The 57,671-nt window shown below is 49.9% G+C and carries 51 protein-coding genes, 1 pseudogene and 1 other annotated feature (2 of these 53 only partly in view); of the genes and pseudogenes, 11 read left to right on the forward strand and 41 right to left on the reverse strand.

Annotation, left to right across the window (positions count from 1 at the left end):
* The 4 genes and pseudogenes from HMPREF9469_RS34195 to HMPREF9469_RS26500 form a co-directional block, all read right to left on the reverse strand.
* Positions 1–139, reverse strand: a pseudogene (locus tag HMPREF9469_RS34195) (transposase); its annotated part reaches 688 nt to the left of the window's first position; the annotation flags it as partial.
* Between the two features lie 296 nt (positions 140–435).
* Complete coding sequence (locus HMPREF9469_RS26490; RefSeq protein WP_007869524.1) at positions 436–1,572, reverse strand: PspC-like choline-binding domain-containing protein; 1,137 nt, start codon at positions 1,570–1,572, stop codon at positions 436–438.
* A gap of 139 nt (positions 1,573–1,711) precedes the next feature.
* Entirely contained in the window at positions 1,712–3,463 is a 1,752-nt protein-coding gene (locus tag HMPREF9469_RS26495; protein ID WP_007869527.1) for a PspC-like choline-binding domain-containing protein, read from the reverse strand.
* A gap of 368 nt (positions 3,464–3,831) precedes the next feature.
* Entirely contained in the window at positions 3,832–5,172 is a 1,341-nt protein-coding gene (locus HMPREF9469_RS26500; RefSeq protein WP_007869530.1) for a tagaturonate reductase, read from the reverse strand.
* A 257-nt stretch (positions 5,173–5,429) separates the two neighbouring features.
* Between HMPREF9469_RS26500 and HMPREF9469_RS26505 the strand changes: the two genes are divergently transcribed.
* The 4 genes from HMPREF9469_RS26505 (at position 5,430) to HMPREF9469_RS26520 (ending at position 10,228) form a co-directional block, all read left to right on the forward strand.
* Positions 5,430–7,223: a PspC-like choline-binding domain-containing protein gene (locus HMPREF9469_RS26505; protein ID WP_007869533.1), complete on the forward strand. Its 1,794-nt coding sequence runs from the start codon at positions 5,430–5,432 to the stop codon at positions 7,221–7,223.
* Between the two features lie 134 nt (positions 7,224–7,357).
* Complete coding sequence (locus HMPREF9469_RS26510; protein WP_007869538.1) at positions 7,358–8,317, forward strand: hypothetical protein; 960 nt, start codon at positions 7,358–7,360, stop codon at positions 8,315–8,317.
* A gap of 212 nt (positions 8,318–8,529) precedes the next feature.
* A complete protein-coding gene (locus tag HMPREF9469_RS26515) occupies positions 8,530–9,345 on the forward strand; it encodes a tyrosine-type recombinase/integrase (RefSeq protein ID WP_007869540.1) in 816 nt (271 codons plus the stop codon).
* 13 nt (positions 9,346–9,358) lie between these two features.
* Positions 9,359–10,228 (forward strand): tyrosine-type recombinase/integrase, encoded by an 870-nt coding sequence (locus tag HMPREF9469_RS26520; RefSeq protein ID WP_007869543.1) that lies wholly within the window; start codon positions 9,359–9,361, stop codon positions 10,226–10,228.
* Between the two features lie 95 nt (positions 10,229–10,323).
* Here HMPREF9469_RS26520 and rplL read toward each other — a convergent pair whose 3' ends face one another.
* The 11 genes from rplL to mreB form a co-directional block, all read right to left on the reverse strand.
* Positions 10,324–10,698 carry a 50S ribosomal protein L7/L12 gene (gene rplL / locus HMPREF9469_RS26525; protein WP_007869547.1) on the reverse strand — a complete coding sequence of 125 codons (375 nt, stop codon included), beginning with the start codon at positions 10,696–10,698 and terminating at the stop codon, positions 10,324–10,326.
* 145 nt (positions 10,699–10,843) lie between these two features.
* Positions 10,844–11,344 carry a 50S ribosomal protein L10 gene (rplJ, locus tag HMPREF9469_RS26530; protein ID WP_007869553.1) on the reverse strand — a complete coding sequence of 167 codons (501 nt, stop codon included), beginning with the start codon at positions 11,342–11,344 and terminating at the stop codon, positions 10,844–10,846.
* A 55-nt stretch (positions 11,345–11,399) separates the two neighbouring features.
* Positions 11,400–11,547, reverse strand: a sequence feature (ribosomal protein L10 leader region).
* A gap of 126 nt (positions 11,548–11,673) precedes the next feature.
* Entirely contained in the window at positions 11,674–12,369 is a 696-nt protein-coding gene (rplA, locus tag HMPREF9469_RS26535; RefSeq protein WP_007869556.1) for a 50S ribosomal protein L1, read from the reverse strand.
* Between the two features lie 155 nt (positions 12,370–12,524).
* Positions 12,525–12,950, reverse strand: a complete 426-nt coding sequence (rplK, locus tag HMPREF9469_RS26540; protein WP_007869559.1) for a 50S ribosomal protein L11 — start codon at positions 12,948–12,950, stop codon at positions 12,525–12,527.
* 97 nt (positions 12,951–13,047) lie between these two features.
* Positions 13,048–13,566 carry a transcription termination/antitermination protein NusG gene (nusG, locus tag HMPREF9469_RS26545; RefSeq protein ID WP_007869562.1) on the reverse strand — a complete coding sequence of 173 codons (519 nt, stop codon included), beginning with the start codon at positions 13,564–13,566 and terminating at the stop codon, positions 13,048–13,050.
* A 21-nt stretch (positions 13,567–13,587) separates the two neighbouring features.
* A complete protein-coding gene (gene secE / locus HMPREF9469_RS26550) occupies positions 13,588–13,848 on the reverse strand; it encodes a preprotein translocase subunit SecE (protein ID WP_007869565.1) in 261 nt (86 codons plus the stop codon).
* 26 nt (positions 13,849–13,874) lie between these two features.
* The gene (gene rpmG / locus HMPREF9469_RS26555; protein ID WP_008726232.1) at positions 13,875–14,024 is read right to left on the reverse strand and encodes a 50S ribosomal protein L33; all 150 of its coding nucleotides are present in this window, start codon (positions 14,022–14,024) and stop codon (positions 13,875–13,877) included.
* A 168-nt stretch (positions 14,025–14,192) separates the two neighbouring features.
* Positions 14,193–15,686: a hypothetical protein gene (locus HMPREF9469_RS26560; protein WP_007869567.1), complete on the reverse strand. Its 1,494-nt coding sequence runs from the start codon at positions 15,684–15,686 to the stop codon at positions 14,193–14,195.
* 48 nt (positions 15,687–15,734) lie between these two features.
* Complete coding sequence (locus HMPREF9469_RS26565; RefSeq protein WP_007869570.1) at positions 15,735–16,460, reverse strand: ComF family protein; 726 nt, start codon at positions 16,458–16,460, stop codon at positions 15,735–15,737.
* 360 nt (positions 16,461–16,820) lie between these two features.
* Positions 16,821–19,112, reverse strand: a complete 2,292-nt coding sequence (gene recD2 / locus HMPREF9469_RS26570; protein ID WP_007869574.1) for an SF1B family DNA helicase RecD2 — start codon at positions 19,110–19,112, stop codon at positions 16,821–16,823.
* A 211-nt stretch (positions 19,113–19,323) separates the two neighbouring features.
* Positions 19,324–20,364, reverse strand: a complete 1,041-nt coding sequence (gene mreB / locus HMPREF9469_RS26575) for a rod shape-determining protein (RefSeq protein WP_007869576.1) — start codon at positions 20,362–20,364, stop codon at positions 19,324–19,326.
* Positions 20,365–21,115: 751 nt separating this feature from the next.
* Between mreB and HMPREF9469_RS26580 the strand changes: the two genes are divergently transcribed.
* The 7 genes from HMPREF9469_RS26580 to HMPREF9469_RS26610 all read left to right on the forward strand — a co-directional run bounded on the left by HMPREF9469_RS26580 (position 21,116) and on the right by HMPREF9469_RS26610 (position 29,553).
* Positions 21,116–21,952, forward strand: coding sequence for a tyrosine-type recombinase/integrase (locus tag HMPREF9469_RS26580; protein WP_007869578.1), 837 nt, complete (start codon positions 21,116–21,118; stop codon positions 21,950–21,952).
* Between the two features lie 18 nt (positions 21,953–21,970).
* Entirely contained in the window at positions 21,971–22,903 is a 933-nt protein-coding gene (locus HMPREF9469_RS26585) for a tyrosine-type recombinase/integrase (RefSeq protein ID WP_007869588.1), read from the forward strand.
* 85 nt (positions 22,904–22,988) lie between these two features.
* A complete protein-coding gene (locus HMPREF9469_RS26590; RefSeq protein WP_007869591.1) occupies positions 22,989–24,230 on the forward strand; it encodes a putative ABC transporter permease in 1,242 nt (413 codons plus the stop codon).
* A gap of 184 nt (positions 24,231–24,414) precedes the next feature.
* Positions 24,415–26,274, forward strand: a complete 1,860-nt coding sequence (locus HMPREF9469_RS26595; RefSeq protein ID WP_007869594.1) for a PspC-like choline-binding domain-containing protein — start codon at positions 24,415–24,417, stop codon at positions 26,272–26,274.
* A gap of 147 nt (positions 26,275–26,421) precedes the next feature.
* On the forward strand, positions 26,422–27,384 hold the full coding sequence (locus tag HMPREF9469_RS26600) for a hypothetical protein (RefSeq protein ID WP_007869597.1): 963 nt from the start codon (positions 26,422–26,424) through the stop codon (positions 27,382–27,384).
* Between the two features lie 341 nt (positions 27,385–27,725).
* Positions 27,726–28,586: a tyrosine-type recombinase/integrase gene (locus HMPREF9469_RS26605; RefSeq protein WP_007869600.1), complete on the forward strand. Its 861-nt coding sequence runs from the start codon at positions 27,726–27,728 to the stop codon at positions 28,584–28,586.
* 43 nt (positions 28,587–28,629) lie between these two features.
* Positions 28,630–29,553: a tyrosine-type recombinase/integrase gene (locus HMPREF9469_RS26610; RefSeq protein ID WP_007869614.1), complete on the forward strand. Its 924-nt coding sequence runs from the start codon at positions 28,630–28,632 to the stop codon at positions 29,551–29,553.
* A gap of 88 nt (positions 29,554–29,641) precedes the next feature.
* On the opposite strand, the gene HMPREF9469_RS26615 is transcribed toward HMPREF9469_RS26610, so the two are convergent.
* The 26 genes from HMPREF9469_RS26615 to HMPREF9469_RS26740 form a co-directional block, all read right to left on the reverse strand.
* Positions 29,642–31,378 (reverse strand): phospho-sugar mutase, encoded by a 1,737-nt coding sequence (locus tag HMPREF9469_RS26615; RefSeq protein WP_007869618.1) that lies wholly within the window; start codon positions 31,376–31,378, stop codon positions 29,642–29,644.
* A 115-nt stretch (positions 31,379–31,493) separates the two neighbouring features.
* Positions 31,494–32,585: a protein kinase family protein gene (locus HMPREF9469_RS26620; RefSeq protein ID WP_007869620.1), complete on the reverse strand. Its 1,092-nt coding sequence runs from the start codon at positions 32,583–32,585 to the stop codon at positions 31,494–31,496.
* Between the two features lie 172 nt (positions 32,586–32,757).
* Positions 32,758–34,047, reverse strand: coding sequence for a TRAP transporter large permease (locus tag HMPREF9469_RS26625; protein ID WP_007869622.1), 1,290 nt, complete (start codon positions 34,045–34,047; stop codon positions 32,758–32,760).
* Positions 34,047–34,538 (reverse strand): TRAP transporter small permease, encoded by a 492-nt coding sequence (locus HMPREF9469_RS26630; protein WP_227884730.1) that lies wholly within the window; start codon positions 34,536–34,538, stop codon positions 34,047–34,049. The genes HMPREF9469_RS26625 and HMPREF9469_RS26630 overlap by 1 nt, the downstream gene beginning before the upstream one ends.
* A 19-nt stretch (positions 34,539–34,557) precedes the next feature.
* The gene (locus HMPREF9469_RS26635) at positions 34,558–35,658 is read right to left on the reverse strand and encodes a C4-dicarboxylate TRAP transporter substrate-binding protein (protein ID WP_007869626.1); all 1,101 of its coding nucleotides are present in this window, start codon (positions 35,656–35,658) and stop codon (positions 34,558–34,560) included.
* Positions 35,659–35,698: 40 nt separating this feature from the next.
* On the reverse strand, positions 35,699–37,357 hold the full coding sequence (locus HMPREF9469_RS26640) for an FAD-binding protein (RefSeq protein ID WP_007869628.1): 1,659 nt from the start codon (positions 37,355–37,357) through the stop codon (positions 35,699–35,701).
* A gap of 14 nt (positions 37,358–37,371) precedes the next feature.
* A complete protein-coding gene (locus HMPREF9469_RS26645; protein WP_007869631.1) occupies positions 37,372–38,154 on the reverse strand; it encodes an enoyl-CoA hydratase/isomerase family protein in 783 nt (260 codons plus the stop codon).
* 5 nt (positions 38,155–38,159) lie between these two features.
* Positions 38,160–39,341: a CaiB/BaiF CoA transferase family protein gene (locus HMPREF9469_RS26650; protein WP_007869633.1), complete on the reverse strand. Its 1,182-nt coding sequence runs from the start codon at positions 39,339–39,341 to the stop codon at positions 38,160–38,162.
* A gap of 184 nt (positions 39,342–39,525) precedes the next feature.
* The gene (locus HMPREF9469_RS26655) at positions 39,526–41,070 is read right to left on the reverse strand and encodes an acyl CoA:acetate/3-ketoacid CoA transferase (RefSeq protein ID WP_007869635.1); all 1,545 of its coding nucleotides are present in this window, start codon (positions 41,068–41,070) and stop codon (positions 39,526–39,528) included.
* Between the two features lie 48 nt (positions 41,071–41,118).
* Positions 41,119–42,114 carry a LacI family DNA-binding transcriptional regulator gene (locus tag HMPREF9469_RS26660; protein WP_007869637.1) on the reverse strand — a complete coding sequence of 332 codons (996 nt, stop codon included), beginning with the start codon at positions 42,112–42,114 and terminating at the stop codon, positions 41,119–41,121.
* Positions 42,115–42,325: 211 nt separating this feature from the next.
* Complete coding sequence (locus HMPREF9469_RS26665) at positions 42,326–42,829, reverse strand: tRNA (cytidine(34)-2'-O)-methyltransferase (RefSeq protein ID WP_007869639.1); 504 nt, start codon at positions 42,827–42,829, stop codon at positions 42,326–42,328.
* A 7-nt stretch (positions 42,830–42,836) separates the two neighbouring features.
* A complete protein-coding gene (locus tag HMPREF9469_RS26670) occupies positions 42,837–44,009 on the reverse strand; it encodes an aminotransferase class I/II-fold pyridoxal phosphate-dependent enzyme (RefSeq protein ID WP_007869641.1) in 1,173 nt (390 codons plus the stop codon).
* Positions 44,006–44,488: an Lrp/AsnC family transcriptional regulator gene (locus HMPREF9469_RS26675; protein WP_007869644.1), complete on the reverse strand. Its 483-nt coding sequence runs from the start codon at positions 44,486–44,488 to the stop codon at positions 44,006–44,008. The genes HMPREF9469_RS26670 and HMPREF9469_RS26675 overlap by 4 nt, the downstream gene beginning before the upstream one ends.
* A 63-nt stretch (positions 44,489–44,551) precedes the next feature.
* Positions 44,552–45,166 carry an AIR synthase family protein gene (locus tag HMPREF9469_RS26680; RefSeq protein ID WP_007869646.1) on the reverse strand — a complete coding sequence of 205 codons (615 nt, stop codon included), beginning with the start codon at positions 45,164–45,166 and terminating at the stop codon, positions 44,552–44,554.
* Positions 45,163–46,737 (reverse strand): VanW family protein, encoded by a 1,575-nt coding sequence (locus HMPREF9469_RS26685; protein WP_007869648.1) that lies wholly within the window; start codon positions 46,735–46,737, stop codon positions 45,163–45,165. Before HMPREF9469_RS26685 ends, HMPREF9469_RS26680 begins: the two co-directional genes overlap by 4 nt.
* Before the next feature lie 245 nt (positions 46,738–46,982).
* A complete protein-coding gene (locus HMPREF9469_RS26690) occupies positions 46,983–47,705 on the reverse strand; it encodes a 3'-5' exonuclease (protein ID WP_007869653.1) in 723 nt (240 codons plus the stop codon).
* A 72-nt stretch (positions 47,706–47,777) separates the two neighbouring features.
* On the reverse strand, positions 47,778–48,449 hold the full coding sequence (nth, locus tag HMPREF9469_RS26695; RefSeq protein ID WP_007869654.1) for an endonuclease III: 672 nt from the start codon (positions 48,447–48,449) through the stop codon (positions 47,778–47,780).
* A gap of 20 nt (positions 48,450–48,469) precedes the next feature.
* Positions 48,470–50,245, reverse strand: coding sequence for a B12-binding domain-containing radical SAM protein (locus HMPREF9469_RS26700; protein WP_007869655.1), 1,776 nt, complete (start codon positions 50,243–50,245; stop codon positions 48,470–48,472).
* Between the two features lie 4 nt (positions 50,246–50,249).
* Positions 50,250–50,744, reverse strand: coding sequence for a deoxycytidylate deaminase (locus tag HMPREF9469_RS26705; protein ID WP_007869656.1), 495 nt, complete (start codon positions 50,742–50,744; stop codon positions 50,250–50,252).
* Between the two features lie 452 nt (positions 50,745–51,196).
* Positions 51,197–52,096, reverse strand: a complete 900-nt coding sequence (locus HMPREF9469_RS26710) for a shikimate dehydrogenase family protein (protein WP_007869658.1) — start codon at positions 52,094–52,096, stop codon at positions 51,197–51,199.
* A 17-nt stretch (positions 52,097–52,113) separates the two neighbouring features.
* The gene (locus tag HMPREF9469_RS26715) at positions 52,114–52,848 is read right to left on the reverse strand and encodes an ABC transporter ATP-binding protein (protein WP_007869661.1); all 735 of its coding nucleotides are present in this window, start codon (positions 52,846–52,848) and stop codon (positions 52,114–52,116) included.
* Positions 52,848–53,615 carry an ABC transporter ATP-binding protein gene (locus HMPREF9469_RS26720; protein ID WP_040417428.1) on the reverse strand — a complete coding sequence of 256 codons (768 nt, stop codon included), beginning with the start codon at positions 53,613–53,615 and terminating at the stop codon, positions 52,848–52,850. The genes HMPREF9469_RS26715 and HMPREF9469_RS26720 overlap by 1 nt, the downstream gene beginning before the upstream one ends.
* A 5-nt stretch (positions 53,616–53,620) precedes the next feature.
* A complete protein-coding gene (locus HMPREF9469_RS26725; protein ID WP_007869667.1) occupies positions 53,621–54,583 on the reverse strand; it encodes a branched-chain amino acid ABC transporter permease in 963 nt (320 codons plus the stop codon).
* Positions 54,584–54,595: 12 nt separating this feature from the next.
* Entirely contained in the window at positions 54,596–55,462 is an 867-nt protein-coding gene (locus HMPREF9469_RS26730; RefSeq protein ID WP_007869670.1) for a branched-chain amino acid ABC transporter permease, read from the reverse strand.
* Positions 55,463–55,488: 26 nt separating this feature from the next.
* Positions 55,489–56,637 (reverse strand): ABC transporter substrate-binding protein, encoded by a 1,149-nt coding sequence (locus tag HMPREF9469_RS26735; RefSeq protein WP_007869672.1) that lies wholly within the window; start codon positions 56,635–56,637, stop codon positions 55,489–55,491.
* Between the two features lie 263 nt (positions 56,638–56,900).
* Positions 56,901–57,671: the 3' portion of an aminotransferase class V-fold PLP-dependent enzyme gene (locus tag HMPREF9469_RS26740; protein WP_007869674.1), read on the reverse strand. 516 nt of this gene lie beyond the right edge of the window; only the last 771 of its 1,287 coding nucleotides appear in the window; the start codon falls outside the window, past its right edge — the gene reads right to left on this strand; it ends in the stop codon at positions 56,901–56,903.

A 57,671-nucleotide genomic window follows, 5' to 3' on the forward strand; every position in this document is an offset into this window, starting at 1 on the left:
GAGCCAGTATTATCTGTTTACCCTGTAAGGGAGTATCCGGGACCTCTTGTAAGCGGTGATCATGAATTCGTTTGGTTTTAGTTTCACAGAAAGGACAAGTTTGTTCAGTGGGTAGAGGCTGAATGATAATTTTAGTAAAAAATAGTTTTGGGAGGCTTTTTATAGATGTATTTTATTACAATCTTTTCTGCACACCCCAACATTCAGCATAGCCCCCCAAAAAAATTAATAAAGGAGTCCGCCTGAACCCGCTTTTTTAATAGAGATACCTTCCAAGTTAAGGAAAGCCCTGCTACAATTAAGGTACATCTATAAGGGTCACTCCTGTATACATTAAACTTGAATCGGGTCAATGCGTCTGGGAGGCTTCTTATAGATGTATTTTATTATAAAATTGATTTTTATTATATCATAGGATACCGTATAACCTGTTTTCTAGTCTTCAATCCAAACCCCATCAGCATTTACGTAATAATCATCTGGAGTTTCCTGGTTCGTAACCATTATAGAATTTTCATCAAAATAGTACCATTTTCCGTCAACCTGTTTCCAAGCATTGGTCACATAAGTACCATCTTCCTGAAGATATTTCCAATTGTTATCGATTTGTTCCCATCCGCCTGAAGATGACATTCCTGGTCCAAGATTTACATTATTAGAAAGTGTGCTTGGTTGGCCATCCCATACACCATCGGCATTTACATAATAACCGTCTGGCGTTGCGGTGTCAACCGCCATATATGCACCAATATTAAAATAGTACCATTTTCCATCTGCATCCTGTAACCAGGTTGAGGCAGCATGATACCCATTTTTCTGGATATATCTCCAACCTTTATCATCAGAAACCCATCCTGGTTTGTAGCTTACACGTTCACCGCTTGGATTTAGATAGGTTCCATCCGGAGCATATGTATCAGTAAGCATGACTCCGTTACCATCCAAATAATATGTTTTTTCATCTACAGTGAGCCAGCTATCGGTTACAAATGTTCCATCATGCCTTCTATAAGTCCATTGACCATTATCATTTTTTTCCCACCCACTAGTTACTGTTCCATCATAAGCACCAGCATCAGAGCCATCTACATTAATTAAATATTTGCGTACTTCTGTGGGTAAATCGGAAGCGTCAACACCATTCGGGAGATGGACAACATTTATATACCGTTTATCGGTGTCAAGATTTTTATAGTTTGTTTTGAGAACAATCTGCAAAGTTGGCTGTGTTCCTTCTGGTAGAGATGACCAATTCTCAGGAATTGCCCATACACCATTTACATTCACTAAATCCGGCACTGTACCCCAGGGCCTTGAATAAGTCATTGGTTCAAATGTATAGGCATAGTCGTATCCACGGTTTAAGATAACATCACTTTCACTGATAGTATTTCCACCTACTAGAATAGCAAAAGACATACCGTCACCGCAGTCTACTGGGCGCCACTGAAAAAGAAAGGCGCCACTGTTTTCCATAGTTATGCTATTGGCTGTATCTGCAAAAGCTGTAAATGAGGATCCTATACACAAAGCTAGGATAAGCCCAAACACAGCAAAATGCTTTTTTATCATCAATCGTACCTCCTATAATCATTTTAATATTTGTATAGCATTTATAGCAAAAAGAAGCGCTGCGACTAATTATTTATCTCATCAGTCACAACGCTTCCCCCTTAAATTTTAGTTAAACATAATTACCGCTTACATATAATTAGTCTTCAACATAGATGATTCTGATAACACCCTTGTTGTCGGTAACATATACATAATCGCTGCCGTCTTTGCTCTTGCTCTTGCTGTCAATAACCTTACCTGAAGTATTAACCAGTGCAAAATCAGACTCATTTAAATCAGTATAGTCAATTACATACAGTTCGGTTAAATCATCGGCCTTTTTGCTGAATGAAGTGTTCTTTACAGCGTCAGCAATTGCCACATCAGCCTCAGTTACATTGCCCTTCTTCTTCACTGTTGTACCAACTTCACCTAAGAATGCATCTACGTCAGCAAGCTTTGTATATCCACCAGTTACAGTCTGTACAACCTGATACTTCTCGTCAGAGCCAGCCTTCAGCAACATACCAGACTGATAGAATTTATCATCTTTCACGCCAGTCTTACCAGCGCCCTTGTTGCTACCAGATTTTTCGAAATAGAAACTGTAGTTATCTCCATCAATTCCAATAGTAGCCTTATTGGTTCTCATGGCACCATCATCACCGCCGCCAAAGTAGTAGCACTTATACTGCTGTGATTCATATTTAGGTGCATTTGCAAGGAAGTCATCTTCTGTGTCAAATGGACCAAAGTTAGCTTCATCATTATCATCAGCTTTAACGCTAAGTCCGCTGCCACTATCGTAAATAAACTTCAGCCCGTTAATCATACGGCCATCGTTTCTAAATGCATACTTCTTGCCTTTAATGGTTTTAAATTCTCCGGCATACAGATCACCGCTGCCATCAGCATAGTACCAAGCATCCTCATCATCATCGAACTTCTCATCATTAAGGTACTCGGCAGATACAACCTTGAACCAGCCTCTGCTTACTTTTGCACCATCTTCAACATTGTTGAAGTATCTCCACTGCTGAGCGTACTTAGCTGTTACAGACTTCTTGTTAGTAGAATCACTCCTGCTTCCGATAATATCAACACCGCTCTTGGAAGCTTCATAAATATCAGCAGACCACTCAGCTACCATTGCGCCGTACTGATCAAAGCCATATTTCTTGCCATTAATAGTCTTCTCTTTTACCTTATCAGGATCATCAGACTTAACCTTCTTGCCGTTAGACTGGAAGTAGAACCAACGAGTCTGATCTTCATCATCTGTAAATACAGGTGCGATTGCATTGTAAGTATCATTATCAACGTCTGTATAGGTAATATCAATCTGCAGCCAGCCAACAGTCATAGCGCCATCGTCTTCACCGCCGAAGTAATAATCACCATCAACAAAACCTTCGCCGTCAGTATCATCAAGACGCTCTGCATTGTCTTTTGCTACCCAACCATAAAGCATCTTGCCTTCATCATCAAATGCATACTTCTTGCCATTAACAGTTTTTAAAGAAACACTGTCTCCACTGTTCTTTAAAGCTTTACCATTAGCCTGGAAGTAATACCAGTAGTTATCAGGCTCATCATCCTCACCGGCATCCTCGTTCTCAATAGCCACCCACTGATTGGAAGCCATAACGCCATTAACATCTACATAGTAGTAGTTGTCGCCATCCTCGATCAGGGTGTCGATAGCCATCTCGCCATCGCTATCCAGGTAATACCAGTTATTACCGGACTTTGCCCACTTATCGGTTACTCTGTCGCCATTCCTATCATAGTATACCCAAGTACCATCTTCTTCAGCCCAACCCTGAGCTGCAAAAGATGTCATGGATGCACCAATAGCGAGCAGTGCTGCTGTTGATAATACAGCAACTAATTTTGTCTGCTTTCTCATAATTAATGCACTCTCCTTTTTCTTTTTGAAATACTTTTTGAAATTCCTTTATTGCATTACGAGTTGATTATACTTCGTATATGGAAAATTATCAATAGTTTTTTTGCATTTTTTGCAATTTCTACTAAAAATGCGCAAATTAGACAATTTACCAGATGAAGGATACCAACTCCATCACACGCATTTAGTATAGTATAAATCTGGGGAAAATACCATAACAATTACCTGTGCATTTTCTTACGTAATTATTACGGAAAACAAAGGTTTTACAGAAATTGTACTTATATTTGTACAATTTGGGGATATAAAAAAGTGATACCCGATTTTTGATATCAGGTACCACTTTTAACCAGTTTTATTTATCGCAATTATTTCGCAAGAATCGTGCTGTAAGCCTCTGACATTCCCTTGCTCTGGATCAGATCATAGTACTCCTGAACCATGGGGATCATTTCGCTCAGGTCTTCATGCCAATAATCCTGACGCTTCATAATATCCTCCACAGAGGCTGTCTTCATAAACTGCAGGATCTCCTCGCCGTCATTTGCCTTATCGGTGCGGTAGAAGGATATAAGGGCTGCCATGGAGAATGTCAGGGCCGCCGGGTATTTGCCGAACTTTTCCTTGTACTCCAGGATGGTGGGAAGAACGCGTACCTGGAATTTGCTTACGGAGTTCAGGGCAATGCTTAACAGAAGATGCTTGATAAATGGATTTGAGAAGCGCTCTAAGACAGCCGCGCCAAACTTGCGGTTATCTTCTGTATCTCCAATTGTGGGGATGATCTCTTCAAAAATACATTTCTTAAGGAAGGAAGACACTTTCTCATCCTTCATGCATTCGCCTACTGTCTCAAGGCCGTAAAGGTATGCACCCAGGACCATGGAAGTGTGGCCGCCGTTCAGGATGCGTACTTTTCTCTTCTTATAAGGATGTACATCATCTGTCCAAACAACATTATAGCCGGCTTTCCGGAATGGAAGTTCATCCTCATGATGACCGCCGATCACCCACAGGTGGAAGATCTCGGCTGTATCGATCAATTTATCCTCGTAGCCGATCTGCTTGGTCAGTTCCTCCACCTCATCCCTGGGATAACCGGTTACAATACGGTCCACCAGAGTGCTGCAGAAATCATTTTCATTTTCAATCCAATCCTTAAATCCGTCTTCCAGTTCCCAGAGATCCGCGTACTGGAGAACGCATTTCTTCAGATTATCACCATTGTCATCGATCAGTTCGCAGGGAAGAAGGATCAATCCCTTTAATCCTGCCTTGTATCTTTTATATAGGAACTGACACAGTTTTGCAGGATATGATTTTGGGGGCATGTCCGTGAGCTTCTCTGTTCCAATGTATTCAATTCCAGCCTCTGTGGTGTTGGATACAAGTACCCTTATGTCAGGACTTTCAGCAAGTGCGATATATTCCTCATACTGGGTGTATGGATTCAGGGCTCTGGATATGGAGGTCACATGGGTATGCTCATTAACCACCTCACCATTATCAATGCCGCGCAGGAACAGATTGTATTCACAGTTCTGGTCCGCCAGCATCTGGCACATTCCTCTTTCAATTGGCTGGACTACTACAATTTTACCGTCATATAAACCCTTCTCCTGAAGTTTGTGGAAGAAGTAATCCACAAATCCACGTAAGAATCCGCCTTCACCAAACTGGATCACTGTCTCTTTTACATTATTGCTCATGATCTGCTACCTCCATAGGATTATAGAATTGTTATTTTTTGTAAGTGCTTACATTATATGGTATGCAGCACTGTTGCTTTATTTCTGAGAATACTATACAACATTATTCAAAATTATGCAAGGGGTTTGATGCAGAAATTGTAAGCGTTTACATTCTTGGTCATTATAATTTTCCTTACTAGAAGTATAATCAACTCGTAATGCAAAAAGGAATTTCAAAAAGTTTTTTCAAAAAGAAAAAGGAGAGTGCATTAATTATGAGAAAGCAGACAAAATTAGTTGCTGTGTTGTCAACAGCAGCGCTGCTCGCCATCGGTGCATCCATGACTTCTTTCGCAGCCGTAGGCTGGGCTGAGGAAGACGGCACTTGGGTATACTATGACAGAAGCGAGAACAGGGTTACCGATCAGTGGGCAAGATCCGGCAACAATTGGTATTACCTGGATGATTCAGGTGACATGGCCATTGACCAGCTGATCGAGGATGGTGACCACTATTACTATGTGGATGCAAGCGGAGCAATGGTAACTAATCAGTGGATTGCTGTTGATAATGAGGATGCCGGAGATGATGATGAACCGGACCACTACTGGTACTATTTCCAGGCAAATGGCCGGGCCATGACAAACGGCAGCAGCGACCGGGTTTCCTTAAAAACAATAAACGGCAGACGTTATGCATTTGATGACGAGGGCCGTATGCTCTATGGATGGGTAAATGCCGACAGTGCAGAACGTGTTGACAATTCGGACGGAGACGCCTTCCTTGAAGGTGATTACTATTTCGGCGGCGAAGATGACGGTGCCATGACAACCGGATGGCTCCAGCTGGATATCACTTATGATGAAGCTACCAGCGGTGACTATGAGTGGATCTCCCCAGTATTTTCCGAAGATGAGGATCAGACCAGATGGTTCTATTTCCTCTCTAACGGTAAAAAAATCAAGGCTGATGACGGCGATTCCCAGAAGGAAAGAACCATTAACGGAAGGCGTTATGCCTTTGACCAGTATGGTGCAATGACCGCTGAGTGGTCCATGGATACGGAAAAAGCCACTACTTCTGACGGAAATTCACTGGCAACCTCAAGCCGCGCCCAGTATTCCCAGGCTTGGAGATACTTTAACAGTGTGGAAGACGGGTCCAGGGTGAGCAGAGGATGGTTCAGGGTTGTTGCTGCCGAAATGCTTGACCGGGATCGCTATGATGATGATGAAGACAACTGGTACTATGCAGATGGAAGCGGCAATATCTATGCCGGTGAATTCAAGACCATCAATGGCAGAAGATATGCTTTCAGAAATGACGGCCGCATGGTCAACGGACTGAAGTTCATCCTTGAGGACAGTGATTATATTGAAGTTCTTGCGGATGACAATGATAATTATCCATTTGACAATGAGGATGACTTTATGGAAAATGCCTCAGTGCTTGAGGGAATGGGTTATAAATGCTACTATTTCGGCGACAGCAGCGATGGTTCACTGAAAACCGGCAGAACAACTCTCTCATTTGACGGCGATAACACCACGTTCTACTTTGAGCGCTCCGGAAGCAGAAGGGGTGCCGGTATCTCCGGTGAACAGGATGACAGGTATTACCAGTCCGGACTTTTGCTCAAAGCTGGCTCTGATGAAAAATATCAGGTTATTGTAAGAGATACGGTTACCGTAGCTGCCGGCAAGGATGCAGATAAGGAACGCGACAGCTTTACAAAGCTGGATGATGTAGATGCATTATTAGCAGCTATTGATTCTTCCGACTATGTAAATGTACCTGTTAGCACCCTTGAAAGCGCTGATATGGGCGACATGTTCGGTATCAGCAATCTGAATAAAGACGCTGATGATCTAAGGGAGTTGTATGTTTTTGGAACTGCTGAGGACGGAAACGGCGGCTACACTACCGCATCCGGTCTGGGATCAGATTATATCCTGATCAATACTTCAGGCAAAGTCATTGACGGACGCAGCAGAAGCAAGGATGGCAGCGATTACTACTATGTAACTAATAACCGCGGACAGATCATGGCAATTTATCTGGAAGACTAGTTTCCGCAAAGAATATGTACTCACAGCAAATTAAATAACGGAACAAACGTCATGGCTGCTACTATACACCAAGTTGGTCATGACGTTTTTTATCCGGCCAGTCTGCCCACAAAACTTACGGGAGGTCCCTTATCATGATACGTAAACCAATTTCAGCATCAATCTCAGCATTTACCTTTGCGGTCCTTTTGTCATCCGCGGCTCTAACCAACAGCTTTATAACCTATGCGGAAACGGAAACCAATACGACCGTTATGGAAAACTGCGGGGCATATCTTTTTACCTGGCGGCCTGTGGATTGCGGAAACGGCCGGTATTTTGCCATCCTGGCAGGAGGAAATACCATTGCCGAGCAGGATGTCATACTTAACAGAGGATATGACTATGCTTATACATTTTCCCCCACCCTCCCCCGTCCCTGGGGCGAGGTCCCGTCCCTTGTCAATGTAGACGGCCTTTGGGGGATCCCAGAAAACAGCTCCCTTATTCCCGAAGGAAGTCAGGCTGTGACCCGCATGGTCCTTGTTACCAACAACGGAAATTCTTCTACCAAGGAACGGTATGTGGATATTGTCAGCCTCCCTTCCGGTGTGAATGTATCCGATCTGCCTGCTGAAGTAAGAAAATATCTAATCAATGTGGACGGAACAGATGCCGGGGCCTATGATGGAACCATTACCTCCGGCTGGTACCAGGAGGATGGACAATGGCGTTACAGACAAACTGATGGAACATATATATCCAACGGCTGGCTTGTTGTGGACGATCAGCAGTATTTCATGGACCCAGAAGGCTTTATGCTGGCTGACACCGTCACCCCTGATGGATATTATGTTAATGACAGAGGGGAGCGAAAAAATTATATCCCCGGTTGGACACAAACAGAAAACGGCTGGAGATACCTTATGAAAAATGGCTCTTATGCAGCAGCCAGATGGATACAGGATACAGACGGTCAGTGGTATTATTTTAATATAGGCGCCTATATGGAAACCGAAACACAAACGCCTGACGGATATTATGTGGATGCCAATGGTGTCTGGGATGGCCAGGAATCATCTCTGAATACTGCTGTTTTAGGCCCCGGCCTTTAGTTTCCGCTCCCGCATTCCCGGGTCATGGACCATTGCATGGCCCGGGTTTTTTTGCTCTTAAAACTGTGAACATTTTGTGAAATATAAACGTATGCCATTATTTTTATCTCAAAACCGTAACAAGACCCTAACATTTATCTAAAGTCCTTGACTTGCATTAAATTTCACTGCTATACTTCCACCTAAAGTCAATTTGGAAGGAGGAATTGAATATGCTGCCATCAGATATAAAGCAATTTGAACAATATTTAACCTCACGAAATCTGGCCCCAAACACGATCCAGGTTTATCTATATTCAGTAAAACAATTTTACCAAATGTACCATCGGCTGACATCAGCCAATCTGCAAAAATACAAGATCCAGCTTATGGACCAGTATAAACCCCAGACCGTAAACCTGCGGATCCGCGCATTAAATTCCTTCCTTGAACAAAAAGACTCTTCCATTCCTCCATTGACCATGGTACGGATCCAGCAGAAAACATTCCTTGACAAGATCATCAGTGAAGCTGACTATGAATATCTTATACGGCGTCTTTATGAGGATGAGGAATTCACATACTATTACCTGGTCCGGCTGATCACCGCCACGGGAGTCCGTGTAAGTGAGGTTGTAATGTTTCAGGTAGAGGACGTTTATACAGGACAAAAGGATATTTATTCCAAGGGAAATAAAATGCGCCGGATCTATATTCCCACTGTCCTGAAACAAGCCCTGATGGATTGGACTGCTTCGGAAAACCGCCATAAGGGAGCGCTGTTTCTAAACCGCTACCGCGATCCGCTGTCTCCCTGCGGGATCCGTTCCCAGCTTAAAATGTTCTCTGCCCGTTATGCCTTGAACCCGGATGTAATGTATCCCCATTCCTTCCGCCATCGGTTTGCCAAAAACTTTATTGAGAAATGCGGGGATATTGCCCTTCTCTCGGACATTTTAGGGCATGAGAGTATTGAAACCACCAGAATATATCTGCGGCGCAGCAGCACGGAACAGTATGCAATTATAAATAAGGTAGTGAATTGGTAGAAAGGAAATCCCTATGTGTGATATATCTGTTACAAACAGGACAATCCCTGAAAAAGACAACCGCCTTCTGCTGTTCCAGGGATTTTTGAAGGAAAGCGGTGTATCCCCCAACACTGTGACGGTGTATACGGCTTCCGTAAGACTTTACTTTTCTTTATATGATGAGCTGACCATGAATAATCTGCTTTCTTATAAGCAATACCTGATCCAGCATTATAAGGCAGCTACTGTGAACGCGCGGATTTATGGTATTAACCAGTATATCCGGCAGTGCGGCGAGGGTTTAGAGGTTCCTTTGGAAACATACCGTCTCCCTTCTGTAAAGCAGCAGCAGAAAATGTTTCTGGATAATGTTATATCCCAGACGGATTATGAGCGTCTGAAAAAGGGCCTGAAACAGGACCATAACATGTTCTGGTATTTTGTGGTGCGTTTTCTATGTTCTTCCGGAGCCAGAATCAGCGAACTGCTCCAGATCAAGGTTGAACACGTGCGGATGGGCTACATGGACCTATGCTCAAAGGGCGGCAAGATCAGGCGCATCTATTTTCCTGAATCCTTGTGCACCGAGGGGCTTCAATGGCTGGAATCCAATGGTGTCAGCAGCGGCTTCCTGTTTACCAACCGGTCTGGGCAGCCCATCTCACCCCGGGGGATCAGCCTTCAGCTGAAAGCCCTTGCCAGGCGTTACGGAGTCCCCGAGAACACCGTCTACCCCCATTCCTTTCGACACCGGTTTGCCAAAAATTTTTTGAACCGATTTAATGATATCGCCCTTTTGGCGGATCTGATGGGGCATGAGAGCATTGAGACGACCCGAATCTATCTTAAGCGTTCCTCTGATGAACAAAGACTGCTGATCGACAGGGTTGTTACCTGGTAGCAAAGACTTTATAAAAACAAAACAGGTACCGGAGAAATGCTGAACTGCTGTCCATCCATCTCCGATACCTGTTTTCATATGATTATAAAGTTAAATTACTTCAGGGTAACCTTAGCGCCTTCAGCCTCTAACTTGGTCTTAACGTCCTCAGCCTCTTCCTTGGAAACGCCCTGCTTGATAGCCTTAGGAGCACCGTCAACTACGTCCTTAGCTTCCTTCAGGCCTAAGCCGGTAACTTCACGTACAACCTTGATAACCTTAACCTTGTTAGGACCAACCTCAGTCAGCTCTACGTCAAATTCGGTCTTCTCCTCAGCTGCTGCTGCGCCAGCACCTGCTGCTGCAACTACAACGCCTGCTGCTGCAGATACGCCAAACTCTTCCTCACATGCTTTTACTAAATCATTCAGTTCTAATACGGATAATTCCTTGATAGCTTCGATAAACTCAGCGGTTGTTAACTTTGCCATTTTATGTTCCTCCTGTTTAATATTAAATATTCTGTGTTTCTTTTCTTAAATCCGGAGCCTTATGCTGCCGGATACCTGTTTCTTCTTCTAATTCCAAACAGCGGATGATCTCCTGTACTGTCTGAACAGATGAGAAAAAAGCAACTTATGCTTCTGCTGCTCCACCGTTCTTCTCTGCGATCTGATTGAGAACGCGAGCCAGGTTGGTGATAGGAGACTGGATGCTGCCAAGCAGCTTGCCCAGAAGTACTTCCCTGGATGGGATAGTAGCGATAACCTGGGTTCCGGCCTGATCATAGTAGGTTCCTTCAATGATGGATGCCTTCAGTTCCAGCTTTGGTGCTGTCTTAGCGAATTCAGCTAAGATCCTTGCCGGAGCAGTTGCATCTTCCTTGGAAACTGCTAATGCTGTCGGTCCTTCCAGCTGTGGTTCAAGGGCTGCAAATTCGGTTCCCTCTGCTGCACGCTTGATCAGGGTGTTCTTAAATACTTTGTAGGTTACTCCAGCTTCCCTTAACTTCTTACGCAGCTGGGTATCCTGCTCTACAGTCAGACCGCGGTAATCTACGATCACTGCGCCTACAGCACCTTCAAGCACTCCCTTGATTTCGTCTACAACTGGCTGTTTTAATTCAACTTTTGCCATGAATGGTTTACCTCCTTATTTTATTCTGCATTGAAAACCGTCATAGCATGGAATCATTTAAACATAAAAACCTCTCTGCCATATGGACAGAGAGGTTCGCAAAATCTCATCATAAAAACTCAGAGTTTTGTATGTTCCTCGGCAGGCGGTTACGCCTTACACCTTACGGTACCTGCTGTCTCAGGGCATTCAATACTGTAGCATCATATCATAATGTATGATTGATGTCAAGCCTCATTTTATAAAAATATGCTGCCATGGCTGAGACCGCCGCGGCTATGCCGGCGGCTGCATCAGATCCATGGCAGCACCTATATGGTTGCAACCGATTAGTTAACCAGCTTAGCTACATTCAGCTTAACGCCAGGGCCCATGGTAGAGGCCAGGGCAACGCTCTTAAGGTATGCACCCTTAACTGTGCTTGGTTTCGCTTTCACGATTACATCAATAAGCGTCTGGAAGTTGTCCGCTAACTGCTCCTCTGTGAAAGAAGCTTTTCCTACTGGCACGTGAATAATGTTTGTTTTGTCAAGTCTGTACTCAATCTTACCAGCTTTGATATCGTTGATAGCCTTGGTTACGTCCATGGTAACGGTACCGGCCTTTGGGTTGGGCATTAAGCCCTTGGGGCCCAGCACACGGCCAAGACGGCCTACAACGCCCATCATGTCAGGAGTAGCTACTACTACGTCAAAATCCAGCCAGCCATCGTTCTGGATCCTTGGGATCAGTTCCTCAGCACCTACGTAATCAGCACCTGCAGCCTGAGCCTCGTCAGCCTTTGGTCCCTTTGCAAATACTAAAATACGTACGGTCTTGCCTGTTCCGTGAGGCAGTACAACAGCGCCACGGATCTGCTGGTCAGCATGACGTCCGTCACATCCTGTTCTGATATGGACTTCTACAGTCTCGTCAAATTTTGCAGATGCATTCTTTTTAACTAATGCGATTGCGTCTGCTACGTCATAAAGTGCAGTACGGTCTACATTTTTCATAGCCTCTGCATATCTTTTACCTGATTTCATTCTTATAACCTCCTAGTGGTATTGACGGGGAATCTCCCTCCCACGTTCATATAACGGGAAAATGCTTCAGCATCGTTCCACGATTCTTTTCTATCGTGGACTTTACTTTAATCCAAAAACCTTGCTCAGGGGTCTTCGGATCCATGCACCAATTCTTATTCCTCGATGGTAACGCCCATACTTCTTGCAGTACCTGCGATCATGCTCATAGCAGCTTCTAAGCTGGCAGCGTTTAAGTCTGGCATCTTAGTCTCTGCAATCTTCTGAAGGTCAGCCTTCTTAAGGACAGCTACTTTGTTCTTGTTGGGAACTGCGGAAGCGGTCTTTATGTTGCAGGCCTTCTTGATCAGTACAGCTGCTGGCGGAGTCTTGGTGATAAAGCTGAAACTTCTGTCCGCATATACGGTAATAACTACAGGGATGATCATATCGCCCTGGTCTGCTGTTCTAGCGTTAAATTCCTTGGTAAACTGAACGATGTTAACACCGTGCTGACCAAGTGCCGGTCCAACTGGTGGTGCTGGTGTTGCTTTGCCAGCTGGAATCTGTAATTTGATATATCCTGTTACTTTCTTTGCCATCTTAGGCACCTCCTAAAATTATGTGGTATTGTCGGGAATGTCCCTCCCACCAGCCCTTGCCCTGCAAAAGCTGATTCCGTGTGTTGCTTTTATCCGCTTACATCCTCTTGACTTCAGCGAATCCCAGTTCAACCGGTGTCTCGCGGCCGAACATTTCTACATGCATTGTGATGGTTTTTTTGCTGTCGTTGATTGCCTTAATGGCACCGACAGTATCCTTCCATGCACCGGAGATAACTACTACCATATCCCCTACTTCAAAATCGACTAAGACATCTTCTTCTCTCTGGAAGCCCAGGCTGGCCATCTCTTCTTCTGTCAGAGGAACCGGTTTGGAGCCCGGACCCACAAAGCCCGTAACACCTCGGGTGTTGCGCACCACGTACCATGTGTCATCGTTCATGACCATGTTGATGAGCACATATCCCGGGAACATCTTCTTGTCAGCTTTTTTCTCCACGCCGTTCTTCAGCTCCACTACGGGAAGCATGGGCACGGATACCTCTAAGATCTGGTCCTGAAGGTTTCTGTTTTCAATTGTCTTCTCAATATCGACCTTGACTTTGTTCTCGTAACCTGAGTAGGTATGGACTACATACCAATGTGCTTCTGACATACAATCACCCTCGCCTTTGAATTAAAGAATAAAGCTCAAACCAAACTTCATAACGAAGTCCAGGACAGCGATCACCACACCGATAAAAATAGACATGATAAGCACTGCTACTGTCTGTTTTGCTACTGTTTCCTTGTCAGCAAAGACGATCTTCTTATACTCTTTTTTCAGCCCTTTGAAAAAGCTGGGCTTTTTCTCTTTCTTAGCTGATTTCTTCTCTGCCTTGTCAGCCTTGGCCGTTTTTTCTGTGGTTTCTACAGTAGATACTGTATTCTCTTCCATATTATCACGTCCTTTACTGAACAGGATTACTTGGTTTCCTTATGCATGGTATGTCTCTTGCAGAATCTGCAGTACTTCTTTGTTTCCATACGGTCCGGATGAGTTTTCTTGTCCTTCGTCATGTTATAGTTGCGTTGTTTGCATTCTGTACATGCCAGTGTAATCTTTGTGCGCACGACTTCCACCTCCACTTATATTATCGTAGTTCACATTTTGCTGCTTAGATACTTAATTTTGAGCATAAAAAAAAGACCTAAGCTCTTCCATTCGCCCGTCTACTATACCATAGAAATGCCAGGACGTCAAGGTTTTTTAGGTCTTTTTCATCATTGTTTCGTCATTGCTTATTTCTTTTTTCTTCGGTAAAAAATCAGCCCAATGCCTGCACAGGCTATGATAATCACTGCTGCGGCAACTCCGGTCCATGTCTTTTTATGCATACCATTATCCGGTGTTTCGGACAGTTCCCCTGCGCCGGCCTGGTAAAGCGGTTCCTCATCCGGCACTTCGGCCGGGCCGTTCTCTGTATTTCCTAAGGCTTCTTCCTCAGTGTCTGTTGGATCTGATCCCTGTGCCGGATCCGGAATCTGTTTTGCTGTGGATGGTGACGCATTTTCCGGTCCTTTCACTGATTCAGGCACGGATCTGCTGAAATCCGGGAAAAAGTCTTTCCAGCTGAGTCCTCCGCCTCCGCGGCTGATGGGGCCTTCCGATGCATCGGACTCTTCCTGAGTACCTTCGCTGTCCTGTGTATTGTAGGAGTAGTTTCCATAGGAACTTCTGCCGGAACTTCCCCCTGAACTTCCATAGGATCCGTAATATCCTCCCGAACTTCCTCCCCCGTAAACAAAGGTCAGCCCCTGTCCTGTATATTCCGGGACCGCCACCTTTGTTTTCCGGGATTCCCATGACCCGTCCGGCCATTCAAACCTGACTTTGATATAAAAGGAGTGATTGGCTGACTGGAAATTGTAGATCATGTATCCGTCATTCACAATGCTGGTGTCAAGGGTATTGTCCGGTTCTTTCAGGAAATTTTCATATTCCACCGTGCCCTGGCCATTCTGGGAAGACGGGAGAGTGCGCTTGTTTTTTTCCTTTGTCCATGTCTTTCCATCCGGGCTGCGGGATATGTACAAGCCCGTAATATTGGCAGGGATATTTGCAAAGCTCAGTCTGGCCGAACCGCTTTTATCACTGGCAATGTTCAGTAAGTAGACTTCTGTCAGCTCAGGATCCATTTCCTGTTCCGGCGGATCCGGGAGGGGATGCGGCTGGCTCTCATCCGGAGGCAGCGGATCCGGTCCGGGCGTATCTGAGGCTTCTATTATAAGCTCCCTGGCGCCCTCCACTTTATCGCTAATGATAACCTGCTCCCTGGTTCTGCACAGGATGGATGGCTTTGTTTTATCCTCCACCCCTATTGCTGCCTGGGCGAGTATAAGCTTTCCATTTTCCTCCACTGTAAAAAGGTGGTGTGGTCCCATAATGTTAACCCCGGGATCATCGATCTTAAGCGCTCCCTGCCCCAGGATCCTTACAGGTCCTTCCGGTATCCGGATCTGGATCAGCCCGTGTCCGGTTGAGGCAGAAGAACTTAAACGTATTTCCTTATTGATGACCAATCCCTTTGCCAGGATTCCCACTGTATTGCCGGTTCCTGTCTGTTTTTCGTACCACTGGACCAGCTCCTCCTGACTGTTTATAGTTTCCGTGACTGCCCCCGGCAGCTCGGCGGCCCCTGAAAAGATAATGCCAAAGCTGCACAGTGTCCACGCTGTCAAAACCGCTGCAGCAATCATTTTTATCTGTTTTCTGAAATTTGCAAATCGTTTCATGGACATCTTCCTCGTATCATTGTCTTAGCATGGTTTATATATTTTCTTTTATTGGCCGTTGCCGATAAAAATCGTTATAAAATATACCCTTTCAATCCCGGCCTTTTTGAGAATCCTTGTACACGCCTCAATGGTGCTGCCCGTGGTATATATGTCATCCACCAGAATCACGGAATGTATGTAAGGCGGCAGATGGTCTGCCATAAATGCCTGCTCCAGATTTTTCAAACGTCCGGAAGGGTCCAGGGATTTCTGGGGCGCAGTCTTTTTGCTGCGCCTGAGAATTGTTGAGTTTACAGGTATTCCCAGTTTCTCAGAAAGCCTGACGGCCAGTTCCTGGGCCTGATTAAAACCTCTGGTCTTCATCCGTGAGGGGTGGACCGGAACCGGCAGCAATACATCTGCTTTCATGCGCATTATCCGGGGGCCCAGGCTGCGGAACATGGCTTCCGCATAAAAATCCAGGTATTCCCGCTTGTTATTGTATTTGATCCCGGCCATGGACCGGCTTGCAGTTTCATCATAGTTGATCACGGACAGTCCGTACTCAAAACTCCGTTTATGCCTGGTACAGTCATAGCAGTATTCAATCGTGTCCCCAATAACCTCTTTTCCGCATTTTTTGCAGGTGGGACAGCGGACCCATGACAGCTTTTTCATGCAATCAGGGCATATGAGGAAGCCCTTGGGCATCACGATCCGGGCGCAGACCGGACAGCGCCGCGGAAACAGGATGTTTAGAATGTTATTATAACAGATTTTCACCAGATTCATTATTAATTTTATCCTGCCATTTCTTAAGATTATTGTTCACTTAGTATCTGGGGTATATTTGGATCCTGGGGAGCGGATGATGGGAGAGATGGGGGGGACGGGGGATGGGGGGATGGGGGGATGGGGGGACGGGGAGATGGGGGGTAAATGTGGGTTATGAATGTGGGTTATGAATAGGGGATATGAATAGGGGATATGAATAGGGGATATGAATGGGGGATATGAATGGGGGATATGAATGGGGGATATTTACAATACGGCAGGACCGATCCGGAAGAAAGGGGCAGGATGAATCCGGTTGTGGCTATGAGATTCTTCCAGGCACTCCCGGGGGCCCTGGTTAAGACCATGAGATTTTCCTCAACGCTGCTGCGCTCCCAGGTCCCCCTCCTCGTCCTGGTCATAGATTTCCTGTACCCGCGCCTTCAGCCCTGAGTACCGTTTCTGTTCCACGCAATTGGCCGCCATGGTATAGAAGGCATCGGGCTGGCCCACCAGGCAGACGCAGGAGCGTGCCCGGGTTACGGCAGTGTAGATCAGGTTGCGGGTCATGAGCATCCTGGGACCGTTGTACATGGGGATGATCACAGCCGGATACTCGCTTCCCTGGGACTTGTGAATGGTGATCGCATAGGCCAGCTCCAGTTCCTCCAGCTGTTTGAAGCTGTACTCTATCATCTTCCCTTCGTCAAATTCCACGGTGAGAAGCTCGGCGAATTCATTGATATCCCGGATAATACCCACATCCCCGTTAAAAATGCCGGCGCCTTTGTCCGTGGGGATCCCATATTTGTTGCGGATTTCCCACTCCATCTGGTAGTTGTTCTTGATCTGCATCACCTTGTCGCCTGCCCGGTAAATAATGCCGCCTGCTTCCTTTTCCTTCTTGTTCTTGTCAGGGGGATTCAGGTGGTTTTGAAGGATCTGGTTCAGGCGCTCCACCCCCAGGGCTCCTTTTCTCATGGGCGTCATGACCTGGATGTCAAAGGGCTGGGCATGGACATAGCCCGGCAGCTTCTGCCGGATCAGGGTAATGGCGGCCCCTATAACCGAATCCGGGTTATCCCGCTTGATAAACAGGAAATCATTGCTGCGTTTACCCAGGTCCACGCGCTCTCCGGAATTAATTTTATGGGCATTGACCACAATGTCACTCTGGGCTGCCTGGCGGAAAATGTTAGTCAGCTTTACCACATTAAAGCAGCCGGAATCTATGATGTCCCTGAGCACATTGCCCGGCCCCACGCTGGGCAGCTGGTCCACATCGCCTACAAGGATCAGGCGTGTGCCCACATTGACGGCTCTGAGCAGGGAATGCATCAGGCTGATGTCCACCATGGACATCTCATCAATGATGATCACATCTGCGTCCAGGGGATTTTCTTCATTGCGGTCAAAATGCATGCCGGCCATTGTGGTCTTTCCTGAATCCCCGTTCCCTCCCGGCACGCCTGATGGTACCAGCTCCAGCATGCGGTGGATGGTCCTGGCTTCATACCCGGTGGCCTCCGTCATACGCTTGGCCGCGCGGCCTGTGGGCGCTGCCAGAAGTATTTCCATGCCCTCCAGTTCAAAATAGCGGATGATGGTGTTGATAGTGGTGGTCTTACCTGTTCCCGGACCGCCTGTGATGACCAGCAGACCGCTGTTCACGGCCTCATGGACTGCCTTTTCCTGAAGAGAATCCAGGCTGATGGATTCCTGCTGAAGGGCCTGGACCTTTTTCAGGTTGGCCTTGATCTCATCCTCCGGGGTATCCCCGTGGATGTTCAGGTCGTGAAGCATCCTGGCGGTATTCAGTTCCAGATAATAGTACTGTGAAGAATAGATGACCGGTCCCTGGGCCGTGTTTTTGACCACCACTTTGCGGTCGATCTGCATATCCATGAGATGTTTTCCCATGGCTGAGGGCTCCACCTTCAGGATATCGGATGCCAGGCCAAACAGCTCCTCCTGGGGCAGGTATGTATGGCCATTGGCCGTGGCCTGGAGAAGCGTGTACAGGATACCGGCCTTGATGCGGTAATCGGAATCCGTGAAAATGCCCACCCGTTCCGCTATCTCGTCCGCCATCTTAAACCCAACCCCCGGGATATCATCCGCCAGCCGGTAGGGGTTCTCCTTGATGATGCCGTAAAGGGCGGGGCCGTACTGCTGATATATCTTGGCAGCCAGATTCATGGTAATGCCGTAATTTTGAAGGAACATCATGGCCTGGCGCATGTCCTTTTTGTCCTCCACCTGTTCTGCGATGGCCATGGCCATCTTCTCACTGATCCCTTTTACCTCGGACAACCGCTCCGGTTCTTCCTCCATCACACGGAATGTGTCTGCTTTAAAATGGCGCACGATCCTTGCAGCCAAAGCGGCCCCGATGCCTTTAATGGCACCGGAGCCCAGATAACGCTCCATGGACAGCTCGTCCTGGGGCGTCTTCATTTCATATTTCTCAATCTGCAGCTGTTCGCCGTACACGGCGTGTTCCGTCATGCGGCCGCTGGCCTGGATCATGTCGCCTTCCGACACATATGCCAGATTGCCCACCATGATGACTTCCCCGCCGTCACTCTGGTCCGTCACGCTTAAAACCGTGTAACCGTTGTCTTCGTTGCGGAACTTGATCCGCTCTATAAATCCCGTGATTGTCGCCATATTTCCAACCGAAAGAACCCGGGACTCCCAGCCTGCGCCTGATCATTGCCTTGTGCCAGCTGTGTGCCGCACCTTGGGGAAAGCTTGTCCCAATGGGCAGGCGCAGCGGACTGCGTCAAATCCATTGGGTCAAATATACCGCAACGTGGGACCTGCAGATGGCGGGAAAAGGTGTTCAGACACGCTCTAGAATGGGTCCGGGTTCTGTAATTTAGTAATCTTCTCTGCTGCTTCCGCCCATGGATGCTTCCATGGCCATGTTCATACCGTGGGCGAACTCGATGAACTTGCCGGTTCCGATCGCCACTGCTGTCAGCGGGTCTTCCGCGATCATGGTGGTAATGCCTGTCTTCTCCTCGATCAGGGCATCCAGCCCGCTGAGAAGGGAGCCGCCGCCTGTCATGACAATGCCTCTGTCAAAAATATCTGCTGCCAATTCCGGAGGGGTGCGCTCCAGCACGTTGTGCACCGCATCCACGATCTGAAGGGCCGGCTCGCGCAATGCCTCCAGGGTCTCGTCCGAGGTGACTACAATGGTCTTTGGAAGGCCGGTCACCAGATTACGTCCCCTTACCTCCATGGTAAGAACTTCCGGTCTGCGGTATGCCGCTCCGATATTGATCTTGATCTCCTCGGCTGTACGTTCGCCAATGAGCAAATTGTGCTTTTTCCTCATGTAGCGCACCAGGGCCTCGTCAAAGTCATCACCTGCGATCTTGATGGATGTGCTTACCACCGGACCTCCCAGGGAAATGACGGCAATATCAGCAGTTCCGCCTCCGATGTCAACGATCATATTACCGCAGGCCTTGCCAATATCAATACCTGCGCCAATGGCTGCTGCCACCGGCTCCTCGATAATGGCCACTTCACGTGCGCCTGCCTGGTAGGTGGCGTCCTCCACAGCCTTTTTCTCCACCTCGGTGGCGCCGCTGGGGATACATACACTGATCCTGGGCTTGCGCAGGGTCTTCTTGCCCACTGCCTTGCTGATGAAATACTTTAACATCTTCTCTGTTATGGTGTAATCTGAAATAACGCCCTGGCGCAGGGGGCGGACCGCAACAATATTGCCGGGGGTTCGTCCGATCATAAGACGCGCTTCCTCGCCGATGGCCATGATCTTGTTGGTATCACGATCAATAGCCACTACGGACGGTTCTTTTAATACAACGCCTTTACCCTTGATATAAACAAGGATGCTGGCTGTTCCTAAGTCAATTCCAATATCATTGGACATCATCGAAAACATATAGATAATTCCTCCTCGCTATCCGCACCCATGCAGGCTTATGGAACCTGTATGGCCGGAACGGCTGCTTCTATTACTCCTAAAATGGGGTTTTTGTGCTGTTCTATTTATAGCATTGCTTCTATTATATACAATATTGTAAAGTTTTCAAAGGGTTTTTTTCTTTTTTATTTTCTTTAGGTTTTTTTTATGCTATAGACATATTTCTGTCACAATTATTGCTTATGATAATAACAAGTTCACCGAGAGGTGGACGAGGCCTTTGTTTCAAGTGATTACTTGAAATCACAAAGCTTTTTCATACTCATACCGGACGAAGCAATTCGTCCGGCCCCCCTATTAATTATACCCGCTTTGGCTTTTTCAAAGCGGTTTTTTATATGCCGGCGCTGCCTGCATCGGACTGTTTTTATTGTTTCCTAATAATTTTTATTGTTTTTTCATGAAACGTCCATACTTTTCTCACATTTACCTGAGATAATAAGACCTGTAAAGCACAAAAAGCTTTTTCATACTCATACCGGGTAAGTAAAATTATCCGGTCCCCCTATAACATTTTCTTTTTTTATATACCTACCATTCCCTCGCATGGCCGCTGACCATGCGAACCAACAAAAAGGGACGTTCACTGTGGAGGACACAGGGAGACGTTCTTTTTTGTTCTCCCTGTGCCCCCACCTCTTACATTTTCCGAAGATATAAATTACTATTAAAACTGGAAAATTTAACCACATAAGAGGAGGTATCAGCAATGACAGCAACACCTAAATTACAGCCAAACCATACCCTGGACCAGTTTCAAAAGTACCTGGTCACAAGGAACAAGTCCCCTAACACGATCTGTGTTTACCGCTATGCAGTGGAACAGTTCTACCATCTCTATCCGCAGCTCACCCCCAGAAACCTGCAGCTCTACAAGGTGTATCTCCTGGAACATTATAAGCCCCAGACCGTCAACCTGCGGATCCGGGCCCTGAACTGTTTTATGGAATACCGGCAGACATCCATCACCCCTGTTTCCATGATCAAGATACAGCAGAAAACCTACCTGGACAAGATCATCAGCCAAGGTGATTATGAATACCTGAAGCGGAAGCTGATGGAAAACGAGGAGTACACCTATTATTTCATTGTGCGGCTCATCACTGCCACCGGGGTCAGGGTCAGTGAACTGATCACATTCCAGATAGAAGACATCCACAGAGGGCACAAGGATATTTACTCTAAAGGAAATAAAATGCGGCGTATCTATATTCCCACTATTCTGAAAGGCGAATTCCAGCAATGGTTTTCGGCTGCCTGCCGCACGGTTGGCCCTCTGTTTCTCAACCGTTTCGGCTCTCCCATCTCTCCCTCCGGCATCAGATCCCAATTCAAGGTTTTCGCCATACGCTACGGCCTGGACCCGGAGGTCATGTATCCCCACAGCTTCCGGCACCGGTTTGCAAAAAATTTCATAGAGAAATGCGGGGACATTTCCCTGCTCTCCGATCTTTTGGGCCACGAGAGCATTGAGACCACCAGAATCTATCTCCGGCGCAGCAGCAGTGAACAGTACCGGATCGTCAACAAGGTTGTGGACTGGTAAGATTGGGGGTGATATGATATGAATTCCATTACAGATAAAAATGTGCATAATCCGGACATGTTCCAGGCAAACTTAGAGTATTTCCGCGACTTTCTCCAAAAGCGCGGTTCCGCTGAAAATACCATTGACTCTTATCTCACATCGGTCCGGCATTATCACTCCCTGTTCTGCGATATCACGGTGGAGCATCTTCAGGAGTATAAGGCCTGGCTGATGGAGCACTATAAACCTTGTACGGTCAACACACGCATATACGGCATCAACCAGTACGTGATCGCACTCCAGGCAGCATTTACCGAGGAGAATATGGGGCCCGCTCATGAGGAGAATCCATTTTTTGTCCTGCCTGAGACCCTTTCCCTTCTGACTCCTTATAAACTTCCGTCAGTAAGGCACCAGCAGAAGCCATTTCTCAACAATGTGATCTCCAAACGTGATTATGAGCGCTTAAAGCGCTGTCTGAAACGGGACAACAATATGTTCTGGTATTTTGTAGTGCGCTTTCTGGGGGCCACGGGAGCCAGGGTCAGCGAACTGATACAGATCAAAGCCGAGCATGTACAGATCGGATGTATGGACCTGTACTCCAAAGGGGGGAAGGTTCGCCGTATATATTTTCCGGAAAAGCTTTGCGGGGAAATGCTGGCCTGGCTGGCCCTGCGCGGTGTGCAGACCGGCTTTATCTTTACCAACCGGCGGGGCCGCCAGATCACTCCCCGTGGGATCAGCAGCCAGCTTAAGGTGCTGGCAAAACATTACCGGATCCGTCCGGACACGGTGTATCCCCATTCCTTCAGACACAGGTTTGCCAAGAATTTTCTCACAAAGTTCAACGATATCTCATTGCTGGCAGACCTTATGGGACATGAAAGCATTGAGACCACCCGCATTTACCTGACCCGTTCCTCCGATGAGCAGAGAGTGCTGATCGACAAAATTGTTACCTGGTAGATTGGTGAATGGCCACATGCAGATTGCATTTTTCACAGAAACCCAGTATGATTAAAGCATAAAACAGAGCAAAGGATGACCTTATATGTACGAATACGCGTGGTATCAGTGGCTTACTTTTTTCTTTATATATTGTTTTTTCGGGTGGATCTTTGAATCCTCCTATGTGTCGCTGAAAAAGAAACATTTTGTGAACCGCGGGTTCCTGCGGCTTCCCATGCTCCCCCTGTACGGGACCGGGGCTGTTATGATGCTGTGGGTCTCCCTGCCGGTGAAGGACAACCTGTTCCTTGTGTACCTCTCCGGCGTGGTGGCTGCCACGATCCTGGAATATGTTACTGGCTGGGGAATGGAAAAGCTGTTTAAGATGAAATACTGGGATTACAGCAACCAGCGTCTGAACCTTAAGGGATATATCTGCCTCAGTTCCTCCATTGCCTGGGGTTTTCTCACCATTTTCCTCACCGAGGTGATCCACCGTCCCATTGAGCGGTATGTGCTGGGTCTGCCTTTGATGGTGAATATTGTCTGTGTTGTTGTGGTATCCCTGCTGTTTGCAGCCGATGCAGCCGAGTCGGTCAAGGCTGCCCTGGACCTGGCCAAGGTGCTGGATGCCATGACCAATATGCGGGCGGAGCTGGATGATATCCAGGTGCAGATGGCGCTGCTGAAGGCTGAGACGGCCCAAAAGGTGGAGGAAGTAAAGGAAGAGGCTTCCCAGAAGTTTGTAATGGTCAGATCAGAAGCAGCCCTGCGTGCAGCGTCCCTGAAGGAAGATGCGGCAGAGCGCCTGGGTGACATGATGGAAAACACCATGGAACGCATGGGCGAATTTGTGGAGGATACGGCTGAGAAGGTGGGCGGACTGGTTGGCGGGACCGCAGACAAGGTGTCCGGGACCGCAAGGAAGCTGTCTGAGTTCACCGAGGATGCGGCTGCCAGGGTGAGCGCCACTTTGAGCCAGCGTGACGGGACCAGGGCCGGGGAAATTGGATCCGGAGAAATCGTGGCTGGGGAGACCGGGGCCGGAGCCGGGAAAACCGCGGCCGGGGAGACCGGAACCAAGCATGGATCTGTCGAAGTACCGGCCGGACACAGGGATCTCACCGGTGAACTTAGGGCAGCGGTCAGGGAACGCAGGGAAAAGCTGGCTGCTCTGTCCGGGCGGCTCAGCGTGCTCACGGAAAAAAGGCACCGCATATCCAGCCCCATGGGATTTTACAGGCGGAGCCTTTTAAAGGGCAATCCTTCCGCATCCTCCTCCAGGTTTGGGGAGGCCTTAAAGGAGCTGAGGGAGATCGCGGACAGAAAGAAAGAGGAACAATAAAAAGGAATATGATGCAATGGGCAGAACTGTTTGGCGGTTCTGCCCTTTTTTTGTCTTCGGCACATTTAGGAATGGAGGGGGCGTGACTATCTATACTTTTCCTTATCCGAAGTATAATCAACTCGTAATGCAATAAAGGAATTTCAAAAAGTATTTCAAAAAGAAAAAGGAGAGTGCATTAATTATGAGAAAGCAGACAAAATTAGTTGCTGTATTATCAACAGCAGCACTGCTCGCTATTGGTGCATCCATGACTTCTTTTGCAGCTACAGGATGGGCTGAGGAAGATGGTACTTGGGTATACTACAACAGAGACGGCGAGCGCGCAACCGATCAGTGGAAGAAATCCGGGAACAACTGGTATTACCTGGACAGCGATGGCGAGATGGCCATTGATACCCTGATTGAGGATGGCGATAACTACTACTATGTGGACATCAATGGTGTGATGGCTGCAAACCAGTGGGTTGCCATTGAGAACGAGGACGCAGGTGAGGATGACGAGCCGGAGCATTACTGGTACTACTTCCAGGCAAACGGCAAGGCCTTAACCAATGGCGACAATGACAAGGTTTCCTTAAAGACCATCAACGGCAAGAAATATGCGTTTGACGAAGATGGCAAGATGCTCTTTGGATGGGTTGATGATGACAGCGCAGAGCGCGTTGACGACTCAGACGGGGACGGCTTCAAGGAAGGCGTTTATTACTTCGGCGGCGAGGATGACGGTGCAATGACAGTTGGCTGGATCCAGCTGGATATCACCTATGATGAAGCAACCGAGGACGATTACAAATATACTGCTGCTGCATTTAATGATGACGAGGATCAGAGCCGCTGGTTCTACTTCAAATCCAACGGTAAGAAAGTATATGCAGAAAACGGAGACCGCACAAAAGACAAGACCATCAACGGCAGAAAGTACGCATTTGACGAGTATGGCGCAATGGTTGCAGAGTGGTCCCTGGATGAGGATGACCTTAAGAAAGAAAGCAATTACAGTGCAGGCACTACTGCTTCCGGTTCCGTGGTACAAAAAGGCACCAGCGGCGCAGGCGGCGTAGGAACACAGTCTTACGCAATTGGCGGTACGGACGGCAATGGAGACGGCATCCTTACCGGCAGCGGAAAAGACTCCCATTATACACAGGCATGGAAATACTTCAGCAGTGTGGATGACGGTGCCCGCGTAAGCAAGGGATGGTTCAAGGTAGTATCCGCTGAATATCTCAACGATGAAAAATATGATGATGATGAAGAGGCATGGTACTATGCAGACGGCAGCGGCAACCTGTATGCCGGTGAGTTTAAGACCATCAAGGGCAAAAAGTATGCATTCAGGAATGATGGACGTATGATCAACGGCCTGAAGTTCATCTATGAGGATAAGGATAACCAGAACCTGATCGTAAAAGCGGATGATGATGATTACTATCCATTTGACGATGAGGATAACTTCCTTGACAATGCAGCTGATTACTATGAGACCAACGGCTTCAAGTGCTACTACTTCGGCGGCGGCGATGACGGCTCCATGAGAACCGGCAAGACCACTGTTTCTGTTGACGGCGAGAACCACAACTTCTACTTTGAGAAGTCCGGCGGAAACAAGGGCGCTGGCGTAACAGGCGAGAAGGACGATAAGCTGTACCAGTCCGGTATGCTTCTGAGAGCAGACTCCGATGACAAGTACGTTGTATTTAAAAAGACAACCACTACAGATTCCACCACAAATAAGAAGACTGTAACTTACAAGAAGCTGGATGACGCTGCTGACTTTATTGATGATGCAGGACTGGTAGACGCAATCGGCGACAAGACTGAAAACGAGTCTGTTGATATCGGTCATGTTTCCAAGAAAGCCAAGGATCTGAAGGAAGCTTATGTACTCAGTACCGATGCGGCTGAGGAGGGTGTTGAGTACATCCTGGTTAATACTTCCGGTAAGGTAATTGACAGCAACAGCAAGAACAAGGATGGAAACGACTACTACTATGTAGTTAAGAAGGGCGGAACCATCGAAGGCGTTTATGTTGAGGACTAATTCCTGATATTGCCTTAAACCGCACTGACATGATTTAAGGGGGAGGCGTTATGGCTGATATAGCAATATGTTGGTCATAACGCCTTTTTGGCGTCAGCTGATAAATACTCTTCCTTTTGCGGAGAACAGAAATGACAGGAGGTCCATATGTTAAAGAAAAATTTGTTAGGGCTGGGTATGGCATTGATCCTGGCCATGTCATCTGCTGCATCTGTATATGCAGACCAGACTGATGCCGCCGCCACGGCCATGGAAAACTGCGGCGCCTATCTTTTTGAGTGGAGACCCATTGACTGCGGAAACGGTTATTATTTTGCGATCCTAGTGGGCGGGAATACCATTCAGGAAAGTGATGTGATCCTGAACAGGGGTTATGATTACGCGTATACCTTTGATTATACGGCGGGGAGGCCCTGGGGCCAGGCGCCGGACCTTGTAAATGCAAACGGAGTCTGGGCAATTCCGGAAAACCAGCCCTCCCTCCCGGAAGGCACACAACCTGCCCTGCGCATCACACTGGTGACAAACAATAGGGTCCTGCCCTCCAGGGAACGCTACATTGATGTGGTCAGTCTGCCGGGAGGAGTTAATCCAGGCGATCTTCCCCCGGAAGTGCGGAAATACCTGATCAATGTGGACGGGTCCGATGCCGGGGCCTATGTGGGGACCGTCACCCCCGGATGGCAGCAGGATGAGGACGGCAAATACCGTTACCTGAAGCCGGACGGCACCTATGTAAGCAATGGATGGCTGAAAGTCAGCGACCAGCAGTATTATATGGATGAAAATGGCATCATGCTGGCCGACACCATTACGCCGGACGGATATTATGTCAATTCCAGCGGTGAAAAAACCAGCTATCACCCGGGGTGGGTCCAGGATGATAAGGGATGGCGGTATGTTGGAAAGAACGGATACTATGCTGCATCCACCTGGGTCCAGGATACGGATGGGAAATGGTACTATTTTAACATCGCCGCCTATATGGAAACAGACAGCATAACGCCTGACGGCTACTATGTGGATGCAAGCGGTGTCTGGGACGGCAATCCATCCGCCAAGACGGAGCAGGATAACAAGAGCCTGGGACCGGGCGTTGTCAATCAATGACATATTGCACCCATTTTCACATCCGATGGACATCCGATGCTTCTTGGACGGCATGACCGGTCAAGAAGATACGCCGTCCTGAACAGTTACAACATATTATGATAAGTGGTATGGGGGTATTTTTATACCCCTTCACATACCACTTATATTTTTACCTGCAGGGTGACAGTTTTCCTCATATTGTCTATTTTTCCCAGCACTGTCCCGCCAGGGGGGCGAGTATCCTGGAATTTTTTTATGGAAATTTGGCAAATTGGACAGGTTTTTAACAACTGTACATTTATTTTGTTAAATATTTATGCTACTATATTCGATAAATTACAGAAGGGTCGTGTATCAGCATGCAAACGTCAGAAACCTCCGCCCATGCAGCCGCTGAAAACCAGGAACTGAGCAAAGCCTTAGACGCATTCCAGGACTATCTGCTGCGGCAAAATATGGCTTCCAATACCATAACCGCATATGTATATGGGGTGAAACATTTTTACTCCTGTTATGACCGGTTGTCACCGGACAACATCAGCCTTTATAAGGTCTCCCTCATGGATCATTACCAACCGCAGACCGTCAACATACGCATCCGGGCATTGAATTGTTTCCTGAAATTCCTGGGGATCAGGGATTATAAGATCCGTGCCGTCCGCGTCCAGCAAAAAAGCTATCTGGACCATGTCATCAGCCAGGCTGATTATGAATACTTAAAGCGCAGGCTTTGGGAAGATGAACAGTACACATTTTACTTTATTGTCAGATTCATCACCGCCACCGGTGTCCGGGTCAGCGAACTGGTGATGTTCCAGGTAGCGGACGTGCACAGGGGATACAAGGATCTTTATTCAAAGGGAAATAAAATGAGGCGCATCTATATCCCATCTTCCCTGCAAAAGGACGCCATGGACTGGCTTAAGGCAGAGGGCAGACGCACCGGGCCCCTGTTTCTGAGCCACCTGGGAAGCTGTATATCCATCTCGGGCATACGGGCGCAGTTAAAGACCTATGCCTGCCGGTATAATTTGGACCCCAAGGTAGTTTACCCACACTCGTTCCGCCACCGCTTTGCAAAGAACTTTATTGAAAATGGCGGTGATATTGCTTTTCTCTCCAATTTACTGGGGCATGACAGCATTGAGACCACCCGCATTTACCTGAGAAGAACCAGCACCGAACAGGCGCAGATTTTTAATCAGGTGGTGAATTGGTGATCCGTAAGCCATCAGTCACTTGTTATAAAAGGTTGTGATTTTTATGTGCGCATCAAGACAGATGCCTGAAGAAGCAGAATTAAATTTTATCCATTATCTGAAAAGGCGGGACGCCTCCCCTAATACCATTAAAAGCTGTCTGGCCTCATGCCGGCTCTACTACTCCCTGTTCGATGAACTGAATACGACCAATCTGATGCTGTATAAGGATTATCTGGTGCAGCACTATACGGCTGCCACGGTCAACAACCGGATCTATGGGATCAACAGGTACCTGGACTGCATTGGAATGGCTTTGGACAACAAAGGGCCGGATTCCGATGGCAGCAGGGCTGCTTCGGACAACACTGGATTTCCCTCGGACTGCCATAGGGACAGCCGTGACGCCTTCCGTCTCCCTGTGGTGCAGACGCAGCAGGTTTCTTTTTTGGACCGCGTGATCTCCCAGGAAGATTATATGAGATTCAAAGATTCCCTGAAATCCGATGGCAACATGTACTGGTATTTTGTGGTCCGGTTCCTGGCCTGCACCGGAGCCAGGGTCAGTGAATTGATACAAATCAAGGCGGAACACCTGGAGATGGGGTATATGGACCTATGCTCAAAAGGCGGAAAGGTGCGCAGGATCTACTTTCCCGATGCCCTCTGCCAGGAAGCCCTGGACTGGGTCCATGAAAAAGGCGTTGTATCCGGCTTTCTCTTTACCAACTCCCACGGGGATCCCATCACCCCAAGAGGCATCAGCAGCCAGTTAAAGGTGCTGGCCCGCCGCTACGGCATACCTGAGGATACCGTGTATCCCCACGCCTTCCGGCACCGGTTTGCCAAAAATTTTCTTGCAAATTTTAATGACATCTCATTGCTGGCAGATCTGATGGGACATGACAGCATTGAAACAACGCGCATTTACCTTAACAAATCCACGGATGAACAGAGAGAGCTGATCGATAAGATCGTCACCTGGTAAACGCTCATGCACGGGGCGCCCTGCGCCAAAAAGGGATGCCGGACAGCTTACGCCGCCGGGCATCCCCTATAACATTCATGATATTCACTTACATCATCTGATCCACCATGGCCATCACGGCTGCTCCCAGGGCCTCTGCCTTTGCCTCCGCATCCTCCATGGAGCTTCCCTTGATCCCGTAGTAGAACTTGATCTTGGGCTCTGTTCCTGAAGGCCTTACGCAGATCCAGGCGCCGTCATTCAGGTCATAATACAGTACATTGGAGGACGGAAGTCCGGTGGGCTTCACTTCTCCGGTAGCCATGTCCTTGACGGTGTCTAACTTGTAATCCCTTGCTGAGATAACCTTGTAGCTTCCCACCGCTTCCGGCGTATTGGCCCGCAGTGTCTCCATAATGGACTGGATTTTGGCCAGTCCTTCAATGCCGGACAGGCCGATGGACTTCACCGCATCCTTATAGTAGCCGTACTTATCGTACATAGCCACCATGGCATCCCACAGGGTCATGCCTTTCTGCTTGTAGTAGGCTGCTGCCTCACACAGCGCTGCCGTGGCCGAGATCGCGTCCTTGTCCCTGGCATAGGTGCCGATGAGACAGCCATAGCTCTCTTCCATTCCAAAGAGATAGGTTCCCTGGCCTGTCTTCTCGTTCTTAAGCACCTGCTGTCCAATCCACTTAAAGCCCGTGAGCACCTCAATGAGCCGGCATCCGTATTCCTTTGCAACCGCATCGATCAGGTTGGTGGAAACTATGGACTTGATCACCTGGCCATCGGCTGGTATCTTACCTGCCGCCTGCTTCTGGCTGAGCACATACTCGCATAGCAGGGAACCGGACATGTTGCCTGTGAGAGGAATATAATTGCCGGAACGGGCATCCTTTACATATACGCCCAGACGGTCGGCATCCGGATCTGTTGCCAGAACCAGGTCCGCATCCTTTTCCCTGGCCAGCTTAAGGCCCAGGGCAAATGCTTCCTCGGCTTCCGGGTTGGGATAACTTACAGTCGGGAAATCACCGTCCGGCAGTTCCTGCTCAGGCACCACATAGACATGGGTAAAGCCGATCTCCTCCATCACTCTTCTGGCCGGGATATTACCGGTTCCGTGGAGAGGTGTATACACAATGGTGATCTGGTCCTGCATCTCGTCAATGGCCTTCTGGTTCACAACCTGGGCCTTTACCTGGGCAATATACTTGTCATCAATCTCCTTGCCGATCACCTGGTACTTGCCCGCTGCCGCTGCGGATGCCTCGTCCGTGGTCTTTACCGTGGACAGATCCTCAATGGCCAGCACCTCATCAGTAACGCCCTTGTCATGAGGCGGTGTAAACTGGGCGCCGTCCTCCCAATATACCTTATAGCCGTTGTATTCAGGCGGGTTGTGGCTGGCTGTGATGTTGATGCCGGCAATACAGCCCAGCTCCCGGACTGCAAAGGACAGCTCCGGCGTGGGGCGCAGCGACTCAAACTTGTATGCCTTAATACCGTTGGCTGCCAGGGTCATGGCCGCCTCCATGGCAAACTCCGGTGACATGTGGCGGGAATCATAGGCAATGGCAACACCCTTGTCTGCGCCGCCCTGTTTGATAATATAGTTGGCAAGGCCCTGGGTTGCACGCCTTACCACATAAATATTCATACGGTTAATGCCTGCACCGATTACGCCGCGCAGTCCGGCTGTACCGAACTCCAGATCCATATAGAAACGCTCTTTAATCTCATTCTCATCGCCCTCAATGGCGCGGAGCTCTTCTTTTGTGGCCTCATCAAAATAGGGGTTTGATAACCATTCCTGGTATATCTTCATGTAATCTTTCATAAATATACTCCCTCCTGAATGCAGTATTAGGCATAATCTGCCTGCATATTATGCTTAAGATTATACTATATCAGGCAAAAAAAAGGAAGTACAAGCCTTGATTAATTTACACTAATCACACCCCGCAGTCAGCCTGAAGGCGTTTCAGGAAGTGATTCCTCTGCTGCTGCTGTTCCTCCAGACCGTGGAGTTTATCAATGTTCCGGCCCGGTATCCATGCCTTATTGGCATTGTAATAAAAGTTCAGCTGTTTCCAGTATTTCTCAGGATACAGGAACAGATAATACAGGCAGGTCAATTCCTGACGGTCCATGGGCAGGATCCGCTCATAGGAGTCCAGCATGGATAATCCCAGGTCCACATTCCATCCGTGCTTCTCCATGACTTTACGCATGAACCGGTATAGGTCTGAGACCTGGATCCCCAGGTGCATACGGTTATACTCGATAATAGCCGTATAGTTTGGCCCCATGAGCACATGATGCTGGTCCAGGTCACCGTGGCACAGGAATGCGGGTTTTTCCCCTGTGCGGTCCGAAGGTACGGCAGTCTGCACCGCCCCCTTTGGTCCCCTGGGGTTCTTTATCTCCGCTGCCTCCAGGGCATCATACTCGGAATCCACTGCATTCTCCGTCCACAAGCTTCTGATCCCCTGCACCGCCTCCAGGGCCTGCTCATAAAACATGTTGTAATTTCCAATAACGCAGAGCTCGAATTCGGATTTTTTCCGTTTGCCGCGGATATAATTGCGTGTCCGCTGCATTTCCCTGTTATGACGCTCCAGTTCTTCCTCCAGGGATTCGGACAGGATGGAGCCCATGCTCCACTCCTCCTTAAATTCCACGGTTCTCAGCTGACCGTGCAGCATGGCAAGGCGCGACAATGCCTGACGGATTTCAAAGCCGTCTTTTATGTTGCATTCCCTGTCCATAAACCAATCCTTTAGTATGTAGCGCGTTCCGTCTCCTGTCATTGTCAGAAGGCTTCCCTCTTTATTCCTTATGTACCGGTCAGCCCTAAGGCTTCCCCTGGTATCCAATATCCCCAGAACCTCGTCCTCGAATTCCAGGCGTTTAACCGTTCCACGGTATTCTTTTAAAAGCCTGCAGCCGTTCCTGGTCTCACAGATCCATGAACCGCGGCCCTTTCTCACTGATATTACATCCATCTCATACTGCTCTAAGGCTTCCACGTACTTCTCGTTCATTTTCCAACCCCTCCACACTCTATCCCATCACATTTAGTCGAAACGGGAAGCTGCCGTTTCAGCTACTTCTAGGGTATGTAAAGAATTGGATGTTTATGACAGATGAGGGCAAAGAAAACTGCCACGCAAAGCATGGCAGCCACCTTATAAAACCATTGAATTTGCCCATTGGTCACATGGACGGCCCATATACCAGATTCGGAAGAAAGAGGATCAGGTCAGGCAGGAAAATGCAGATCAAAAGGGTTCCAAAAATCGCCACAAATAAGGGCCAGGAGTACTTTGTGGTCTCCTCCACCGGACAGTCCATAATAGAGGAACAGGTATACAGAGCCACGCCCACGGGAGGCGTGGAACAGCCCATGGTTACCGTGGTCATCATGATGATTCCAAACTGTACCGGATCAATGCCGTACTGTCTGATGACCGGCAGAAGGATGGGGGTGACGATCAGGGTAATGACCGTTGTCTCCATAAACATGCCGCACACAATCAGCATAACAATGATCAGAAACAGCATGACGGTTGGGTTGCTGGTCATGCCTACCAGGAAGGAGGCAACATCCTTTGGCAGCTGGTCATACACCACCCCGTAGCTGAAGATCCCGGAAAATGCCAGGACCATGGTAATAACAGAAATATCTTTTACGCTGTCGATCAGGCATTCCTTAAATTTCTCCCAGGTCAGCTCCCTGTACACAAATACCCCCACCACCAGGGCATAAAATACGGCAAATGCCCCTGATTCCGATGGCGTCATCACTCCGCCCCTGATTAAGACAATCAGGATGACCGGGAAGAGCAGTGCCCAGATACTTTCAATGCAGGCTTTCCCAATCTCCCTGAGGGAGGAGGGCTTTTCATGGTCCGGCTTATAGCCGAAATGGCGGGCTGACCAGGATGTGGCTATCATCATAAAAATACACATGATAAAGCCCGGTACAAAGCCTGCGATAAACAGACGCCCAATGGATACCTCCCCCACTGTGCCGTAGAGGATCAGGCCCATGGACGGGGGGATGGTGGCCACGATCAGGCCGGACAGGCAGTTGATGGCCGCGGACCAGCCCGGGGCATACCCGCGCTTTGTCATCTCCGGCCCCAGGATACGGCACTCCATGGCCGCATCCGCCACAGCCGATCCCGACACGCCGCCCATGAGGGTGGACAGGACCACGGATACCTGGCCGATGGAGCCATACATGTGTCCTGTCAGAACATTGGCCAGCTTCACCAGCCTGGAGGTAATGCCCGTGTTGTTCATCAGGTTTCCGGCAAATATGAACAGTGGGATCGCCAGCATGGTAAAGGACTGGGTGGTGGACAGAGATTTCTGGACCAGGATGGTCCACGGTATCTCCGGCCTCATGAGGAAAAATATAAATCCTGATATTCCAATTGCAAATGCAACCGGCATGCCTAAAAACAAAAAAATCATAAATATCCCAATTGCGTTTAACATTATGCCCTCCGCCCCCAATCCTTTGCAGGTTTTCTGATATCCCTTACAAGCATGCCCGCCGCCGTGGTAAACAGAAGGAGCGCTCCCACAGGAACAGCCAGGGTGCACCATGCATAGCTGAGCTTTAATGTATTGAACATACGGCTCCAGCTCTGGGACACAAGCAGGAATCCATACACGATCAAAATAAACAGGAACAGCAACATCATCATATCAAATACGATCCCAAAGAGCTTCTGCACCACCTTTGGCAGCTGATTGGTCAACATATCAATATTAATGAGCCGTCCGGATTTGGCCACCACGTCCGCGCCCAGAAAGGTCAGCCATGCAAAGGCCAGCAGCGCAATGTCCTGGGCCCAGTTAATAGGCACGCCTATGGTTCTGGCCACGGCTGAGCCAAACACCAGGACCGAGATCAGGCAAAGGAGGCCGGCGGCCAGGATCTCTTCGACTTTGAGGGTAATATCCGATATTCTTTTCATTGCCATCCAAACCTTTCTGCAATCTTTAGTTGGTCTTTCCTATCTCTTTGTAAAGCTGCTCACGAAGTTCCGTATAACCCAATTTCTCATAGGCCGGCTCCACCGCTGTCTTAAATGCCTCCACGTCCGGCTCCACAATGGTCAGTCCGGCTTCCACCATCTTTTTCTCACAGTTCTCCGCTTCTGTCAAAACATCTGCTGCACTCTCCGCTCCCACTTCCCTTGCAGTGTCCACCAGGATCTTCTGCAGGTCTTCAGGCAGGCTCTTAAACCAGGATTCGCCGCACACCAGGGCCTGAAGAAGCTGGAAGTGGCCTGTCTTGGTCTGGTACTTGCAAACCTCATAAATTCTGGACGGATAGGTGGATGTATTTTGCGCCTCACAGGCGTCCAGTGCCTTAGACTGAATGCCGTTGTACACCTCGCCCCACGCCATGGCAATGGGTGTTCCTCCCATGGCTTCAATGGACTCCGTACACACCTCTGCACCAATGGTCCTTACACGCAGCCCCTTTAAGTCCTCAGGCGTCTTAACTTCCTTATTGGTCATGAAATGCCTGGGCCCGTCATAAAAGTCAAATGCCAGCACCCGGATTCCGTGTTTGTCTGCAAGTTCATTCTCCCAGCCCTTAAACGTGTCTGTCTCCGTAATCTTACGGCATTCCTCATAATTATCCGCAAAATATCCCATCATCAGGATGCCCATGTCTTTTACATAGGTACCCATCCTGGCCGCATCCGTGTTCACGGCGATCCCTGCCCCCTGGATGGCCTGCTCGATCACGTCCTCGTCATTGCCCAGCTGACTGGAGGGGAATACCTCGATTTCCAGGCGTCCGTTGGAATTTTCCTTTACCCGGTCCGCAAGCTTCATATATGCCTGGGTGATCAGGGACTGGTCGGTCTGGGAAGTGGAGATCTTCAGCGTATAAACCTTGTCGTCAGCGGCAGGCGCAGGTATCTCTGCCTTGCTGTCGCCGGACTGTGCTTCCTCCGCCTTAGCCGCCTCTGTCTTGGCCGCTTCAGTGGCCGGCGCCTGTGTCACTCCCATACCAGGCATGGAGCCGCATGCTGTGAGCGCTGCCATGGATGCTGCCATTGCTAATGCTAATACGTGTTTCTTCATAATTTCCTTCTCCTTTGTTGGATTTATTTCAGAAAGGCTCTTAGCCGTTCTTTCGTATGGTTACAGGTTTGTTAAATCTCTCGTCCTTAAAGGGATGATCCGCACGGTGATGGGATCCCCGGCTTTCTCTTCTCTCCAGGGCGCACCGGGCCATGATCCGCACGGTTGTGAGCATGTGGTAAAGATCGATATTTTCCGGGTATATCTCCTGGCAGGTATCTGCATGCACCATCTCCCCCTCCAGTTCCCCGGCCACATTTAACACCTGGGTAAGCCCATCTTCGGTCCGGGCCACCAGAAGATTGTCCTGGGCAGCCTTTCTCAGCCGGTTTAACATCCCCATGCAGTCAAGTTTCCGGTGCAGCAGCGCCTTCATCTCCTCCATGTGGGGATCTCTGAGATGTTCCACATGTTCCGCATGCTGGGTCCTCAGCGCATACTCAGCCGCGCTGGTGCCTGCAATCTCCCCAAACACCTGGCAGGTCACCATCATATTGCCCCCCAGGCGGTCCGCTCCATGGGGTCCGCCCGCACACTCGCCCGCTGCGTAAAGTCCCTGTATGGAGGACATGCCCTTTGTATTGATCCGCACCCCGCCGTTGATGGCGTGTGCATAACAGGCCACTTCCACCTGGTCCAGCAGCAGATCCACCCCCCGGGATCTTAAATAATCCCTTGCAATGGGCCACATGTGGTGGATCCCGCAGTCGTCCTTCAGGCTGTTCACGTATTCATCCGTAATGTGGGAAAAGTCAGCCCTGATCCCTCCCCGCTGTGTGCCGCGCCCATTCTTGACCGCGGTTTGGACAGCCACTTCCAGGTATTTTGAATCGTCACTGCTGGAAAACGGGAAATGCTTCCTGTGCTCATGCATCACCTGGTCCGGCGTAAGATTCTGAGGAAGGACCTCCTCAAAGATATCCTTTCCTTCCCGGTCGGACAGCCTTGGTTTTGTCTCCCATATGTATCCGTTGAAAATGTTCACAACGGGCCAGGAAAAACCCATTCCAATCTGCATAAACTCCATGTTCACCAGGTCTGCCCCCGCGTGGTATGCCATGGAATAACCGCCACCGGTCACATCGCTTGGATTCATATTGCGCTCAAACGCCTGACCGCATCCTCCTGAAGCCAGAATGACGGCTTTGGAGTTAATGTATACCATCTCCCGGCCCGCCAGGCCGCAGGCCCCCACGCAGCAGCCATCCCTGACATACAGACCCATGATAGTGACATCATCCATCACCGTTATATTGGGCCGCGCATGGATCTGGTCCTTCATGGCTCTTACCACGGGTTCACCGTGGCCTTTGATCACATGGGTCCTGGGGTAATGGGAAAAACAGCTGCGGAACACATAATACCCCTCATTCTCATGCTCAAACTTCACTCCCCACTCTTCCAGCTGCCTTATGGTTTCCGGAGCCCTGGATGCAACAACGGCCGCCAGCTCTTCGTCCGCCATTCCCTGTCCAGCCTCGATGATATCGTTGTAATGCATCTGCACATCCATGGGAATGGAGACATCCCCTGCATTATATCCCGCCATCTCCGCCACCGGATAACTGGTGGCCCCGGACTCCCCCAAGGGCTTTTTGCTTGCCAGAAGAACCGAGGTTCCGCAGTCCGCGGCCGCTATGGCCGCCCTGCAGCCGGCGCCTCCGGCGCCGATCACTAAAATGTCGATTGTTATATTCATTTCCACTCTCCTGGTTATTTGCTGAACCGGGGCTGGCGCTTATGGATAAATGCATCCACCCCTTCTGCACAGTCAGGCGTCTTAAAAACCGTTCTGCTGAATTCCAGATTAGGGTAAAAATTCTCTTCCGTGGTCTTTTGCCACAGCTGTCTTACCCCTTTCTTTATAAGTTTGATCGCCTCAAAGGGTTTGTCCGCAATGATCCCTGCCATCTCCATGGCAGCCGCCTCCGTCTGCCCCCGGGGCACGACCCTGTTTACCAGGCCGCACTGAAGCGCCTCCCCGGCATCCAGGATAGTTCCCGTGTAAAGCATCTCATAGGCCTTTGCGATCCCCACATATCTGGCAAGCCGGAACAGCCCGCCGCTCCCCGGAAACACTCCCAGATTGATCTCCGGGAGCCCGATCCTGCCTTCCTGGCTCATGATGCGGATATCCGCGGCCATGGCGATCTCGCATCCCCCGCCCAGGGTATTGCCTTCCATGGCCGCAATAACCGGCTTGTCCAAAAGCTCAATGGCGTCAATTGCCAGGTTTTCGTTCATCAGCTTTTTCCCGATCACATCATCCCACACCTGTGGAAACTCCTTGATATCCGCTCCCACACAGAATGCCTTTTCCCCTGCCCCGCGAAGCACCACCACCCGGACCGCATCGTCCTCCTCCAGGCAGTGAAGGGTATCCCTCATCTGCGCGCTCAGCTTAAGGGTGAGTATGTTGAGCGGCGGGTGGTTGATCGTCACCAGCGCCACATAATCCTGTACCTCTACCTTCAGCAGATCATTTATATATTCCATCCCTGTCACTCCTCCATTGTAATGATGCCGTGTTCCCTGTACCTTCTGATGGTCTCCTCATCATAACCCAGGCGTTCCATCAGGCTTTTTGTGCTCTCCCCCAATTTCGGAGGCAGCTTGCGGATCTTGATATTTTCCCCATCGTAGCGGTTTGCATGTCCTACCACCCGCACATCCCCTGCAACGGGATGGTGCATGGTCAGGATATTGTCATTGTACCTGACCTGTTCGTCCTCCAGGACCTCCTGGTAATCATTCACAGGCGCGTACCAAATACCGTTTTCATCGAAGATCTTCTTCCACTCCCCGGTGGTCTTTTTCTTCATCTCCCGGCATACCACGGCATCAAACTCCAATCTGCGCTCCATCTGGTCCCTGGAGGTATATCCGTCCAGACATCCCGGCGTAAACAGCTCCCTCAGCTTTTCCACCGGAACCAGGGAAAGGGTGATGCAGCCGTCCCCGGTCCTGTACACGCCGTAGGGAGACTGGTGGAACCTGGTGCTGAGCCCGGTGGTGGGGCGCTCTGTAAACTGTCCTCCGTTGAGATAATATCCCAGGGCTTCCTGCTGCAGATCCAATGCCGATCCCAGAAGGCTTGCCTCCACCTTATGGCCTTTCCCCGTCCTGGCCCTGTCATAAACGGAGGCCACCACCCCAAGGGCTGCCAGCACTGCCCCATGCTGGTCCACCACCGGTGTTCCCACCGGAGAGGGGGCCTCGGGATCGGAGCCGGTCAGGGATACAAGGCCGCTCATGCTCTGGATCAGCAGGTCCTGCCCCGGCTTCTTCACATAGGGACCGGAAGATCCGTAGCCGGAACAGGAACAATAGATAATGCCCGGGTTGATCTTCTTTAGGTCCTCGTATCCCAGTCCCAGCTTTTCCATTACCCCTGCACGGAAATTCTCGATCACCACATCATACTCCCGTAGCAGCTTGTGGATGATCTCAACCCCTTCCTTACTTTTAAGGTCCACTGCAATTGATGTCTGGTTGCGGTTGCCCAGCAGAAAAAACATGCTGACCCCTCCCGGGTATGTATTGCATCCTGACCAGGAACGCTCGTAAGCTCCCTTTGGAGACTCCACCTTCACTACTTCCGCCCCCAGGTCGGCCAGTATCTGCGCTGCCGATGGTCCCTGGAGATAATGTGTGAAGCTTAAGACTTTAACACCTTCCAGCATAAGATTCCCTCCCGTAGTTTATTTTTTCTTTATTATTTTTTTATAGTTGCATAATATGTAAACGTTTATATGTTTTGTTAATTCTAAATATAATCGTTTACACAACAAATGTCAAGAGGTTTTTCACGTAATAAATAACCGGCCGCCCCCAGCCGGTTTTATTAAACGATACATTGATAGTGATTTATAGATTTAATTTTACAGGGATATCCTGAAACAGCTGTGGATCCATGACTTTAAGGTATCTGCTGACAATGGGTTCAAATCCCATGACATCCAGAACGTCCTTTTGCAGATCGATCCCCGGGGCGATCTCTGTCAGTTCCACCCCTTCATCTGCCAGCCGGAACACTGCCCGTTCGGTCACAAAAAGGACCGGCTGTCCCGTCTGCCTGGCGTATGGCCCGCTGAAGCTGACCTGCTCCACTGTATCCACAAGCTTTTGCACCCTTCCCTCCTGAAGAATCTGCAGTCTTCCCTCCTTACATTCCTCTCTCAGCCCCACGGCCGTAAATGTTCCTGTAAAAACAACCCGCCCTGCGTTCTGGGAAATGTTGATGAATCCGCCCACTCCGTTGACCACATGGTTGAACTTGCTTACATTTACATTTCCCTGCCGGTCAAATTCAGCAAAGGAAAGCACGGCCACATCCAGCCCACCGCCGTCATACCAGTCAAACTGGTTTGTCTCGCAGATGATCGCCTGGGGGTTGTAAGCTATGCCAAAATCAGTGCCCGTGGCGGGAACACCGCCTATGATCCCCTGTTCCAGGGACAGGTGGATACAGGACTGGCAGCCGCTCTCCTCCAGCACCTTGCCCACTCCGGCGGGCACCCCAAATCCCAAATTGACCATATCACCTCTTTTTAGCTCCATGGCCGCCCGCTTGGCCATTACCTTACGGTTGTCCTGGGGCATATACTCGCTTTCAGGAAGTCCTCCCCGTTTCTTTCCGGACAGGGTTTCATCATATTCTGTTTTCATGGACATTCTCTGCCGGGAGTCCACCACCACGGCATCGACCAGTATACCGGGTACCGCCACACAGTCCGGTCGGATCCCGCCTCGTTCCACCATCCGTTTCACCTGGCATATGACGACCCCGCCGCAGTTTTTTACCGCCTGGGCCTGGGAAAGCGCTTCCGTCATCAGTCCCTCATCCTCAAAACTGATGTTTCCATCCTCATCCGCGGCAGATCCCCGGAACAGGGCAACGTCCAAATGGAAGCTTTTATAAAATATATAATCGTTTACATCTTTGGTAAATAAAAAAGAAAGCTCCTCTTTTGAACATTCATTCACGCGGCCGCCCTCCACTCTGGGATCCACAAAGGTATGAAGACCCGTCTTTGTGATCAGGCCCGGTCTCCCGGCCGCGATCTCCCTCACCAGCTGGGTCATGACTCCCTGCGGAAGGACATATGCCTCTATCTGGTTCTCCATGGCCAGTTTCTGCATATTCACAGACCAGGTCCAGTGGCTTCCCACTACCTTTCTCACCATGCCTTTATGGGCAAAATGGTCCGCTCCTCCCCCCTGCTTGTCTCCGATGCCGGCGCTGTGATAAAGGGTCAGCCCGGCCGGGCTTCCCGTGTCCAAGAACCGCTTTTCCAGGCCGGAGAGCAGATAACCCGGATCGTTGATCCCTCCTCCCCCTCCTGAAAGCCACAAGCTGTCCCCGTCTTTTACCAGATTTACAGCCTCCTCCAGTGACATACATTTTGACATACTTCATATCCCCCTTCTTGTTGTGTATTAATAGAACAGATCATAATCTCAACAGGGCCTTACCGAATCCCTCAGCACCAGTTTCCCTTCATAAATCGGGAACCTGTCCGCCTCTTTCCCGCTGATGCATGCGCATATATACTCCACCGCCGCCCTGGAAATCTCTTCCGCAGGCGTGTAATAGGAGGTGAGGGGAGGTATGATCTTATCGGTCATGATGATATTGTCATAACCCATGACGGACAGATCCTCCGGTATCCTGATGCCGCAGTTATACGCCGCCCTGTACACACCAAAGGCCAGCATATCATTGGATGTAAATATGGCCTGCGGCCTGTGCTTTCTTTTTAAAAGCTTCTCAATCCGCTTGTGGGAATGATCCAGATCGTCCACGTCCAAAAGTATGATATCCTTGTCCGCCTGGATTCCCCGGTCCTTTAATGCCTTGACCATTCCGGCATAACGTTCCTCATAGATCATGTTATTAAAACTCTGGAACACACCGCCAATGCGTGTATAGCCATTGTCCAGGAGGTAGGAAACGCAGTCATAGGCTCCCTTAAAGTTGTCCACCCGGATGCACCGCTCAACATCATCCGGGAAATTGCGGTTCAGGTACACATAGGGGATGCCGAAATCATTAAGCTTTTTGATATGCTGATGCTCATTGGTACAGGGCGTAACAATGACCCCGTCAACCTTTTTCAGACTGAGGTTTTCTATGAACTTCTTTTCCCGCTCAATGTCGTTATTGGAATTGCACAGATATACCATAAAGCCCTGATCCGCTGCATATTTTTCTATGTACTTCTCCAGACGCGGATAATACATGTTCATAACATCGGGTATGATCAGCGCCAGCGTGTTGGTCCGGCCCGTCTTTAAGCTGACCGCCAGATTATTGGGCCTGTAGTCCACGGTCCGCACAGCCTCCATGATCCTCTGGCGTGTCTCCTCTTTAATATATCCCTTGCCGGCCAGGGCCCTGGACACGGTACAGACAGAAAAACCAGCCTCTTTTGCAACGTCTTTTATTGTAGCCATTCTATACACCTCATGCCTCTTGTACTTTTTTCAGTATAACAGACATGGTTCCTTCCGTCAAAGAATGTTTTATGTTTCCCAAAGCGCAAACCGCCCCAAAAATAGGATCTGTAAAGGTACGCCGCCCCAAGGAATAAGATCCGTGCCGCCATAGAAAAAGGCCGCCCCCCTGCGTAATAAACCGCAGTGTCCGCAGCCTTCCCTATATATTCTAATGATTCCAGTTCAGATGATGCAGCTGCCCTGTGAGGGCCATCTTCTCAAATCCATGCTGCCGCAGCGCCTCATACAGCACCACCGACACAGAGTTAGACAGGTTCAGGGAGCGGATGTCCCCCCACATGGGAATACGGATACAATGCTCCTCATTCTCCACCAGGATCTCCTCGGGTATCCCTGCACTCTCCTTGCCGAACATAAGATAACAGTCCGGTTCATATTCCACATTGGAGTAAACCTTATGGGCCTTGGTGGTGGCAAAATACATGCGCCCCAGGGCATCGGGGTTGCGTTCCAGGAAATCCTGATAATCACTGTACACGGTCACATCCAGTTTATCCCAGTAATCCAGTCCGGCCCTCTTAAGCGCCTTTTCGTTCAGCTTAAATCCCAGGGGTTCGATGAGATGGAGCCTGGTCTTGGTGGCAACGCAGGTCCTGCCGATATTTCCTGTATTGGAGGGCATCTCAGGCTCTAATAATACAATGTTCATCATGGTTGTGTCACGCCTTTCCATCCAGGCGGCTTACAAAGCGCTGGATGCGTCCCAGCGCTTCCTTCAGGTTATTCAGGGAATAAGCATAGGAAATCCTTACAAAACCCTCCCCGCAGTCACCAAATGCGGTTCCCGGCACAACAGCCACCTTTTCTTCCTGCAAAAGCCTGGTTGCAAACTCCTCGGATGTCATCCCAAAACGTTTAATGTTGGGAAACGTATAAAATGCGCCCAGGGGTTCAAAGCACTCGATTCCCATCTCCGCAAATGCATGGAGCAGGAAGCGGCGGCGCTGGTTGTAGGACTCCCGCATCATGGCCACGTCCGGATCCCCGTTCTTCATGGCGGAGACAGCAGCGTACTGGCTGGTGGTTGGGGCGCACATGATGGCGTACTGGTGGATCTTCAGCATTTGCTCCAAAATCACAGCCGGAGCGGCAGCATAGCCCAGGCGCCAGCCGGTCATGGCATATGCCTTGGAAAAACCGTTGATCAGAACCGTCCTCTCCTTCATCCCGGGGAAGGACGCAATGGTCACATGTTTTTCATCGCCGTATGTAAGCTCTGAGTAGATCTCATCCGAAACCACAAACAGGTCTTTTTCCAGAACAATCTCCACAATTTTCTCCAGGTCATTCCGGTCCATAATCGCTCCGGTGGGGTTGTTGGGGAAAGGAAGCACCAGGATCTTCGTCTTATCCGTGATCTTCTCCAGCATCTTTTCAGGGGTCAGCCTGAACTGATCCTTTTCCTCCAGCTCAATCACCACCGGCACACCGTCCGCCAGGGTCACACAGGGCATGTAGGATACGTAGCTGGGCTGAGGGATCAGCACCTCGTCCCCCTCGTTAAGCATGGCTCGCATGGCAATGTCAATGGCCTCGCTGCCGCCCACTGTCACCAGCACCTCATGGTCGGGGTCATAAACCACGCCGCACCGGCGCTTTAAGTATTCACATATCTCCACCTTCAGGGGCTTTAATCCGGCATTGGAGGTGTAAAAGGTGCGGCCCTTTTCCAGGGAATAGATGCCCTCCTCCCTGATGTGCCACGGAGTGTCAAAGTCAGGCTCGCCCACGCCCAGGGAAATGGCGTCCTTCATCTCGCTGACAATATCAAAAAACTTGCGGATCCCGGAAGGCGGTATCTTTACGATCTTATCTGATAATGGATTTCTCATGGGGTAATCAGCATCCTTTCATCCTGCACCGGCTCACTGATCACGGTGCCATGGTCTTTGTATTTTTTCAGAACAAAATGGGTTGCGGTACTGAGCACGGACTCCATGGGCGCCAGCCTGTCAGATACAAACTGGGCCACCTGGCGCATGGTTTTTCCTTCAATGAATACAGTGAAATCATAAGCACCGCTCATCAGGTAAACAGCCTCCACCTCACTGTACTGGTAAATTCGCTCTGCGATCTTGTCAAATCCCATGCCTCTCTGAGGAGTTACCTTTACCTCGATCAGGGCCACTACTTTTTCATCGCTGGTGTTGTCCCAGTTGATCAGGGTGTGGTATCCGCAGATAATGTGTTCTTTTTCCATTGCCGCGATCTCATTGGCCACCGCGACTTCGCTTTCTCCCAACAAAACGGCCAGGTCCTTAATATCAATCCTGCTGTTCTTTTCAATGACTGCCAGAATCTTCTCTCTCATGGTTATAACATCCTCCGCTTTCTATATTTATATGCAGAACCAACGCCCTGAACAAACAGAGCGCTAGTGCTGTACTGCGTAACTATCTGTGATCTTTAACAGTTCGTCAGGCTTTGGCCGCTCCAGATAACCCACGGTCTCCTCTCCATGGCGGATCTGCCTTGCAATGCCCCCGGTCACACATCCGATCACCGCGCCGGGGATCCCCGCTGCTTTCAGGCGTCTTACCAGCTGCCCTCCCCGGTCCGATGCCATGATGACACAGTCACCGCAGAGCAGCCTGTAGGGATTCAGCTCATATAGTTCACACACTTCCACGGTCACCTGCCGGATGGGCAGCGCCCTTAGATCCACATCGATCCCAACATTAAAAATTCCGGATAAATTCCAAAGGGCAGCTAATACGCCGCCCTCTCCTGCATATTCGTGGGCTGTCACAGCACAATCCTTCTGCGACAGCTCACGTTCCATCCATTGTCTCACACAGCTTTCTTCCGCCTGGTCCAGGCAGTTTAAGAACATGGGGGAAAAATGTGCCTCAAGCTCCCCTCTCTTACGCGCTCCGATCCTGCAGGTCCCGGCAAAGCCTGTAAATCCCGCCATCACCAGATCCTGACCGGGTTTCATGAAGCCTTCCCGCTTCTCAAATCCCCCCGGTCCCTGGCCTGCGGTCCTCATCCCGCTGCCTCCGGTACAGGTGTCACAACCGGTGCCGGGTCAGGTGCCGCCTCTGTAGGCGCCGGATCTGCCTGTACCGGAGCCGGATCTGCCGGCGCCGGGTCTGGCGCCGCCTCTGTAGGCGCCGGCTGCGTCACACCCGGTCCGCCGTCCACGCCGGTCACCGGTGCGGTCTCAACCGGTGCCGTCTCCACAGGAGCGGCTGCATTGGGATCCGGCGGTACATCGGCCGGAAGAGCGGGACCTACACGGTAGATTGCCTTGGATGCATTGTAGGTATCCTTGTTGAGAAGGGTCCTCTCCTGCTCCACGCCGTCCACGGTCACCACTTTCCATAGCCTGGACCTGAGTCCTGTATGGGAGGACTGGACCTTCACCTTTGCCCCCGGCGCCAGTGTATTGTCCACGATCAGCTGGGGTTCTCCCGGACTGGTGCTTCCAAGGGTTTCGGATACATATTCCACTTTGCGGTTTTCCGGACGCGTCTCTTTTCCGTAAATGGTAAAAGTCAGCTTCCTGCCTTCGGTGTAACCCTCCACGTAAATCGGAGTGCTGTAATTGTTCTTAATCTTAATATCCTTGTATGTGCCTGCAATGGCCGCATCCCTGGATGGTTTTACATAGGTCACTATCATGGAGTGGTTCTGTCTCTGAACGATCTCCACCTCGGCCTCCAGTGATGCGTTATACAGTGTAGTGGCAAGCTGGCACACACCTCCGCCGATACTGTCCACGACCTGGCCGTTCTCATAGGCCGCCGCGGTCTTATAGCCGTTAGCTGTTGTAAATGGCTGCAGGCATTCATAACCGGATAAAACCTCCCCGGGCATAAGCAGATGGCCGTTGATCTTGGCCGCGCCTACCGCCAGGTTGGTGGAGCGTGCTGCACCGCTGCTGCTGAAATCAGTTGTATAGGTCCCCAGCACATCCTGAATGGTTGCAAGGGCCTCTGTGGTGATGGCCGGCTGCTGCTCAGCCACCTCTGCCGTCACTTTTACAGGTTCTTCCAGTCCGCCTTCCAGGGCTTCATTCAGGGCCGCTTCCGTGGCCGCTGCGTCAACCACCTTGCCCGCCACAGAATCCGTAATGACAAACTGGCCGTTCTCCCTGGTTATGGTCGCATCCTGGGGCTGGGCTGTCACTGCCTGACACTGGGTATCCACAAATGCCTTTACCTTTGCGGAATCCACTTCCGTGTCCAGTTCCAGATCCACGGGCGCGGACGCCAGATCCTTCTGGACCATATATTGTCTGATGAGGCTGCCCCCCGCATACTGGCTGGCTGCCTGGTCTACTGCATCGGTGTTGCTCCAGTGAAAGCCCAGCTCCCCTGCCGTGGTCTCAACGTCCTGTCCGTCCACGTTCAGGATCACCTTCTGGCCCGCCAGCCCATTTACATACTGTTCCACTGCGGACCTGGCCTCCTCCGCCGTCATCCCTGCCAGACTCTGGCTGCCTATGCTGATTCCCACAGGAAGCACGGGCGCGGCCCAGGCGATCACTGGAAATGCCGCAAGCAGCCCTATACTTATGACTGCCGCCAAACCGGCATTTCCTATTGCTTTTTTCATAATTTCTCCTCTTCCCGGTTACATAAATTCTTTTCCTTCACATCCTGAGTTATATATATAAGCCCAGAACGGATTTTAGTACATCAGGGCGCTGAGTGCCATGGGCACGATCATTGCCAGAACTAACACTACAACAATGATGGTTGAAATAATCTTCTTCATCTTAGGATCGCTCATATTCATCATGTACATTCACCTTCTTTAATATTAATATGCCTCGAATCTCTTCATTTATCTATCTATATTTAAGAGATTTGCCTTGGAATCCTTCCGTACTGGGAGATAATGGTGTCGATCATCCGCGATGCCTCGCTGCGGCTGATATCATCAATCTGCACAGTTATGTCTATTCTATGACATTTTACTAAATCCTGCAAGTATTCTTTTTGCCTTTTTGTGGCCGGCTGCTCCCTTTTTGCCTTGTAAATCAAGGGTTTTGAGGTGAACAGTTCCGGTCTGTCCTGGCTGTGGAGCTTTAACAGCTCCTGGTAAAGCCTGTGCGCCGCCTCCGCATCGGCCTGGGCACGGTGGGCAGCGGACTGGGATATATGATAGTAAGAGCAGGCACAGGACAGATTCCGCTTCACATCCCCGGGCATAAACGCCCGGCACAGCATCAGGGTGTCCAAACCTTCCTTTTCAAATTCCAGACGGCTGTTGACTGCCGCGTGCTTTAAAAAACTATAATCAAACATAATATTATGCCCCAAAAGGGGCAGATCGCCAAAGAATTCCACTGCGTCCCCTATCACATCCTCTATGGGCGGCGCATCCTTTAACATCTCATCTGTAATCCCGGTCAGCCGCGTAATGTGCATCCCCAGCCTGCGCATAGGGTTTACAAGGGTCACAAACTGCCCGGCAACGGCTCCGTCTATGATCTTGATGGCTGCTATCTCGGTTATCTTTTCCTGTTTGGCCTCAAGTCCCGTTGTCTCCAGATCCAAGGCTATGTATGAATTCATCATTCTCTTCTTCCGTCTCCTATTCTAGTACCTCATGGCGTAAATCACAGGAATTTACGCAATGCAGCGCTAAGGTCAGCACTCACATCCCGGGCACTCATCCCTTAAAAAGCACTCTACGCACTTGGGACGTCTTGCAATGCAGATGGTCCTTCCCAGGGTAATGATGTGGATATTCCAGAGGATCCAGTGGTCCTTCGGCAGTACCCGCATCAGGTCATACTCAATCTTTTCCGGGTCCTCTTCCTTTGTAAGCCCCAGCTTCCCGGAAATGCGCTTCACATGGGTATCTACCACGATGCTGGGTTCATTGTAAATGTTTCCCCGGATCACATTGGCGGTCTTGCGTCCCACCCCTGCCAGGGAGGTCAGTTCCTCTATGGTCTCCGGCACTTTCCCGCCGAACTTCTCCACCAGGTCCCTGCAGCAGGCAATGATATTTTTTGCCTTCATATGGTAAAACCCAATGGAATGGATGTCCTGTTCCAGTTCCTTTAAATCGGCCCGGGCAAATTTTTCCAAGGTATTATATTTCTTAAACAGATCCGCTGTGACAATATTGACCCGGGCATCCGTGCACTGGGCGCTCATGATCACCGCGATCAACAGCTGCCATGGGGTCTCATGGTTCAAATAGCATCTGTACTCTGTACCGTACTCCCGGTCCAGGGCCGCCAGGATGCGCAGGATGCGGTCGGCCTGCTCTTTTTTTGTCTCGCGTTTTTTTCTGGTTGTAGTTTCCTTCATACAGTTTCCTCTCAGGATGATCAGTTTAACTCCAGGACACATGCCCTGGCATTGTAGGTCAGGGGATCCCGGTTCCTGTAATCAAACAGGACCAATGTTTTGTCCCCCATGGCTTCCACATGAGCCATCTTGCTCATCTGCCTGGAATCAAAGCCCTCGTAGCCCGCCAGATACCGGGGGTTCTTTTCCTCAGAGATGAAAAAGTCCCTGATCTTTGATTTATACGGAGCCTGATCCCTGGCAAAGGAAGGACGGCTTTTGACATTTTCCCTCAGATACAGGTCCGCTGTCAAACGGTCCCGGTAAGCTTCCACGGACGGACCGTGCAGATATTCCTCTATCATTGCAAAAAGGATCTCATATCTTGCAATGCGGCTGTGGTTCATACCTGTCAGCCCATGTTTTTGGTAGTATTCCCCCATGGCAAGGAACATTTGGTAAGGGGAGGGGAATTCTTTTTCAAGGGCCTTCAGTGTACATGTAAACTGTCTGCTGTTATAATGGACCTCCACCATGTCTTCCACTGTCTTAAGCTCCAGTATCCGGTCATAGGACAGCCACCTGGTGGAAAGCACCTCATATGGCGGAGTGGATGAATACACCAGGCCGTAGTCCGGCGCTTTCTCCTCCATGTAGGACCCCTTTAACACTTTTAAGAACCCCAGCTGCAGCTGCTCCGGCTCCATGGAATACACGTCATCAAAGGATTTCTGAAAACTCTCCATCCCCTCATAGGGCAGGCCTGCGATCAGGTCCAGGTGCTGGTGTACATTTCTGCCCGCGTTGATTCTGGAAGTGATACGGCGGATCTCATCTATGTCAGTCTTTCGGCGGATGGCCTCAAGGGCCTGCACATTGGTGGTCTGGACGCCAATCTCCAGCTGCACCAGCCCGGGACGCATACCGGCTAACAGTTCCATCTCCTCCTCCCCCAAAAGGTCGGCCGCGATCTCAAAGTGGAAGTTGGTAACCCCGTTGTCATGTTCCTGTATCCACCTCCATATGGCCATGGCGTGGCTTTTTTTACAGTTAAAGGTCCTGTCCACAAATTTCACCTGAGGCACCCCGGCATTCAGGAAAAACAGCAGTTCCTCCTTAACCAGATCCAGGTTCCTGAAACGGATCTGCTTATCTATGGAAGAAAGACAGTAACTGCAGGAAAAGGGGCATCCCCTGCTGCTCTCATAGTAGATGATCCTGTGTTCCAGTTCCTCCAGCTTGATGCAGTCATAGGAAAATGGAATACGGCTGAGATCCATAACAGGGCGAATGCCCGTGTCCGTTATGGCGCCGTCCGGGCCTCGGTAGGTAAGCCCCGTAAGCCGGGACAGGCCCTGACCGCGGACTTTTCCACAGTCTGCGGGATCTTCCGTCCCGTTATCCACATAATACCGGACCAGCTGTGCAAACGTCTCCTCCCCTTCCCCCTTCATGACCCCGGTAATAAAGGGCATGTCCTGCAAAACCTTTCTCGCGTCATAGGAGACTTCCGGTCCGCCCAGCCACAGGGGGACATGGGGCAGCAGCTTTCTTATGTCGGCGGCCAGGGACCGGATACTCTCTATGTTCCAGATATAACAGGAAAACCCGATCACATCGGGCTTTCTCCTGTATAGATCCTGCAGACATGCGTCCAGCTGATGGTTGATGGTGTACTCGGCCAGTTCAATACTGACAGGATCTTGGGTTCGCGGGGGATCGGCCTCCAGCTGCTGCCGGGCATAGGCCTTCAGGCTGTATATGCCCAGATTGGAATGAATATACTTGGCGTTGACAGCCACCAGCAATATCTTCATAGGGCTATACCTCAATCTCGATCTTCCTGCCCGTTGGCTGATACTGGTAATAGCGTACTCCGGCTGCATTGAGCATCCGCTTGGACGCCCTGACGGCCGGGGTATCGGCATACTTGTCTTCTCTGAACACAATGGTCTTGATGCCGGCCTGGATGATGGCCTTGGCACACTCGTTGCAGGGGAACAGAGTCACGTACAGCTTGCTTCCCTCCAGGCTTCCCCCTCTGTAATTAAGGATAGCATTTAATTCGCTGTGTGTGGAGTAGAAATATTTGGAATTATAGGGATCTTCCTGCTCTGCCTCCTTTCCCCACGGAAACTCATCATCTGAGCACCCCTTGGGGAATCCGTTGTAACCCATGGACAGTATCTTGTTGTCCTGGCTGACGATGCAGGCTCCCACCTGGGTGCTGGGGTCTTTGGACCGCCTTCCCGACAGCAGGGCGACTCCCATAAAATACTCATCCCATGTTATATAATCTAAACGCTTTCCAGTCATTCCCAATCTCCTCCTTTTATGCGGATTATTGTTTGGAGCGTATTATATCACATATTTTCTTATTTTCCTATGGTTTTTGGACTTTATGTAGGGTGCTGGGTGTTGCCACGAGCCTTTGCCCTCTGCCCGCCCGCCCTCTGCCACCATGGCGGCAGCAAATAAAAACACCCGCCGTATGGAAAATCTGTAAGGCGGGTGTTTTACTCCGGTATCTGCTTTTAATTTGCTGTTGCTCTCCCCTGTCAATCATCATTGCAGTTTCAATACCTGTACGTTTTCAACAAGAACTACGCCGCATCTGCCTGTGGGCCAAAACCGGTGCCACGATCACCCCGGCCGCGATACCGACCGCTGCCTCGGCCGTGTTGGACAGATAGGCATGGCACTGCTGCGTTTCCTTTCACGCGGCATCCCTCATGTCCACAAACAGGTCCAGATAACAACCTGCGTCTTCAGTCAATGGTAACTCCCAGGAATTGGCATAATTCCTGAATGCAGGCATTCTTATCCTCCTGGGTCAGTTCCACTCCGAACATGAACCGGAAAATTACTTCCATCTGCCCGGCCAGCATTTTAAGTCCGGGCACTGTCTTAAGGCCCCTTGCCTTGGCGGCTGAGATCACGGGTGTATCCGCCGGATTGATGATAACGTCAAATACCACACAGTCTTTGGGTAAATGATCTACAAACCCCAGATACTCATGGGTTCTTCCATATCCCGCCATTCCCAGGGGCGTTACCTGCAAAAAGAGCTGGGCCGTGCCCGCCGCCTGATCCAGGTTCTCCGGTGTGGAGGCCAGGGCCTTTGTCTCCATGGATGTATGGGTATTCAGTATGTCTGCAATCTCCTGCGCCTTTTCCACTGTCCTGTTTAAAATCGTAAGCTTCCTGATGCCGTGCTTTGACAGTTCCAGACCGATCACTCCGCTGATACTGCCGCTTCCCAGCATGAGCGCCTCTTTTCCCACCAGCTGAACACCGCTGCTTAAGATTGCGTTCAGGGCGCCTTTGCCGTCCATGCCCACGCCATGGCTGGTGCCGTCCTCATCAATGCGGACCGCGTTGACAGACTGGAAGATCCTGGAACTCTCGTCCACATCATCCAACAGGGGAATGATATCCTTTTTGTGAGGCATGGTGGGGGATATGTAGCGGATATGCAGCATTTTACATGCCTCCATGAATTGGGGCAGTTCTCCTTTTTTTACTTCCACCGGAAGCATGATGGCGTTCATGTCCAGCTCCCCAAACAGTTTGTTGTACGCCCTGGGCGCGTTGGTCTTGCCCATGGGGTCGCCTATGTTTAACACAAGCTTTGTGTCTGTATTGAATTTTACATTTTCCAGATTCATGATACCTGTTTCCCCCTCTATTTCCCGCTCTTGCCCAGATAGACCTCCAGCAAGGCATCCTGGCTGGCTCCATCGGACGCATCCAGTTCCCCGGCGATCTTTCCCGTGTTCAGCATATAGGAGCGGTCGCTGACCTTAATAGCCATCCTGGCGTTCTGTTCCACCAGGAGAATCGTGATTCCTGTCCGCTTCAGTTTTTCTATGATATGAAATACCTGCTCCACCACCAGGGGCGCCAGGCCCATGGACGGCTCATCCAGGAGAAGGAGCTTAGGGTCCGACATCATGGCCCTTCCAATGGCCAGCATCTGCTGTTCGCCTCCGGACAGGGTCCCTCCCATCTGGGTCTTCCTCTCAGCAAGGCGGGGGAAGAATTCAAATACCTGGTCCAGGATCCTCTGGTCCAGTGCTTTGTCCGCTGCCCTTGTGTAGGAGCCGATGGCCAGGTTTTCCATCACCGTGGCGTCTGCGAATATTTTGCGTCCCTCAGGTACAATGGAGATCCCCATGGGAATAATCTCATGGGATTTCTTTCCCACAAGCTCCTCCCCCTGATACTTGATGGAACCCCTTTCAATATGTACCATACCGATAACGGATTTTAACAGGGTTGACTTGCCCGCGCCGTTGGCGCCCAGCAGAGAAACCAGCTCACCCTTATCCACGTGGATGTTTATGTCTTTGATCGCCTTGATCATTCCGTAGCCGGAATGCAGGCCGGATATATCTAACACAGTTTCCCTCTGCCCCATTAAGAATCACTCCTTCCCAGGTATGCCTCGATTACTTCCTCGTTGTTCCGGATCTCTTCCGGAACCCCGTGGGCGATCCTTGCTCCGTAGTTCAACACCGTGATATCGTCTGAAATGTTCATGATCAGATCCATGTCGTGCTCCACGATCAGTACGGACATGCCAAAGTCTTTGCGGATTCCCCGGATCGTGCTTATAAGGTCCTCCTTTTCCTGGGCATTCATGCCTGCCGCCGGTTCATCCAGCAAAAGGATCTTAGGCTGTGTGGCCATGGCCCTGGCAATCTCCAGCAGTCTCTGATGACCGTAGGGAAGGCTGGATGCCGGCTCATCCTTCAGATCAGCGATCTTTAAGTACTCTAAAAGTTCCTCGCTCTTTTTGCGGATCTTCCTGTCCTCCTCCAGCATTTTCCTGCGGTTATAGACAATATTAAACAGCCCGGCCCGGCTTCTGCAGTGAAAACCAGTCATTACATTTTCCACTGCCGTCATTTTTTTAAACAGGCGGATGTTCTGGTAAGTCCTGGCAATGCCCATTTCCACGATCTTATACGGGGCGCAGCCGCAGATGGACCTGTCTTCAAAAAGGATATCGCCTTTTGTCACCTGGTACACGCCGGTAATGATATTGAACACGGTGGTCTTTCCCGCTCCGTTGGGTCCGATCAGGGAACAGATCTGGTTCTTTTCAATCTTCAGGTCAACTTCAGAAACAGCTGTCAGGCCGCCGAATTGTTTTGTAACTCCCTTTAATTCCAATACTGCCACGATCGTCACCTGTCCTTTCCGTCAAATTTCGCCTGCACATAGCCAATGAGTTTTTTCGCATACGGAGTAATGCCGCCCGGATAGCGGATGATAACCGTCAAAAGGATGACCCCGTACACCACCATGCGCCAGTCCCCCAGGAAGCGCAGGGCCTCGGGAAGAATGTTCATGATAACGGCTCCGATCACCGGTCCGATGGTGGTTCCCATGCCTCCCATGATAGCGGTCCATAAGAACATATTGGAATCATTGCTGGTAAAGCTGTCAGGGCTTACGTAGTGGATCATCATGGCGTACAGCACGCCCGCCACCGCGGAGTAGACTGCTGAAAGCACAAATGCCCTGATCTTAAAGGTGGTGATATTGATCCCTGTGAGCTCTGCAACCTTATCGTCATCGCGGATTGCCATAAACGCCCTTCCTGTCCTGGATTTCATCAGCCATTTCTGGTACATGATCCCAATAAACACAAAAAATGCTATGAGATAATAATACCTAAACAAGGTATCAAATTTGAATCCGAACAGATCCGGAGCCTTGATGCCGACCACCCCGGCCGGGCCGTTGGTCAGGTCGATCCAGTTCACCAGAACCATCCTGACGATCTCGCCAAAACCAATGGTCAGAAGTGCCAGATAACTGCCCCGCACCTTTAGGGCCGGAATGGCAAGCACCACCCCAAACACGGCTGTCACCAGCACGGACACGGGAAGCACCACAAAAAACGGACACCCAAGCTTTGTGTTCAGCAGGGCCGTGGTGTATGCCCCGATCCCATAGAAAGCCGCCTGCCCAAGGGACAGCTGCCCCGTATATCCTGTTAAGATGTTCACCCCTGAACCTACAATGGCATAAATGCCGATCATATTAACGATCTGGATAATATATGCATTGGGAAGCAGGAAGGGCAGAATCAGTATTGCCGCTGTAACCACTGCAATTAAAGTTAATTTCTTTGTTTGCTTCATCACGGTCCCTCCCTACAGCTTCTGCTCTATGCGCTTGCCCAGGATCCCGTTTGGCTTAAAATACAGGAACAGGAACAGCAGCACAAATGAAATGATATCCTTATAAGCAGCAGTGGCGTAAGTGGCTCCCAGGGCTTCCACGATCCCCAGGATGATGCCGCCCAGCATAGCCCCCACAATATTGCCGAACCCGCCCAGTATGGCGGCGGAAAATGCCTTCAGCCCCACCAGTGTGCCCATATCCACGCTTACGTAGAAGATCGGGGAAAGAAGGATCCCGGCAATGGCCGCGAAAGCGGCACTGATGCCGAATGTGACAAGACGGCACTTGTTCACATTGATGCCCATCATGGACGCGCCCTCGGAGTCCGTGGCAGCGGCCCTCATCTGTTTGCCGGTCTTGGTCTTATAAAAAAACAGCTGGAGCACTACCACAAGGCAGGCAGCCACACATATGATCCCGATGTTCTGGGGCAGCAGCAAAAGCTTCCCCAGGTTGATGGGTTCTGTGCTGAACAGGGCCGGAAACACCTGAGGTTCCGCGCCCCATACAACGATCGCCAGGTTCTTCATGATATAGGACACACCCACGGTGGCGATCAGAAGATTGGTAAAGGAACTGAATTCCAGTTTCCTGTAAATAAAACGCTCCAAACAGCAGCCAATGAAGGCTGCGGCAATAATGGTCAGCACAATGGCCAGGGGTATGGGGATCCCAGCCGTGATCAGAGTCAGACAGATAAAAGCAGAAATCATAATCGTATCACCGTGTGCAAAGTTCAGCATACCCAGTGATTTATATATCATGGTTACACCGATAGCCAGCAGGGCATAGATGCTTCCATTGGTAAGGCCGTTTAAAATCTGTTGAAAGACCATAGTTTCCTCCTCTCCCCGCGTTGCCGCTAATCCATTGGCACGATGGTATGCTTTCCGTCCACGATCTGTACAACCATCAGATCCTTGATCATCTCACCGTTGGAAGCAAAGTTATAGGTACCTGCGGCACCCTCAAAATCCTTGGTTGCCAAAAGTGCGTCCCTGATGGCCTGCCCGTCCAGAGAACCTGCCCTCTTAACCGCATCTGCCAGAAGATAAACGGAATCATACGCCTGGGGCGCGTTCTGGTCATAGCTCTGCTGGTAGATCTCCTTATACTTTTTGTCAAAGGCCTGGACCTTCTCATCCTGGTTTGCCTCTGTAAAAGCAGTGGTAAAAATAAGCCCGTTCACAGCGTCACCGCCCAGTTCCACCAGCTTGGGAGAGTTGAATCCCGTACCGATAAGAGGCGCCTGGATCCCGTTCTGCTTGGCCTGCTTACAGATCAGCGCCGCCTCGGTATAATATCCCCAAAGTATGATGGCGTCAGGTTCCGCCTGTTTCATCTTGGTCAGGTGTACGGAAAAATCCTTTTCCCCTGAGTTATACATTTCATTGGCCACCACATCGATCCCGTACTCCGGAGCCAGCGCCTGGATGATCCCAAAGGCGCCGGTGCCAAAATCAGAAGATTCGTACAGCACAGCCACTTTTTGTCCATTTAACTTTTCCTTAAAATACTTAAACAATGTCTTTATATGAGTTGTATCCGTAGCCGTTGTACGGAAAATAAACTCATTCCCCTGTTCCACGATACTCTGGGCGCTGGAGCAGGGCGTAATCTGCGGAATCTTAGAGGACGCCGTGATCTCCATATCCGCAATTGTACAGGAACTGTTCAGGGCGCCGATCAGCGCCGTGATCTTATTTTGGTTTACCAGCTTCTGGGTCACCGTAACAGACTTTGCGGGAACGCCTTCATCATCTTCCTTCACAAGTTCGATCATATACCTGCCGTCAATACCGCCCGCCTCATTGATCTCATTCACAGCCATCTCAACCGCATTTGCCTGCACCAGGCCGCTGGCCGCCGCATTCCCCGTAAGAGGGCCCACGCACCCCAGCACAACCGTTTCTTTCCCGTCCTTACTCTTTGTCTCCCCCTGACATCCCGTAATCATTCCCATAACCATGGCTGCTGCCAGAACTGCTGCTATCTTCCGATTTCTTCTCATATAATAAACCCCTTCTCTATCTATGCTCTTAACAGTAGCTTCTCAAAATCTTACAACCCCAGAAAACATCCCCGGCCCATTCCCCACTCAATCCTTTCATTCCCGGCCATCCAATCCCTCAGCCCCGTCCCGGACATCCTTTCTGTGAAGACCATTTTACCCGCCGCCACTTAGACGCGGTCCTTCACGCGTCTTAGTACCGCTGCACGTAAACCGAGCGGGAGCGTGTCTGAACAGGGAGGATGGCCGGGCCTCTGCGGCCCCTACAATGCCGCGATCTGCGCGGTCGCCTTTAAGAAGGTATCGATATCCTCCACCCCATGGCAGTGAAGCGGTGATACACGTACAATGCCTGCCAGGTCAAAGGGATGCAGGGACCTGACGGAATAATAATTGGAATCGCTTCTGTCATAAACAATGACATCCCTTTTCACATACTCCGTAACCGCATCCGGACAACTGATATTGTCAAAGGTGAGAGGCATGATGAAATCTCTGTTCTCCAGGGACTCCCTGTCAAACTCAACCCGGGCATGAGGGATATGGCGGATGCCCGGAACCTCTTTTGTTCCCTCCAGGGCCCTGTACAGCAGCGCCCTCTCATGCATCTCAATGCGCTCCATGCCTTCCACGTACAGTTCCCTTCTGTCCGTGCTGTCAATATAGCGGCTTCCGATCCAGCATACATGGTCCACGATGGCGCTAACGCTTGCGTACATGGCCGGTGCCGGACCTCCGATCTCCCATGGGTCGCCCAGGTTTCCGAAAATTCCCGGATGGTCCAGGGCCGCCAGGCGGTCAGACACATAGCCTGCGCCAAATCCACGGCATCCGAAGATCTTGTACGCCGCAAAGTTGATCCCATCCAGATTAAGGTCCTGCACATCCACCAGTCCGTGGGGCATGTGCTGTACTGCATCGGAAATTATGTAAAGGTCCGGCTTGGCGGCGCGGGCGCGGGCTACGATTTCCTTCATATCCATCACGGCGCCGGTGTGGTTGGACGCATAAATGCATACAAGAAGGGCCGTATC

Source organism: [Clostridium] citroniae WAL-17108 (assembly GCF_000233455.1).
Taxonomy (GTDB): domain Bacteria; phylum Bacillota; class Clostridia; order Lachnospirales; family Lachnospiraceae; genus Enterocloster; species Enterocloster citroniae.

Bases quoted from the DNA above. Each gene is read 5' to 3' on its own strand.
- HMPREF9469_RS26490 (WP_007869524.1), bottom strand. From the start codon at position 1,572: ATGATAAAAAAGCATTTTGCTGTGTTTGGGCTTATCCTAGCTTTGTGT.
- HMPREF9469_RS26495 (WP_007869527.1), bottom strand. From the start codon at position 3,463: ATGAGAAAGCAGACAAAATTAGTTGCTGTATTATCAACAGCAGCACTG.
- HMPREF9469_RS26500 (WP_007869530.1), bottom strand. From the start codon at position 5,172: ATGAGCAATAATGTAAAAGAGACAGTGATCCAGTTTGGTGAAGGCGGA.
- HMPREF9469_RS26505 (WP_007869533.1), top strand. From the start codon at position 5,430: ATGAGAAAGCAGACAAAATTAGTTGCTGTGTTGTCAACAGCAGCGCTG.
- HMPREF9469_RS26510 (WP_007869538.1), top strand. From the start codon at position 7,358: ATGATACGTAAACCAATTTCAGCATCAATCTCAGCATTTACCTTTGCG.
- HMPREF9469_RS26515 (WP_007869540.1), top strand. From the start codon at position 8,530: ATGCTGCCATCAGATATAAAGCAATTTGAACAATATTTAACCTCACGA.
- HMPREF9469_RS26520 (WP_007869543.1), top strand. From the start codon at position 9,359: ATGTGTGATATATCTGTTACAAACAGGACAATCCCTGAAAAAGACAAC.
- rplL (WP_007869547.1), bottom strand. From the start codon at position 10,698: ATGGCAAAGTTAACAACCGCTGAGTTTATCGAAGCTATCAAGGAATTA.
- rplJ (WP_007869553.1), bottom strand. From the start codon at position 11,344: ATGGCAAAAGTTGAATTAAAACAGCCAGTTGTAGACGAAATCAAGGGA.
- rplA (WP_007869556.1), bottom strand. From the start codon at position 12,369: ATGAAATCAGGTAAAAGATATGCAGAGGCTATGAAAAATGTAGACCGT.
- rplK (WP_007869559.1), bottom strand. From the start codon at position 12,950: ATGGCAAAGAAAGTAACAGGATATATCAAATTACAGATTCCAGCTGGC.
- nusG (WP_007869562.1), bottom strand. From the start codon at position 13,566: ATGTCAGAAGCACATTGGTATGTAGTCCATACCTACTCAGGTTACGAG.
- secE (WP_007869565.1), bottom strand. From the start codon at position 13,848: ATGGAAGAGAATACAGTATCTACTGTAGAAACCACAGAAAAAACGGCC.
- HMPREF9469_RS26560 (WP_007869567.1), bottom strand. From the start codon at position 15,686: ATGAAACGATTTGCAAATTTCAGAAAACAGATAAAAATGATTGCTGCA.
- HMPREF9469_RS26565 (WP_007869570.1), bottom strand. From the start codon at position 16,460: ATGAATCTGGTGAAAATCTGTTATAATAACATTCTAAACATCCTGTTT.
- recD2 (WP_007869574.1), bottom strand. From the start codon at position 19,112: ATGGCGACAATCACGGGATTTATAGAGCGGATCAAGTTCCGCAACGAA.
- mreB (WP_007869576.1), bottom strand. From the start codon at position 20,364: ATGTTTTCGATGATGTCCAATGATATTGGAATTGACTTAGGAACAGCC.
- HMPREF9469_RS26580 (WP_007869578.1), top strand. From the start codon at position 21,116: ATGACAGCAACACCTAAATTACAGCCAAACCATACCCTGGACCAGTTT.
- HMPREF9469_RS26585 (WP_007869588.1), top strand. From the start codon at position 21,971: ATGAATTCCATTACAGATAAAAATGTGCATAATCCGGACATGTTCCAG.
- HMPREF9469_RS26590 (WP_007869591.1), top strand. From the start codon at position 22,989: ATGTACGAATACGCGTGGTATCAGTGGCTTACTTTTTTCTTTATATAT.
- HMPREF9469_RS26595 (WP_007869594.1), top strand. From the start codon at position 24,415: ATGAGAAAGCAGACAAAATTAGTTGCTGTATTATCAACAGCAGCACTG.
- HMPREF9469_RS26600 (WP_007869597.1), top strand. From the start codon at position 26,422: ATGTTAAAGAAAAATTTGTTAGGGCTGGGTATGGCATTGATCCTGGCC.
- HMPREF9469_RS26605 (WP_007869600.1), top strand. From the start codon at position 27,726: ATGCAAACGTCAGAAACCTCCGCCCATGCAGCCGCTGAAAACCAGGAA.
- HMPREF9469_RS26610 (WP_007869614.1), top strand. From the start codon at position 28,630: ATGTGCGCATCAAGACAGATGCCTGAAGAAGCAGAATTAAATTTTATC.
- HMPREF9469_RS26615 (WP_007869618.1), bottom strand. From the start codon at position 31,378: ATGAAAGATTACATGAAGATATACCAGGAATGGTTATCAAACCCCTAT.
- HMPREF9469_RS26620 (WP_007869620.1), bottom strand. From the start codon at position 32,585: ATGAACGAGAAGTACGTGGAAGCCTTAGAGCAGTATGAGATGGATGTA.
- HMPREF9469_RS26625 (WP_007869622.1), bottom strand. From the start codon at position 34,047: ATGTTAAACGCAATTGGGATATTTATGATTTTTTTGTTTTTAGGCATG.
- HMPREF9469_RS26630 (WP_227884730.1), bottom strand. From the start codon at position 34,538: ATGGCAATGAAAAGAATATCGGATATTACCCTCAAAGTCGAAGAGATC.
- HMPREF9469_RS26635 (WP_007869626.1), bottom strand. From the start codon at position 35,658: ATGAAGAAACACGTATTAGCATTAGCAATGGCAGCATCCATGGCAGCG.
- HMPREF9469_RS26640 (WP_007869628.1), bottom strand. From the start codon at position 37,357: ATGAATATAACAATCGACATTTTAGTGATCGGCGCCGGAGGCGCCGGC.
- HMPREF9469_RS26645 (WP_007869631.1), bottom strand. From the start codon at position 38,154: ATGGAATATATAAATGATCTGCTGAAGGTAGAGGTACAGGATTATGTG.
- HMPREF9469_RS26650 (WP_007869633.1), bottom strand. From the start codon at position 39,341: ATGCTGGAAGGTGTTAAAGTCTTAAGCTTCACACATTATCTCCAGGGA.
- HMPREF9469_RS26655 (WP_007869635.1), bottom strand. From the start codon at position 41,070: ATGTCAAAATGTATGTCACTGGAGGAGGCTGTAAATCTGGTAAAAGAC.
- HMPREF9469_RS26660 (WP_007869637.1), bottom strand. From the start codon at position 42,114: ATGGCTACAATAAAAGACGTTGCAAAAGAGGCTGGTTTTTCTGTCTGT.
- HMPREF9469_RS26665 (WP_007869639.1), bottom strand. From the start codon at position 42,829: ATGATGAACATTGTATTATTAGAGCCTGAGATGCCCTCCAATACAGGA.
- HMPREF9469_RS26670 (WP_007869641.1), bottom strand. From the start codon at position 44,009: ATGAGAAATCCATTATCAGATAAGATCGTAAAGATACCGCCTTCCGGG.
- HMPREF9469_RS26675 (WP_007869644.1), bottom strand. From the start codon at position 44,488: ATGAGAGAGAAGATTCTGGCAGTCATTGAAAAGAACAGCAGGATTGAT.
- HMPREF9469_RS26680 (WP_007869646.1), bottom strand. From the start codon at position 45,166: ATGAGGACCGCAGGCCAGGGACCGGGGGGATTTGAGAAGCGGGAAGGC.
- HMPREF9469_RS26685 (WP_007869648.1), bottom strand. From the start codon at position 46,737: ATGAAAAAAGCAATAGGAAATGCCGGTTTGGCGGCAGTCATAAGTATA.
- HMPREF9469_RS26690 (WP_007869653.1), bottom strand. From the start codon at position 47,705: ATGATGAATTCATACATAGCCTTGGATCTGGAGACAACGGGACTTGAG.
- nth (WP_007869654.1), bottom strand. From the start codon at position 48,449: ATGAAGGAAACTACAACCAGAAAAAAACGCGAGACAAAAAAAGAGCAG.
- HMPREF9469_RS26700 (WP_007869655.1), bottom strand. From the start codon at position 50,245: ATGAAGATATTGCTGGTGGCTGTCAACGCCAAGTATATTCATTCCAAT.
- HMPREF9469_RS26705 (WP_007869656.1), bottom strand. From the start codon at position 50,744: ATGACTGGAAAGCGTTTAGATTATATAACATGGGATGAGTATTTTATG.
- HMPREF9469_RS26710 (WP_007869658.1), bottom strand. From the start codon at position 52,096: ATGAATCTGGAAAATGTAAAATTCAATACAGACACAAAGCTTGTGTTA.
- HMPREF9469_RS26715 (WP_007869661.1), bottom strand. From the start codon at position 52,848: ATGGGGCAGAGGGAAACTGTGTTAGATATATCCGGCCTGCATTCCGGC.
- HMPREF9469_RS26725 (WP_007869667.1), bottom strand. From the start codon at position 54,583: ATGAAGCAAACAAAGAAATTAACTTTAATTGCAGTGGTTACAGCGGCA.
- HMPREF9469_RS26730 (WP_007869670.1), bottom strand. From the start codon at position 55,462: ATGGTCTTTCAACAGATTTTAAACGGCCTTACCAATGGAAGCATCTAT.
- HMPREF9469_RS26735 (WP_007869672.1), bottom strand. From the start codon at position 56,637: ATGAGAAGAAATCGGAAGATAGCAGCAGTTCTGGCAGCAGCCATGGTT.